Here is a 55676-nt window from a genome sequence, read left to right as displayed (position 1 = left end):
GGACACCGTGCGCACCAAGCTGACGGAGTTGTTGGCGCTGGAGCGCAGCCTGAGCAGGTTCGTGACGGCCTGCACCGACCAATGCGTGGGCGGGCCGGCGCCGCAGTGCAACATCCTCAAGGACTTGAGCCTGAGTGATTCGGCCCTGGCCGCCAAGCGGGCGCTGGAGGCTGGCACATCGGCGCGGTGCTGCGGCTAGTCATTGCTCCGTGGTATCAGGGGTCTGCATGGCCAATTAACCAACCAACCAACCATTGACGGTGCAGGCTGAACAAGTCGGTCAACTCCATCCGTGAAGACGTTGCACCGCCAGTAAACCCCCACCCACCACGGTTATCCCACCCCGCCTACCATCCCGTCCTTCATCCCTTCCCAAGGCCCTCCATGCCCACCCCCACCACCCTCAAAATCGATTTCGTCTCCGATGTCTCCTGCCCCTGGTGCATCATCGGCCTGCAGTCGCTGGAGCAGGCGGCGGACCGCCTCAAGGATGAGGTGGCGCTGGACCTGCACTTTCAGCCGTTCGAGCTGAACCCGCAGATGGGCCCAGAGGGGCAGGACATTGGCGAGCACCTGCAAGAAAAGTACGGCGCGACGCCCGCGCAGAGCCAGAAGAACCGCGAGGCCATTGCGGCGCGTGGGGCGGAGCTGGGCTTTACCTTCAGCATGGACAAGCGCAGCCGCATCTACAACACCTTCGATGCGCACCGGTTGCTGCACTGGGCGGAAGAGAAGGGCGTGCAGCCCGCGCTGAAGAAGGCGCTGTTCAAGGCCTATTTCACCGACGGGCAGGACCCGAGCAACCATGAGGTGCTGGCGCGGGTGGCGGGCGAGGTGGGGCTGGATGTGGCCGAGGCGCGTGCGCTGCTGGCGTCGGACCGCTTCACGGACGAGGTGCGCGAGCGGGAGCAGTTGTATCTGCAAAGCGGCATCCACTCCGTGCCGGCGATCATCATCAACGAGCGGCACCTGATCCAGGGTGGGCAGCCGGTGGAGGTGTTCGAGCAGGCGCTGCGGCAGATTGCGGCGCAGCAGGGGTGAGGCTGTGATTTGCTATTGAATGTATAGCTGTTGGCGCTTGCTGGATAAGCGGTAGGGGCTGAATTACATAAAAACAAAGGGGCCGTGGGACCCCTTTGTCGTTGTGGTGTGGTGGTGTGCTTGTCGTGCTGTGCGTTGGGTGCTTTGCGTGCTGTGCGCTCTCGGGCTGGGTCCGTTCACATGGCGTGAACGGGGTTGGGCGGCGTGCTGTGTGGCGCTTTGACAGGCTCAGCGTGAACGGATTGGGGTGGGGTGGGGTGGGGTGGGGTGCCAGGGGCGGGGCGGGATGCTTACCCTTGCTGACAGTGACGGGGCTGCAGCCACTGCCGCAGCCGCAGCCGCAACCGCAGTTGCAGCCACGGGGGCATCACTTGCGCAGCGGGATGGCCGTGGCGCGGTCCACGGGCACGGCGGTCACGCTGTTCTGGGGGGAGCCGTCCACCAGTTTTTCTGAGTACGTCAGGTACACCAGCGTGTTGCGTGTGGCGTCCACCATGCGCACGATGCGCAGGCGCTTGAACAAAATGGACATGCGTTCGCTGAAGACTTCTTCCTGCTTTTTCAACGGCTCCGGAAAGCTGATGGGACCGACCTGGCGGCAGGCGATGGAGGCCTCGGCGCGGTCTTCGGCCAGGCCCAGCGTGCCCTTGATGCCGCCGGTGCGGGCGCGCGAGACGTAGCAGGTCACGCCCTGCACGGCGGGGTCGTCGTACGCTTCCACGATGATGTCGTGGTCGCGGCCCACCCACTGGAAGGCGGTGTCCACGGTGCCGATCTTTTCGCCGGACGCGGCGTGCGCCGGTGCGGCCATGCCCATGCACAGGGCCGACGCTGCGAGCGCAGCGATGGCGGCAGCGGCCCGGGTCTTGGTCGTCTGCATGGTCGTGATCTTCATGGTCATCGTGGGCCGCGCCTTTTTCGTCATCATCATCGTCATCGTCACGCGGCCGTTCCGGGCACGGGGGCTTCGGTGCAGCGCTGGGCCAGGTGGGCCAGGGCTTCTTCGACCTGGTCGACCAGCACCAGGCACAGGTCGCCGGGCTGCAGGCGTTCCAGGGCGGCGTCGATGGCGATGAATTCGCCGCGGATCTCTTCGACGTGCTTCGTGCGGGGCGCGCCGGCCAGGCCTTCGCGCAGCAGGTTCATCACTTCGCCGTCGGCGCGGCCGCGCTGGGCGGCGTCCTGGTACAGGATGACGTCGTCGAACGCGGCACCCAGGATGACGGTCTGCTCGCGGATGTCCTCGTCGCGGCGGTCGCCCGCGCCGCTGATGACCACGCTGCGGCGCTTGGCGGGCAGGGCGTCCACGGCCTGCACCAGGGCGCGCATGGCGTCGGGGTTGTGGCCGTAGTCGGCGATCACGGTGGCGCCGCGGTAGTCCATGATGTTGAAGCGGCCCGGTGCGTTGTCGCTGTCGTTCACAAAGCCCGACAGGCCGCGGCGTATGGTCTGCCAGGGCATGCCCACGCCCCACGCGGCGGCGACGGACGCCATGACGTTCTCGACCTGGAAGCCGATCTTGCCGTTGCGGGTGATGGGCACGTCGCGCAGGTGGATGGTCTCGCGCCACGAGCCTTCGGACGCGACGATGGAGTCGCCGTCCACGTACACGGTGCGGTGGCCCTGCGCGCGGTGCGTGGCCATCACGGGGTGGTGGCGGTCGGCCGCAAAGAAGATGATCTTGCCGGGGCACGACGGTGCCATGGCGGCCACGATGGGGTCGGCGGCGTTCAGCACGCCGTAGCCGGTGGTGGCCACGTTCTGCACGATCACGCGCTTCAAGACCGCCAGGTCTTCCACCGTGGTGATGTAGTTCAGCCCCAGGTGGTCGCCCGCGCCGATGTTGGTGACCACGGCCACCTGGCAGCGGTCAAAGCCCAGGCCTTCGCGCAGGATGCCGCCGCGGGCGGTCTCGAACACGGCGGCGTCCACCTCGGGGTGCAGCAGCACGTTGCGGGCGCTCTTGGGGCCGCTGCAGTCGCCGCTGTCGATCTGGCGGCCGTTCACGTACACGCCGTCGGTGTTGGTCATGCCCACGCGCAGGCCTTGCGCGGTGAACAGGTGGGCGATGAGGCGCGCAGTGGTGGTCTTGCCGTTGGTGCCGGTGACGGCCACGGTGGGGATGCGGCCGTCGTCGCCATGCGCATACAGCTTGTCGACCATGGCCTGGCCCACGTTGCGGGGCTTGCCGTAGCTGGGCGCCAGGTGCATGCGCAGGCCGGGGGCGGCGTTCACTTCGACAAAGCCGCCGCCTTGCTCTTCCAGCGGGCGCAGCACGGTCTCGGCGACCATGTCCACGCCGCAGATGTGCAGGCCGACCATCTGGGCGGCGGCGATGGCGCGCGCGGCGACTTCAGGGTGCACGTCGTCGGTCACGTCGGTGGCGGTGCCGCCGGTGGACAGGTTGGCGTTGTTGCGCAGGATGACGCGCTGGCCCTTGTCAGGCACGGAGTCGGGCGTCAGGCCCTGCAGCGTGAGGCGTGCGACGGCGATGTCATCCAGGCGGATCTTGGTGAGCGAGGTGGCGTGGCCTTCGCCACGGCGCGGGTCCTGGTTGACGATGTCCACCAGCTCGCGCACGGTGCGCTGGCCGTCGCCCAGCACCTGGGGCGGCTCGCGGCGCGCGGCGGCCACGAGCTGGTCGCCCACCACCAGCAGGCGGAAGTCGTGGCCGGGCAAAAAGCGCTCGACCATCACGGTGCCGTATTCGGCCGCGGTGCGGAAGGCTTCGTCGAGCTGCGCGCGGTCGGTGATGTTGACGGTGACGCCCTTGCCCTGGTTGCCGTCCTGCGGCTTGACCACCACGGGCAGTCCGACCTTGAGCGCGACTTCCCAGGCCTCGTCCAGCGTGTCGACGGGCTTGCCCAGCGGCACGGGCACGCCGGCGGCGTGCAGCAGGCGCTTGGTCAGGTCTTTGTCCTGGCCGATGGATTCGGCCACGGCGCTGGTGGAGTCGACCTCGGCGGCCTGGATGCGGCGCTGCTTGGAGCCCCAGCCAAACTGCACCAGGCTGCCGCGCGTGAGGCGCCGGTACGGAATGTTGCGCGCCACGGCGGCGGCCACGATGGAGCCGGTGCTGGGGCCCAGGCGCTCGTCTTCGTCCAGCTCGCGCAGCTCGGCGATGACGGCATCGGCGTCGAAGCTGCCGGTGCCTTGCGCGGCGTGGATGAGGTGCTCGGCGTATTCAAACGCCTTGCGGCCCACGGCTTCTTCGCTGTATTCCACCACCACCTGGTACACGCCCGCGTCGGTGGTGGCGGTGGTGCGCGCAAAGGTGACGGGGCAGCCGGCCTGGGCCTGCAGCGCCAGGGCCGCGGTCTGCAGCACGTGGGCCAGCGAGATGTCGGGGCCGCCGCTTTCCGGGTGCAGTGCGCCGATGCCCGGGAACAGCGCCCGCAGGCGGGCTTCGAACCCGGCCATCTGGCTGACGGCACGCTCGGCTTCAGGGCAGGTCACGATGGCCTCGATGGCCATGTGGCGGCTCCAGAGATTGGGGCCGCGCAGGGCCCGTGTGCGGGATACATCCATGGGGAGTCTCTTTCTCAATATCCGTCGGGACCACAGTCCGACTTCACTACATCTGTCAGGTTGCTCAGCGTCAATTTCACACAGTACGTGGTGACGCCAGCGGCACATGAAACTGGCGCGACCAAGGCGAGTGCCCCCGCGCAAGGGCCGCTCCGCCGCGCTGTGGGCGTTCCCCTCCCGTATTGCGCAGCAATACGAGAGAGGGGGAAGGCGCGAAGCGACTCAGGGGGTGCCATTTCAGGTGGGCAGGCCAAGGGGTGCGGGCAGGTCGGGCTCGAAGGTCTTGATGCCCGCGCCGATCAGGTCGGGCGCGATGTCCAGCGCCCAGGCGGCGCCCACGGCGGCCAGCAGGGCGTCGGTGTCGGGCACCACGGCGTTGCGGCCGAAGGTCAGGTCGGCCAGCGAGCCCAGCACGTGCTCGGCACTGCCGGTGGCCAGCACCACGCGGCCGTTCTTGACGATGACCGCGCGGCCGTTGTCGGTGGCGCGGTGTTCGACAATGACGGGCAGGGTCGGGTCCTGCGCGTACAGCACGACCGAGCCGTCCGACAAGGGCGCCAGGTCGGCCACCTGCTCGATGGCGGCGTTCAGCACCGCGGCGCCTTCGGACAGCACCACGTCGACCTGGGTGCGCATCACCTTGGTCATCTGGTCTTGTTCATGCACGTCGAACTCGGCCAGCGTTTCCACGCCGTCCATGTCGGTCACCACGCCCACCTGGCAGCGGTCGTACGCCAGGCCGTCGCGCAGGATGGTGCGGGCGTCGCTTTCGATCACGGCGGCCTGCACGGTCTGGTTCATCAGCAGGCGGTGGGCGGCTTCCCAGTGCGCGCAGTCGGTGGTCTCGACACAGCGGCGGTCCAGGAACAGGCCTTCGCGGCAGGCCAGGCCGGTGTGGTGGCCGCCCAGGTGCAGCAGCCAGGCCACCAGCCGCGCAATGGTCGATGTGCTGCGCGTGCCGGCCACGCCCACCACCGGAATGCGGCCCACGGGGCCGGAGTCGTCTTCGGACGGGAACAGGTGCTCGGCGATGGCCTGGCCCACGGGGCGGGGCGCGCCCACGGCGGGCTTCAGGTGCATCAGCAGGCCGGGGCCGGCGTTCACTTCGACGATGGCGCCGCCCTGCGTGTGCAGGGGCTTGGAGATGTCGAGCGCCACCATGTCGATGCCCGCGATGTCGAGGCCCACCACCTTGGCGGCGAGCTGGGCGATGTAGGCGACCTCGGGGTGCACGTCGTCCGTGCAGTCCACGGCCACGTTGCCGTTGCGCTGCACCACGATCACGCGGCCCGCGGCGGGCACGGAGTCGGCGCCGAGGTCCTGGCGCTTGAGTTCGAGCTGCACCTTGGTGTCGGTGGCCAGGTCGATGATCTCGAGCGGGTACTCTTCTTCGTAGCCGCGGCGCGGGTCGGAGTTGAGCTGGGTGTCGATCAGCTCCTTGACGGAGTTGCGTCCGTTGCCGGTGATGCTGACCACCTCGCCACGCGCTGCAGCCACCACCTTGCCGCCCACCACCAGCAGGCGGTGTTCGTCGCCGGGGATGAAGCTCTCGACCATGACGTCGCTGCCTTCGGGGTAGGCCACGTGGTAGGCCGCCTCGATGTCTTCCTTCTTGCGCAAATCGAGCGTGACGCCGCGGCCGTGGTTGCCGTCGGAGGGCTTGATCACCACGGGCAGGCCGATGTCCTGCGCGGCTTCCCACGCTTCTTCGGGGCTGTTGACGACCTGGCCTTCAGGGATGGGCACGCCGCAGGCCTTGACCAGGGTCTTGGTCAGGTCCTTGTCGCTGGCGATGCCTTCGGCGATGGCGCTGGTGAATTCGGTCTCGGCCGTCCAGATGCGGCGCTGGCTGGCGCCGTAGCCCAGTTGCACCAGGTTGCCGTCGTTCAGGCGGATGTGCGGGATGCCGCGGTCGGTGGCGGCGGTGACGATGCAGGCGGTGCTGGGGCCGAGGTACTGGTCGTCGACCTCGGTGCGCACGCGGGCCACGGCGGCCTTCACGTCGAACGGTTCGTCGTTGATGGCCGCCATGATGAGTGCATGGCCCTGGGCCAGCGCCACGCGCGCCACGCTTTCGTCACGGGCGCGGAACACCATGCGGTACACGCCGCGCTGGCTGGTGCTGCGCGTCTGGCCGAAGCCGGTGGGCATGCCCGCCAGGTTCAAGAGCTCGATCACGATGTGCTCGAGCACGTGGCCGCACCAGGTGCCTTCTTCCAGGCGCTGCAGAAAGCCGCCGCGCTCGCCCACGCCGCAGTGGTGTTCGATGAGCGCGGGCAGCCAGGCGGTCAGGCGGGGGGTGAAGCCGGGGATGGTGTGGGAGGGGTAGTCCTCCAGTTCGCCCAGGTCCAGCCAGACTTCCAGGACCGGCCGGTAGGTCCAGATATTGGGTCCGCGCAGGTAGTTGATGCGCAGCAGTTGGATGTCGTTGAGTTTCGCCATGGATTGCAGCGGGTGTGTTTGCGGCCTTGGAAGGGCGTCGAAGGACAAAGAAGACGTGATGGACGGGGATTGTGCGTCAGCCGCGCACTGGCTGGCAGTGTCAGCCAAATGATCGCTGCAGACGTTACATGAGGATGCCGCCACGCCTCGAAAGAGGTTCTGAGGCGCAGTATCGGCGAGAATTCGCGCTTTCGCGAGACCGGTTGCGGCAGGCTGCCGGGAGCGGGGATACCAACCAAAAATGCAACATCACCATTCTGTGGACGCCTCGGGTGTCTTTTCCAGCCCCGTGGGGGCTGATCTGCGGGCCATGCTCGCACCCAGAGAGAACGTACTGGCGGCGTTACAGGTTGACCTGAGCGCGGACCTGCGGTTCGCCGCGGGCTGGGTGGTGGTGACGTCGCAGCGCCTCATCGCCTGCGAGCCGGGCGCGACCACCTGGCGCGCCTGGTCCCTGGGCGACGGCCTGTCCCTGCGGCTGCAGGACCATGGCGGCGTGGGCTCGCTGGAGCTGCACGGCCCCGCCGAGCGCCTGGCGCTGTGGCGCTTCACCCTGGCGCACCACGCCCAGGTGCTGCGCGTGGTGCAGCGGTTCGAGCAGCAGGTGGCCCGCGGCGACCTGGATGCCGAGGGCGACGTGGACGAGCCCGTGTGCCCCACCTGCCACACGCCCCTGCCGCCCGACACCGAGGAATGCCCCGCCTGCGCGCGCGCACAGCCGCCGCAGACGTCCACCTGGGTGCTGCTGCGCCTGTGGCGCTTTGCACGGCCCTACCGCAAGCACCTGGCTGCCGGTTTCGGGCTGACGCTGGCGTCCACCGCGGCCACGCTGGTGCCGCCGTACCTGACCATCCCGCTGATGGACGACATCCTGATCCCGTTCCAGAACGGCAAGCAGATCGACCCGGGCCTGGTGCTGCTGTACCTGAGCGGCCTGCTGGCATCGGCCCTGGCGGCCTGGGGCCTCTCCTGGGCGCGCACGTACATCCTGGCACTGGTGTCCGAGCGCATCGGCGCCGACCTGCGCACCACCACGTACGAGCATTTGCTGCGCCTGTCGCTCGACTACTTCGGCGGCAAGCGCACCGGCGACCTGATGGCGCGCATCGGCTCGGAGACGGACCGCATCAACGTGTTTTTGTCGCTGCACGCGCTCGACTTCGTGACCGACGTGCTGATGATCATGATGACGGCGGCCATCCTGTTCTCCATCAACCCGTGGCTGGCCTTGGTCACGCTGGTGCCGCTGCCCTTCATCGCCTGGATGATCCACACCGTGCGCGACCGGCTGCGCACCGGCTTCGAGAAGATCGACCGCGTGTGGTCCGAGGTGACCAACGTGCTGGCCGACACCATCCCCGGCATCCGCGTGGTCAAGGCCTTCGCCCAGGAAAAGCGCGAGGCCGAGCGCTTTCGTGCGGCCAACCAGCACAACCTGGAAGTCAACGACAAGCTCAACAAGACGTGGAGCCTGTTCACCCCCACGGTGTCGCTGCTGACCGAAATCGGCCTGCTGGTGGTGTGGGGTTTCGGCATCTGGCTGGTGTCGCGCAACCAGATCACGGTGGGTGTGCTGACCGCCTTCATCGCCTACATCGGGCGCTTCTACAGCCGGCTCGATTCGATGAGCCGCATCGTGTCGGTCACGCAGAAGGCCGCTGCGGGCGCCAAGCGCATCTTCGACATCCTGGACCACGTGAGCAACGTGCCCGACCCCGCCCAGCCGGTGAAGGTGGACCGGGTCGAAGGCGCCATCGCCATGCGCAACGTCGGCTTCAGGTACGGCAGCCGCTCGGTGATCAAGGGGCTGGACCTGGACATCCGTCCCGGCGAGATGATCGGCCTGGTGGGCCACAGCGGCTCGGGCAAGAGCACGCTGGTGAACCTGATCAGCCGCTTCTATGATGTGAGCGAAGGCTCCATCCAGGTCGATGGCGTGGACGTGCGCCGCTTCGCCGTGGCCGACTACCGCCGCCACATCGGCCTGGTGCTGCAGGAGCCCTTCTTGTTCTTCGGCACCATTGCCGAGAACATTGCCTACGGCAAGCCCGAGGCCACGCGCCAGGAGATCATTGCCGCCGCCCGCGCCGCGCACGCGCACGAGTTCATCCTGCGCCTGCCGCACGGCTACGACTCGCTGGTGGGCGAGCGCGGCCAGGGCCTGTCGGGTGGCGAGCGCCAGCGCATCTCCATTGCCCGTGCGCTGCTGATCGACCCGCGCATCCTGATCCTGGACGAGGCCACCTCGGCCGTCGATACCGAGACGGAAAAGGAAATCCAGAAGGCGCTCGACAACCTGGTGCAGGGCCGCACCACCATCGCCATCGCCCACCGCCTGTCCACATTGCGCAAGGCCGACCGCCTGGTGGTGATGGACCGCGGCGAGGTGGTCGAGGTCGGGCCGCACGACGAGCTGATGGAAAAGCAGGGCGCCTACTGGCGCCTGTACGAAGCGCAAGCCCGCCGCGCCGAAGAAGACGCCCAGGCCGCTGGCGTCGTCATTGTCGACAGCAGCCTGCTGCACCCGGCGCACCCTGCCGGCAACGCCTGAACGAACCGCTGGAGCCTGCGATGAACGACGACGCCCACACTGCCAACGCCCGCCCTGCACCCCGCGCCGCGCTGCCGCTGGCCGCTTTCACGCTCAGCCGCAACGCGCATGGCCGGCTGGTGCTGACCTTCGCCGATGGGACGGTGCACGAGAGCATCACGCCCGTGCGGGCGTTCCCGATCGCCGCGCCGGACGAGGGGCTGTCTATCGTCGGCACCGACGGGCATGAGCTGGTCTGGGTGGACCGCATCGCGCAGCTGGAGGCGGATTCCCTGCGCCTCATCGAAGAAGAACTCGAAGCCCGGGAGTTTGTGCCCACTATCGAGAAAATTGTCGCCGTGTCGAGCTTCTCGACCCCCAGCACCTGGGATGTGGTGACCGACCGCGGTACGGCCAAGCTGGTGCTCAAGGCCGAAGAAGACATCCGCCGCCTGGGCGGGCGTACCCGGCTGTTGATCGCGGCCAACGACGGCCTGCAGTTCCGCGTGCCCGACACCACCGCGCTGGACAAGTACTCGCGCAAACTGCTCGAACGGTTCCTCTGACGTGGGGCCGCGCCTGCGGCCTCTCCAGACGAGCACCCCAGTGGCGGCGCTGCGCACGCCTGCGCACATCTGCACATTCGGGTCTCTGCATCTCCGGCTTGACGAGGGCGCTGTACGACGCTGCCCGGAGCGCCAATGGCCTTCATGGGGCCCTTGGATCGCATGGCGCCGGGGCATTGCCGCACTGCATGCCCCCCGTTGACAGCCGCCTTGCGCGAAAGCGGCTTCGATTTCGTCTTTTTCTGCCAAAAGGCGCGCCCACAACGGTGCGCCGGCTTCTGCATCTTCCGATCCAATCATCCTGAGAACCGCACCTATGGCGGCTCAAGGCCGTCTTAAGGCCCGCGGGCGGTTGCAAACGCCATCAAACACCTAGGGAAAACCCTATTTTTTGTTTGATCGGTGAAAAAGACCTAAATTTCCCTTTCTTTTTGCCGTAATGAAGTACGAAGAAGGTGAAAGACCCTCTGCACGTTTTTACCAACTACCGGGCCCTCGTCATGCAAATGCCACCTGTCGACCGATCGCCGAGTTGGCGTCCTCAGGGCGCTGATTTGTATTCCACCGGGGCCTCGGGCGCGCCACCCGTGCGTCCTGTCAACGCTCCCAACCCCGTCGAGTCCATGGACCGGCTGGGCGAGGGCGCCATCGTGCGAGAGCCGGACAAGCCGTCCAACCCCGACACCGCCAACCGCGACTGGACCGAGGTCAAGAAGAAAGACACCGTCGAAGAGCCGCCGGAGCCCCCCAAGGAGCCCATCTACAAGCAGCTGCTCGAACTGATCCAGTCCATGTGGCGCGCCAGCGGCAGCGCGGTGGAAGTGGCCCAGGACATCAACAAGATGACCCTGCAGGAGCGCCTGGCCCAGCAGGCCAAGAACGAGCCGCTGATCTACTCGGACCCGAAGGTCAAGCGCACGGGCGGGCTGTAGGCGGGTAGCGTCCGGTCGGTGCGGTCCAACAAAAGGCGCAGTGCGGTATCGCACTGCGCTTTTTGTTGGGGCGGTCGCGGGGCTCTGCGCTGGGCCGCCAGGGGGGCTGGCAGAGGGTTGGGCGTCAGCAGGTGAATGCTATAAGAAATATAGCTATTGGCGCTTGATGGATGGGCGGTAGCGGCCTTTCTGTGCTGTGAATCGATAGAAATCGATAGAAATCGCGGGAGTCGATGGGATCGTCGCAAGCTGCCAGGCAGTGGCCCGTCCCGACCGGTGGGTATCTGTGGGTATCTGCATCTCCCGAAGAGCTTCCGTCCCCCGCGCGGCCTTCACCAGAACCGCGTGCCTCCCATCAAGGCTTCTGGTCCGATGCCGCTGGGGCAGGGGCCGATGCCGCCGCCTGGGCAGCCTGCGCGGCCTTGTTCCGGTCCCGCTCCGCGCGGTACTTGGCGGCGAACGCGCGCACTTCTTCGTACGACACGAAGCCGTCTCCATCGGTGTCCGCTTCGTCGAAGGCGGCGGCCAGGCGGGGGAACAGCTTGACCTCGCTGCGGCTGAGCTTGCCGTCTCCGTTGAAGTCCAGCATCTTGAACTCGCGCTGGGCCTTGATCTCGCCCTTGCTCAGCCCCGCCTGGGGTGCATCGGCGGGGGCGGTGGCCGCTGGGGGCTGCGCGGGCGCGGCGGTCTGGGGGGCCTGGGCCAGGGCGGCGGTGCCGGCTGTGGCCATCAGGGCGCCCCAGGAGCAGCCCACCACCCAGGTCCGCAGGGAAATTCTCTTGCGCAAATCATGCTCCTTCAAAGCTCGGCCACGATGGTTGCACAGTTGGGCGCCGCAAGGTCGATTGCAACCGGGGCTTTGCAGGGATTCACCCGGCGTTGCACAAGCTTTGCAGAACTTTTCTGCAGGCCCTGGTGGCATTCCGTCGCGGACCGCAACGATGGCGGTATGGGCTTGACCCTCGCCGCCCGGTGGCCTGCTCACCCGGCGGCTGGCGCGGGCGGGTTGGAGATGCCGCTGTTCACATGCCCTGCCGGCACATGGCGCGCTGCAGACGCCACGTGGCTGCGCTGGTCGTCGAAGAAGAAGTCGGGTTCGAACTCGCGCAGGAACGGGCCTTTTTCGAGGCCACCGAGAAACATCGCTTCGTCCACGGTGATGCCCCAGTCCATCAGGGTGCGCACGGCGCGTTCGTGCGCCGGGGCGCTGCGGGCGGTGACCAGGGCGGTGCGGATGCGCATGGTCTTGGAGGCGTCGGCCTGCTGCTGCAGCCGGTGCAGCGCCGCCAGCAGGGGCTTGAAGGGACCGCCGGCCAGTGGCAGGGCGGCCTTGGTCACCTCGTTGGCCTGGAAGGCGGGCAGGCCGCCCTCCTGGTAGATGCGCTCGGCCTCGTCGGAGAACAGCACGGCATCGCCGTCGAAAGCGATGCGCACCTCGTCGGGGTACCTGTCGCCCGCGGGCGTCGAATCGGTCATCACCCGCGCAGCCGGAAAGCCGATGCTCAGCGCCTGCTGCACGTCCTTTTCATTGGCCGACAGGAACAGGTGGGAGCCCAGCGGCCGCAGGTAGGCGAACGGGTTGCGCCCGCGGGTGAACACGCCGCGTTCGATGTGCATGCCGGCCGCCTGGGCCGACGCGAACACCCGCATGCCGCTGGCCGGGTCGTTGCGCGAGAGCATGACCACCTCCACACGCTGCACATCCGCCGTGTTGAAGGCCAGCAGCTTGCGCACCAGCGGAAGCGCAATGCCCGGGCGCGCCGGCTGGTGCACCAGCTCCAGCTGGCGGCGCATGTAGCCGGCCTCGTCGCCGGACTCGAAAATGCGGTTTTCTTCCTCCAGGTCGAAGAGGGCGCGCGACGAGATCGCGACCACCAGCTTGTCGTCCAGCGTCACGGCCATGTGGGGAACTCCATCGCAGGGCGCAGCAGCGCGCCGATGTTGCGGTAGGCAGCCGCTGCCCGTGCCGGCGCCGCGCGTGTGGGCAGGAGGGCTTTGCCGGCCCGTCGGGTGCGTGCTGCTGGCGACTCCAGCGCAGACTGTGGCAGCGCCAAGCGGCTCAAGGGGTGCTTCATGAACCTGTGCTTCATTTCACGAACTGGTTGAGCTGGATGATGGGCAGCAGCACGGCCAGCACGATCATCATGACGATGAGGCCCATGCCCACGATGAGCAGCGGCTCCAGGATGGTGGCCAGTGCCATGGCGCGGCGCTGCACCTCGGTGGACAGCTGGCGTGCGGCGCGCTGCAGCATCACCGGCAACTGGCCGGTCTGCTCGCCCAGCCGCGCGAACATCGACAGCAGGCCCGGAAAGCGCTTTTTCTGCGCCAGGGCCGAGGCCAGCGGCGCGCCTTCGCGCACCAGCACCAGCGCATCGAGTGCGTCGGCGCGCAGCGCCTGGTTGCTCAGTGTCTCGGCAGCCGCCTGCAGCGCCTTGAGGATGGGCACCCCGGCCCCCGACAGCATGGCCAGCGTGCCGGCAAACCGCGCCGCGTTGTAGCCGCGGGCCAGCTTGCCGACCAGCGGCAGGTTGAGCCACGCGGCGTCGAACCTTTCGCGCACCGAGCCGATGGTCAGTGCCCAGCGCCCGCCAAGGGCCAGCAACACCACGGCCAGCAGCAGGGCCCAGCCGTAGTTGCGCACGAAGGCGCTGATGCCCAGCATGGCCACGGTCAGGAAGGGCAGCGCGCGCTTGGTGCCTGCAAACACGCTGGCCACCTGCGGCACCACGTAGCCCACGAGGAACAGCACGATCACGATGGCCACGATGGTCACGATGGCGGGGTAGAGCGCCGCGCCCATCAACTTGGCCTTGAGCGCCTGGCGCTCTTCGAGGTCGTCGGCCAGCCGCTCCAGCACCATGCCCAGGTTGCCGCTGTGCTCGCCCGCGCCGATGACGGCGCAGTAGATGTCGGAGAACTCGCGCCGGTGCTGCGACAGCGCGCGCGCAAAGCTGGAGCCGGCATTGACCTCGGCCCGCAGCGCCGCCACCAGATGGCGCTGGCGCTCGTCCTCGGCCTCTTCCGACAGGGCCGTGAGCGCACGCTCCAGCGGCAGGCCCGAGGACACCAGCCCCGCGAGCTGCCGCGTCCAGATCGACAGCGCCGTGGCGCCGAACACCGGCCGCGTGAACAGGCGCTGGCCCAGGCCGGGCGCGCCGCCATGGGTGGACTGGCCGGTCTGCACCATCTCCACCACCAGCGGCACCAGCGCCTGGGCCCGCAGCAGGCCGCGCGCGGCCTTGGCGGTGTCGGCCTCCATGAGGCCCTTGCGGGTCTGGCCCTGGGCGTCCAGGGCTTCAAAGGAAAAAGCGGGCATGCGGCGTGGGCTTGGGGCGTGTGGAAGCAGTCGGTACGCCGGCAGCCCATGTCAGGGCGTGTTCACCGGCGCATCAGTCGGTAGCCCGAGATGGTAGCCGCTACCTGCGGCCCCTGGCGTGACCCCTGGCGCTGATGCCGGTGCATCGCCGGACGCACGGCCTCATGCCGTGACGGCCGGGCCGCCGGCCGGCAGTGCCAGGGCCGCATGCGCCTGCGCCGCAATCTCCAGCGAGCGCAGCCGCAGGGCCGGGTCGTACAGGTCGCTCACCAGCATGAACTCGTCGGCCTGCGTGGATTCGGCCAGTTGCGCCAGGCCCGCGCGCACGGTCTCGGGCCCGCCGATGACGGCTGCCGCCAGGAAGTCGCCAATCGCCGCGCGCTCCTGCGGCTGCAGGCGGGCGGCGAAGTTCTCGACGGGCGGCAGCAGGCGGCGGCGGTCGCCCGTCAGGATGCCCAGTACGCGCTGGTAGGTGCTGCTGGCCAGGTACTCGGCCTCGTCGTCGGTGGGCGCGGCGATCAGCGGCACGCCGATGGCCAGGTACGGCTTGGGCCAGGCGGCAGACGGGCGGTACAGGTTGCGGTACAGGTCGATGGCCTGGTGCAGCAGCCGCGGCGCAAAGTGCGATGCGAAGGCATAGGGCAGGCCGCGCTCGGCCGCCAGCTGCGCCGAGAACAGGCTCGAGCCCAGCAGCCAGATGGGCACATTGGTGCCCGCACCCGGCATGGCGATCAGGCGCTGGCCTGGCACCTCGGGCGCCAGCAGGCGCTGCAGCTCGGCCACGTCCTGCGGAAAGTCGTCGGCCGTCTCCACCCGGCTGCGGCGCAGCGCGCGCATGGTGGCGGGGTCGGTGCCCGGCGCGCGGCCCAGGCCCAGGTCGATGCGGCCCGGGTACAGCTCGGCCAGCGTGCCGAAGGCCTCGGCCACCACCAGCGGCGCGTGGTTGGGCAGCATCACCCCGCCCGAGCCCACGCGAATGCGCGACGTGCCGCCCGCGATGTGGCCCACCAGCACCGCTGTGGCCGAGCTGGCAATGCCCGACATGTTGTGGTGCTCCGCCAGCCAGTAGCGGGCAAAGCCCAGCTTTTCAGCATGTTGTGCGGTGCGCAGGGCGATCTGCAGCGCCTCGGCCACCGTGCCGCCTTCGCGGACGGCAACCAGGTCAAGCATGGACAAAGCGGAACGGGGGGCAGTGGAAGTCATGCACCTATTGTCTTGCGCGCAAGGTATTTGTGCCGGCAGGGTCACCAGAGCCGGCTGCGCCAGAAGGGTTGCCTTCGGGCCGAACAGGCACGGCGCAATTTTTTGATAGCCAAAAATGCGCAAGCGACACAAAATGTTTCAAGGCATTTCTGGCGGGACGATTTTCGGCCCCGTGCACGAGGCTTTTACCGGTAATTAGCATGGGTTTTTTCAGCCGCCTGTTCAAGATCAAGGAACAAGATCCCACCAGCCCCGACACCACCTGGGCCCTGGAGGAAAACGGCAGCGAACTGGTGCTGGATGCCGAGTACGCATCGATGCTGATGACCGAGATCGACATCGACGCCGCCATCGCCAGCCACGAGCGGTGGCGCCTGCAGCTGCAGGACATGGTCAACTGCCGTTCGCAAGAGGTCATGCGCCCCGAGCGCATCTGCCAGGACGACCGCTGCGACCTGGGCCGCTGGCTCTACGGCACCGGCAAGGTGCGCCTGGGGCATTTTCCGGCGTTCGCGATGCTGGTCGCGCGGCACAAGTACTTTCACCAGCAGGCGGCCGATGTCGTGACGCTGTTCCAGGCGGGGGAGCGGCAAAAAGCGGTGCAGTTGCTCAACAGCAGCTGCCGGCATGCGTCGAACCAGGTGTTGTTGTTGCTCAAGGAGCTCAAGCGGGGTTTGGGGCGGTGAACTGACCGTTTGATTCTCAAAGTGCTTTGCACCAAAGTGCTGACTAAAAAAGCATTGTGTTTGGTGGCGAGCCCCTGCGACCGCTGATGCACGGCTCTTACATCTGTAGACACGGGAAATTCTAGAAAAACCGTCTTCAGTGGATATTCTCCGGCGCGCATTGATTGGCTGTGCATGACAGCCTCAGCGCACCAAAAATACCAACTGAAAGCTAAGAGGGATTCCCGATGGACCGCCATCCACAGTTCACGCTCGCCACTTTGGCATCTGGCGTAAGCGCAGTCATTCCCGTATGGGCGCAATTCGCCAGGATGGCCGCAGAAAGAGACTGCCAGAACCGCATCGCTCCCCCACGCAACCCCTACACCGTGCACCTGAGCAAGCTCAAATCCGGCCTGTGTGCGATCAGCCATGAAATTGGCCATATCAAAAAGGGTCGCAGCAAATCCCGCATCCAAGCTGCGCCGTGCACTAGCACGCCGCGCAAAGCCGTGTCCGCCGATATCAGCATCATCGGAAAACTTGCCAATTCGCGACTGTGCGGTCTGTTCGAAAAAATGGTGCGAGCATGAATAATCTCGACATTTCTGCTCCAGTGGGAGCGTTAGCTGCCAACAAGCCAAATGATGTAAAGATCATCCAGAAGCTATTGAAGAACCACCTTGGAGAAGTGCCGGGCGCCCCGTCCGTCAGCGTCGACGGCGTTTTTTCTTCAAAGCTCGTCGATGAAATTAAGGCATTCCAAAATGCTGGGTCTATCCCCTACGTGACGCATGGGCGAATAGAGCCTCGCAGTTTGACGCTGCGCAATCTCAACATGCGGCCCGAAATATTCGGCTACCACCGCAAGGCTCAAGCCAAAGAAGCAATGTTGTCTGATGTTCAGGATCAGGCAATTGAGGTATTGATTTTTGATGCAATGATTTTGAGCCCTGGTTCTCAATGGGGGCACGCTGCCATAGATGTAGACGAACTAATTTATACGCGTGCACATTCGAGATATGCAATTACCGAAAGGGATAAATACCTGCAGAGCAATAGCTTTATTCGAGATTTTGTTGGATTGGTGTTGAAGGTTTCATCGCGGGAAAAAAGAGCAACGAAAAAAGATCTTGAGCGAAGAGTTGCTGAGCAAAAGTCGTATGATATTATTTCGAATAGCTGTTCAACTAATGTTGCTGAAGTGCTGGAGTCTATTGGAATTCTCGCGCACGATCCCAGATTTCAGCATAATCCGACCTCATCTAACGCTGTCACCCCAAAGGAATTGTTGATTGTAGTCTCCAGGTCCAATCGGCTAGTGAAAAGGGTTAATTACAATAAAATAAAAAGTCAATGAAGTTTCTTTTTTTAATATTAACATCCGTATTATTTTTTGGTTGTCAAGATTTGCCGCAGGGCAAGTGGCAAGCAATTGAGCGTGTGGAGGTATATAGAAATGATGATAGTTTTAAAATTCTGTTCTACATATCGCCTGGTGAGATTTGCAGATTGTCCTCGCAGTGGGAGGCTACAAAGGCTGCTGGATATAAAAAGGTAATTTGTGAAAGGGGCGAGGGATGGGTTATTGATGACAGGTCATTCAGACGCGTCGATTAGGATCTTTGAATTTCGATTTGCTGCATAGAATGAGAAATGCTGACAAACTGGATCAATCAGATAAATCGCTACTTTCTGGACACTATCGCCAAGCAGACCCACCGTAGATATAGTTCATCAAGCCAAACGCTGCTGCCCATATCACCAGCGCTCATTGACCAGTTGGTGCGTCTTGACCTGGCTTCTCACGCAGGGTTCGTCGGCGAAACATGGGTCTTGTGGGGCTCGCTTGTCGATGGCACACCCACCGCGATCAGCGAAACCGATCCTGGCTGGCAAACTGTGCGCAGTGCGCTTGAGCGAAGCGGGCGATTGAATGTGGTACTGCATGAGGCTGAATTGCGCTTGCTGGCTGATCCGGACCGACAGCCTGCTTGCCTTATCGGTGATGCAAGGCGGCTCCACGTGACGCTGTAGAAAAAATTAAGCGCCAAGACACAGCCAAGTACCAATAGATGAAGATGACAAACCGTTCGAGCGTGTTGATGGATGTCGGCTATGCCGAAGAGATTGTGAGTTGCTCTGACGGCTCCCCGAGGCCGTGCGGGAATCGCGGCTCGTTGCGAGGGCTTGCGCGCTGCGGTTCCGTGTTGGCATTGACCTTGGCATGTATGACGAGCTATGCCGGCCAGCACATGCCCGAATTCGTCTGGAAGCCAGAGCCTCCCGTGCCCATGGACGAGACTGAAAAAGAGGGGCTCGCCCACGCCATGGCGATGACCCCGTACACCGTGGTGATCGTGCACACCCGCCTCACCATCGTGCCTGTCCCCAGCCCGAATGTGCCGACCGGGCTCTATGACCCGGACGAAGGCCGCACGATGACCGAAGAGCGCCATGTCTACGAAGGGCGCGTGGTCGCCACCTTGCGCGGCAAGCCCATGAAGCGGGTCCGCTATGAGGTGGTTGTCGACCGCGGAGACAGCACGGCCCTGTCTACAAAGCCCGCCATCGTGATGCTCTGTCGCGGCCCCAACGGTTTTTACTGGGGTGGTGTGGGGTCGCATTTCACAGCGTCGCGCGAAGCCGTGGCCCTGGCGCGCAAAGTAGGGAAAGACTTGGCGGCGAAGCCAGCGGGCAAGTTTGGTTACTGCGATGGATGACGCAGTGCATGCCCTGACGTGCTGAGCATGGGGCGAAGGGGGCAAGATGGCCATCCGCCCGCCCGGTTCACAGCAGCTGGCGTGCCTGCCTTAGGCATCTGCGGTCTTTCCTTTGACCTCAACCTCAGAGCGTTGACCTCTGACCCTTCCCCCTGCCTCAATAACTCCGCCCACCCTTGTACATCGCATGCTGCCGCCGATTCAGCGTGGCCGCCTCACCCAGCCGGCCCATGGCGGCCCCCGCATGCGCATGGGTGATGGCCATGCCCAGGCCATCCGCCGCGTCGGTGCCCGGCAGGCCGGGCAAATGCAGCAACCGGCGCACCATCTCCTGCACCTGGCTCTTGGCCGCGCGGCCGTGGCCTACCACGGCTTTTTTCATTTGAAGCGCGGTGTACTCGGCCACCGGCAGGTTGCTGGCCACCAGGGCCGTGATGCACGCGCCGCGCGCCTGGCCCAGCAGCAGGGTGGACTGCGGGTTGACGTTCACGAACACGATCTCGACCGAGGCCACGTCGGGCTCGTAGCGGGCCGCCACCTCGGTGATGCCGTCGAACAAGATCTTCAGGCGGCCGGGCAGGTCACCCAGCGCCAGCGTGGTGGTGCGGATGGTCCCGCTGGCCACGTAGCTGAGCTTGTGGCCGTCCATGTCCACCACGCCGAAGCCGGTGGTTTGAAGGCCAGGGTCGATGCCGAGAATTCGCATTGCTATTGTTTTGCTATTATTTTTGTAGCTGCTAGCGCCTGTCTATCAAGCGTAGAAGGCTTTTTCTCTTATAAACCGAAGTACCACCGTACCGAGTGGAAGAACACCGGTGCCGCAAAACACAGCGCGTCCACCCGGTCCAGCAGGCCGCCCGCGCCGGTGACCGACATGCCCTGCATGCCCCAGCTCGTGATGCCGCGGTCGAGTTTCAGGGCCTTCATCACCAGGTGTCCCAGGCTGCCGGCCACGCAGGCCAGCAGCGCCATGCCCAGTGCCTGGCCGGGTTTGAAAGGGGTGATGAAGGTCAGCAGCCCGCCCATCAGCCCGCCGACCGCCACGCCGGCGAGCCAGCTGGTCCATTGAAAGCTCTGGCTCACCTGTGGTGCCACAGGCTTGTGCGGAAAGCGGCGGCCCAGCAGGTGCTGCACGACCATGCAGGTCTGCACCACGAAGACCAGGAAGAACACCAGGAACGCACCCTTGTCCTTGTAGCCCGGAAAGTCGAGCAGCAGCAGCGCGGGCACGTGGCTCATGCCGTACACGCAGACCATGATGCCCCATTGCAGCTTGGCATTGCGCTCCAGAAAGCGCTGCGGGTCGTTGGCCAGCGCGCTCACCACGGGGATCGCCAAGAACACGTAGACAGGGATGAACACGGTGAACAAATCGAAGTGCTTGCTGCCCACGATCCAGAACTGCAGCGGCAGCACCACGAAGAACGCCAGCACCAGGCTGCGGTGGTCGCCCCGCCGCGTGGGCGACAGCGTGATGAACTCGCGCAGCGCAAAGAACGCGACGATGGCGAACAGCACCGTCGCCACGGTCTCGCCCAGCACCCAGCCCACCCAGAACACCGTGGCCATCATCCAGGACGTCTTGAGCAGCCCCCAGAAGCGCTTGGCCTCCACGACGCGGGCTTCGGCCTGCGGGTCGTCGCTGGCATGTTCGCGCAGATTGCGCACAAAGGCCCACACGGTGACGATCGAAAGAATGCCGAACACGGCCAGGAAGAGCGCCCCGATCTGCTGCGTGGCGGTGAGATTGCGAAGGAAGTCGTTCATGGTGGTCAAACTTCCCGCAGGGCGATCACCGCGCGGCGTGCGCGGTCGAGGAAGGGGCGGCGTTCTTCGCCGGATTCGAGCGCAATCGGCGCGCCGAACGTCACCGAACACAGGATGGGCACCGGCACCACTTCGCCCTTGGGCATGACGCGCTGCACGTTGTTGATCCAGGCGGGCACCAGCACCACCTGCGGGAACATCTGCGCCAGCTTGAAGAGGCCCGACTTGAACGGCTGCGGCTCATCACCGTGGCCGCGCGTGCCTTCCGGAAAGATCACGATCGAGTCGCCGCTCTCCAGCGCACGCACCAGCGGTGCCAGCGGGTCCGATTCAGGCAAGGCCGCGCGCAGCTCCTCTGGGGTGGGCGCGCGGGGTGGGGCTTCGGGCGACGGGTCGGGGCCGCCGGCCATCGCGGTGTCTGCGTCTGACGGTGCCGTGGCCGCGGCATCGGTCACGCCCGCGGCTGCCGCAGCCACAGGAGCCATCGGGGCCGCCGCAGCGGGCGGGCGCGCGGGCGTGGCCTGCCGGTCCACATACACGGCGTTGAACACGGCCGTGGTGATCCACTGGCGAAACGGCGTCTTGGTCCAGTAGTCCTTGGCCGCGATGGGGCGGGTGATGCTGCGCAGCTCCTCGGGCAGCGCGGCCCAGATCAGCACCATGTCGGCGTGGCTCTGGTGGTTGGCGAAATAGATGCGCTGCTCGGCCTTGGGCGGGCAGCCATACCAGCGGGCCTGGGAACCGGTCAGAAACCGCACGATCCCCAGCAGGAGAAGACTCATCAACTTGGCAAGCATGGGCGGGATCATACGGGGCGGGGTGCGCACGGCAGGGCGGGGTGCTGCTGGATGGGGGCTGCACGCAAAGAAGTCGCCGGGTGAGGAACTCCCGGCGTCCGCCTGTTACTCAGTGGTCACTGGATTGACCAGGCAGGAGCACGACCATGAACCCCACATCCGACGCAAACCACGTCGACCTCAGCACCCCGGAAGGCATCGCCGATGCTTTCGTCAACCATGGAATCACCCTGGCCTCGGTCAAGGGGATTTCCGACGATGACCTGGAGGCGCTCTATGCCGTGGCCTACGAGCACCTGGCCGAGGGCCGCGCGCAGGACGCGGTGGAAGACCTGCTCCTGCTGGTGACGCACGACGCCTGGGAGCCGCGCTTTCAGTTCGCCTATGCGCTGGCCTTGCAGATGCTGGGGCACCATGAGGCGGCCGCACAGCACTACGCACAGGCGCTGCTGATGGACGCCACCAATGCGGGCTGCATCCTGCGCCTGGGTGAATGCATGGAAGCGATGGGCAACGCCCAGGAAGCCGAAGAAGCGTTCCGCGCCTGCATCCAGTTGAGTTACCTGAGCCCCGAGCACCACCTGGTGCGCGCCCACGCGCAAGCCCGCCTGTCCAGCCTGACCGGAGGTGCAGCATGAGCTCCCCCATCGGCGTAGGAATGGGCCGGCCGGCCAATCTGTTCTCGACCACGGGCAGCGGGCCCGCGCAGCAAACCGCCAGCACGGCACAGGCGGCTGCGACGCAGGCACCCGTTTCACTGACGCTGCCCCCGCCACCGCGCAGCGATGTGACGGCGGGGCAGGCAGACCGTGTGCGCTCGGTAGCCTCCGAGCCCGTCCGCGAAGGCGCGACGACCTCGACACCTTCGCGGGCAGACGCTGCCAAGACCAAGCTGCTGGCGGCTGGCGACAAGCTGCTGCAGGCCCGGCAAGAGGGCGTGGATGTCGCCAAGACATCGTTCTGGAAAAAGGCGCTGGGCGTGGCGCTTTCGGCGGTGGCGGTGGGTGTGGCCGTGGGCCTCACGGCGATATCGTTCGGCGGCGCCACGCCGCTGCTGGCGCTGGCCTGCGTGAACTTCGCGGTCTCCACCGGCGACGCCGTCTGCGCCTACCGCAACATGCGCAACATGGAAGCCATTGCCGACCACAGGCCGCCGCCGTACGAAAAGCTGCCCATGGGCAACAGCATCGTGGCCAACGTGGTGCACGGCGTGCTCACGCGCGGCGGCATCAGCCCGGAGACGGCCGCCACGGCCGCCAAATGGACGGGCATCACGGTGGGCGTGGGCCTGGCAGTGGCTTCGGTCGTCGTCAGCGCAGGGATGTCGGGCCTGCCCACGGCGTACGACCTGGCCGGCAAGGTGGCGTCGTCGGTCGGCACAGCGGTGGCTGTGGCTTCCACCGTCGGCGGGTTGTTGACGGACGACATGGACCGCGAACTGCTGCAAGAGAGTTTGGACGAGGTTCGCGGGGATGTGATGGCCTTGAAGGAACCATCCGGTGGCCGCACGGAACTCGATCCGGACGGCGGGCTGGTGGCGTCCGCGTTGATCCGCTCGCTGGACGGCAAAGATACGGCCTCGGCCACCGAACTGCACGAAAGCGCGCTCACCGATGCCGGCCGCACCAAAGATGCCGTGACCGGCGCCGTGGGCGTGTTCAAGGCCGTCGACCCTGCGATCGGGGTGATGAGCATGGTCAAGGGCGCGATCATGGGGTGAGGCGCTTCGGAATCGGCGCGCTGGCTGCAGGCGTTGCTACACGCGAGCCACCGGCTCGGCCTGTATCAAAGCACGTTCAGAGCACGTCGATTCTGATCACGTTCTGGTTCAAGGCGCCCAGAGGTTGCGCAATGCACACCTCTGGGTATTTGTTGATGTTCTGCAGGAGCCGGGGGTTCAACGGCTCGGTGTAGAACACCGCTTTCACGCAGGTGAGTTCATCGGGCCTGGTCACCGTCTCCAGCAGGTGAGCCATGTGCGCTTTCATGCGGTCTTCGGTATGGTGGGGCGAGAGTTCACTCGACCCATCCATGCGGAACACGACCAGATTGATTTTGAACTGGTGCCCGTCGATGGGCCTGGATTGAAGGCTACCCACCCAGCATCCGTCTATCCGTGGGTTTGCGCGGACCGCATCGCGGAACAGCCCCCGGGCCGCGGCCGGCAGAGGCTCCAGCGGTTCGTTGGCGAACCGGCTCCAGAGGTCCCGATCGAAGAAGGCGTCTGTCCAGCGCAACGCGGCGTCCAGTTTTCGGATGGACCGTTCGATGGCTTGCGCGCAGTCGCGTTGCAAGCGGTGCTCGGAGATCCTTCGCAGCGCTGGCACCGCCATCTTCTTGTTCAGCCGGACGGCGGCCTGCAGATAGTCGACGCCGTCCTCATCGTCGCTGTCGAGCAAGGCACAGCCGAGTTCATAGTTCAGGTAAGCGTTGGCAGGATGGTCTGCCACCAGTGCCCTCAGCGCGTCCACTGCCGTGGTGGATGTGGACAGTGACGCCATGGCAACGGCCTGCAGTGCCACGTCGTGCGGGTGGGCATCGGCCTGGGCCTGCAGCCAGCGCAAGCGGTAGTGCGCGAAGTACCATGCATCCCGGTGCTTGCCCACCCATGCCGCCTGGTGCGCCTGAAAGATGGACGCCCAGTCGTTCGGAAAGGCTTCGGCACCCGCGCAGACGCCATGCCATTGCGGCGGCTCGATGGTGACGCAAAGGTGGTCTGCGCGCTGTTGGAGGCGGGGGTGGGTGTCGTACAGGCGTGTGGGGCGCGCCTGGGCCGCCGCCAGCATCGGGGCGAAGGCCGGCGCGGCGTAGCGCTGTATGTGTTCGAGGGTGGTCTCCAGGATGTTCGGGGGCGGGGAGTCCGACTGGAGCTTCCATTGCACCCAGTCTTGCTGCATCGCATGCTGCTCGATGTGCTGGTGCAGCTCCATCTTCACCAGCGCATCGATCAAGCTGCCGGCCAGGCCCGCGCGTTGGGCGCAGGCGTCGGCTTCGTATTCGCACTGGTGTGACCAGGCAGAAGACTGGCGCAGGAAGTACGGAATGAACCAGCGGGCCACGAGCTTTTGCGCCGACTGGATGAACCCGTCCGCATCGGACCTGTGTGCCAGCAGATAAATGCCCCACTTGTACCTGACGCGGTAGACCCAGTGGCCCGCCCGATTGTGCTGCCGTGAAAAGTGCCCGAGCTCATGCGCCACCACAGCCTTGACTTCATGGCTGGAGAGGCACTGCAGCAGGGGCAGTCCGATGCGGAGGGTTCGGCGCGCGCCCAGCCCCATGAACCCGGGCGATACGTAGGCCGAAGCGTTGACCTCGTCGGTCAACACGATGCGGTGAATCCTGCCCCCGTCCACGGCCGCCGACAGCGCGTGGACCCACTGGTGCAGCACGCTGCCCGGCGCGACGGCCATCGCATCCCGGTCGTCGATAGGGTCTGGCTGGATCGCCCACACGACCACCAGAAAAAGCGTGGCGCCGATCATCAGCGCAGTGGTGGGCGGATAAAAGATGGCGCTGAGCAGCGTGAATGGCACGACGGGAACGAGCGCCAGGATGTAGTAAATGCCTTCTGCCAACAAGCACAAAACTATCAGTTTGAGTTTTTGAACAATCGGAAATTGCATGGCGTTTTTGGATGTGTCGCCGATTGGAATGCCAGACCCGCGGCGTGTACAGACCGGGCTGCGCGATGGGGGCAAATTGCAACAGATAAAAAAACGAGCGCAGACAGATGCAGAACTCGACAAACCAGGACCGTGATCACCCTGCAGCATGGCGTTTGCTGCACAGACGAGCAATAGACAGCTGCGACCTGCCCATCCAGTACCAACCGCCGCTACACCCAGATCCTGTACACCCAGAAAGCCTCTTCCCGGTGGATGCCCTCGTACAGCGCCTGCGGCGCATACCCGGTGATGCGCCGCGTCACGCGGCACAGGTGCGACTGGTCTGAAAACCCCGCACCGGCGGCCACGTCGGCCCACTTCACCGACTCGCCTGCGGTGTCGGCCGCGATGGTGTCGAAGAACGCCTGCTCCGCCTTGCCGAAGCCGCGCAGCTCGCGCAGCGGCAGCCCGGCCCAGCGCTTGATGCGCCGCTCCAGCTGGCGCAGGCTGCGGCCCGGAGCGGACATGGCCGCGCGCTGCGCCAGGTGCGCGGCCCAGTCGCCGTAGCGTTGCGTGTGCAGCGGTTGCGTGGGGCGGCAGGCCTGCCAGCGGGGCTCCAGAAAGTCTTCCAGGCACTCCAGGCGGGCAGCGTCGTCAGCCTGGCGCTGCACGGCCTCGCACATCGCGATCCACTCCGGCGGCAGCAGGGTCTGCGCGTCCACCATGCGGTCGGTCAGCGCCTGCGGCTCCAGGCCGGTGAGCTGGTGCAGCGCATCGGGCATGAACATCACCATCATCGCGTGGGTGGGCCCGGCGCAATGGCTGCTGCTGGGGCGGGTTTGCGGGCCTGCCAGAACCCAGCGGCCGGGGTAGGCCTCGCGCGGGCTGTTCAGGTCGGCCATGGTGTCGGGCCGCTGGGGCACCAGGTGTTCGCTGCGGCCGGCAAACCACCAGCTCAGGCTGCACAGCGGCGTGGCCGGAAAGCGGTTGATGCGGTCCTCGTCGCTGAGCACATGGCCCACCGTGCTGCGCACGATGGTGCCGCGCAGGCAGGCCGCGAGCGTGGGGCGTGCCAGCCAGAGCTGGCCCGAAGGGATCAGCCCGTCGGGCTGGCGTGCGGCAGAGGAAACCAGGGTGGCCATGCGCGGCGAGTGTAGGCCAGTGCGGATGTCGAATTCGTTCAAGACCGCCGCGCGATCGCCCCGCACCATCGGCGGCATGAACCCAACCACGTCCGTCCACACCCCCCTGCCTGGTGCATCTTCGGCCTCTTTGGCGGCTCCAGCGTCCAGCGCGCCCACGTTGAAAGCCGGTGGCCCGCCCCACCGATGGTGGGGCCTGCCCCTGCTGCGTGCCATGCGGTCGGACTATCTGGGCTTCGTGCAGCGCCTGCAGTGCGACCACGGCGATCTGACCCGCATGCGCATCGTCAACGAAGATGCCTGGGACCTGATGTCGCCCGCGTTGGTGCGCGAGGCGCTTGTCACCCACGCCGACTCGCTCATCCGCTGGGAGCGCGGCATCGCCGTGTTCGAGCAGGTGTTCGGCCAGAGCGTGCTGGTGACCGAAGGCGACACCTGGCAGCGCCAGCGGCGCATGCTGATGCCGGCCTTCAGCCCCCGGCGCGTGGCGGGCTACGCGCAGCTCATGACCGACGCGGCGCAGACCGCGCTCGACGCAGCCGTGCCCGCAGGCCAGGCCGAGGCCCTGGTGACCATGGACACGCTCTGGACCGATGTGGCCATGGACGTGATCCTGCGCACCCTGTTCAGCGAATCGGCGCAGGCCGATGCGCGCGATGCGGCCTGGGCCACGCAGACCTTGTCGGCCGCCGCGTTCCGCGAAATGTTCATGCCGTTCACGCTGCCCGACTGGTTGCCCCTGCCCGGCAAGGCCGCCAAGCGTCGCGCGCTGAAGGCCCTGCGCGGCCTGGTGCAGCGGCACATCGATGTCCGCCGGCAAGAAAAAGGCGCTCCGCAAGGCCCGCCAGCGCCCGAGCGCGCCGACCTGCTGCACATGCTGCTGGCACTGCACGACGAGACCACCGGCGAGCCGCTATCGCCGCAGGAGGTGTTCGACCAGTGCATGGTGAGCTTTCAGGCGGGCCACGAGACCAGCGCCACTGCCCTGCTGTGGTGGAGCCGCCTGATGGCCGAGCACCCCGAGGCCGCCCGGCGCGCGCAGGCCGAGGTGGACACCGTGCTGCAAGGCGGCACGCCGGGGCCCGAGCACATGGCGCAATTGCCCTGGCTGACCGCCACCCTGAAGGAAGCGCTGCGCCTGTACCCGCCTGTGGCTGCGTTGATGACCCGCCGCACCACCGCGCCCATCACGCTGGGCGGCATGGCCGTGCCGCGGGGCGCCATGTTGCGCATCACCCCGTGGGTGCTGCACCGGGACGAGCGCTGGTTCGCACAGGCCGACCGGTTCGTGCCCGAGCGGTTTCTGGAGGGGGCGGCACCCATCGAGAAGGGCGCGTGGATCCCCTTCGGCGTGGGCCCGCGCGTGTGCATCGGGCAGCACTTTGCGATGCTGGAGATGACGCTGCTGGCGGCGATGCTGCTGCAGCGCTACACGCTGCAGCAGCCCGAGCCTGCGGTGGCGTGTGCGCCCCAGCTGCACGTGACGCTGCGGCCTGATGTGCCGGTGGTGCTTCGGTTGGTGCGGCGGCGTCAGATTGATCTGGCGGGGTGATGTGCGGCCAGCCGTTGCAGCGACGCGCGGGCGCCATGTTCACGGCAGCTCCGCACTCCCCATCCGCGCCATGATCGTGCGGGTGCGCCCGGCCAGGTAGGCCGAGCCGGGGGCTTTTTCAAACCGCTTGGGGGCCGGCAGCATCACGGCCAGGCGGGCCGCTTCGCCGGCGCTGAGTTTGCTGGCGCTTTTGCGAAAGTAGTGCTGCGCGGCCGCCTCGGCGCCGAACACGCCTTCGCCCCATTCCACGCTGTTGAGGTAGATCTCCAGGATGCGCTGCTTGGAGAGCAGTTGCTCCAGCAGCAGCGTGAGCACGAACTCCTGGCCTTTGCGCAGCAGGGTGCGCTCGCCCGACAACAGCAGGTTCTTGGCCAGTTGCTGCGTGATGGTGGAGCCGCCGCGGATCTTGGGCGCGCGCTGCGGGCGGTCGGGCGCGCGGGCCTGGGCTTTGCTCGCCTGCGCCTCGGCCTTGGCATTGCGCTCCCAGGCTTTTTCGATGGCGTTCCAGTCCACGCCGTCGTGGCTGACGAAGCCGTCGTCTTCCGATGCGATCACGGCGCGCTTGAGGGTGTCGGAGATGCCGGCATACGGCACCCATTCCTGGCGCCAGCGGACATGGCCGGTGCTGGACAGCTGGGCCCAGGCTTCCGAGCGCTGGAAGCTGGTGGATTCCGGGTCGATCACGGTCATGGCCGCGATGCGGACCACGAAGAACAGCTGCAGCGCCACGAACGCGAGCACCACCAGTCCCAGCCAGCGCAGCACGGCTTTCATTGGAGCGTTTTTCTCTGTGTTGGGTGTTGTAGATGGATGGGCCTGCGCTTGCAAAACCGTTCGGGCTGAGCGGGTCGACGCCTCGCGCGGCGCTCAGACACGCTCAGCGTGAATGGTTCGAGGGGCTTCATGCCGACCCGTTGCTCAAACGGCCTGCTGCATTTCCTGCAGCACCTGCGCCGACGGCGGGCGCACACCGCGCCACAGCAGGAACGCCTCGGCCGCCTGCTCCACCAGCATGCCCAGCCCGTCGCGCGGCGTGGCGCCGTGCTGGCGGGCCCAGTCGAGGAACCGCTGCGCGGCGGGGCCGTACATCATGTCGTAGGCCAGGCTGCCGGGGCGCAGCACGTGGGCCCCCACGGGCACGCCCGCGCCGGCCAGGCTGGTGGCCGTGGCGTTGATGATCACATCGAAATCGGCCTCTACCGCTTGCGGGGTAAGCGCCAGCAGCTCTGATTTTTGTAGCGTTGCCAGCGCGCTGTGCGATTGCACCAGCGCCTGGGCTTTCTCCAACGTGCGGTTGGCCACGGTGATGTGCTGCACGCCTGCCAGCAGCAGGGGGCCCAGCACGCCGGCCGCGGCACCGCCCGCACCCACCAGCAGCACGTCGCGCCCGGCCAGCGATACGCCGGCGTTGCGGGTGATGTCCGCCACCAGGCCCAGGCCGTCGGTGTTGTCCGCGTAGATGCTGCCGTCCGCGCGGAAGGTGAGCGTATTGGCCGCACCTGCCAGTTGCACGCGCGCGCTGGATTCGGTGGCCAGGCCCGGCGCGTCGATCTTGAACGGCACGGTGACATTGCAGCCGCGCCCGCCCTGGGCCGCGAACTCGCGCACCCCTTGGGCGAAGCCGTCCATGGGCACCAGGCGGCGCTCGTAGGCGATGGGCTCGCCCGTCAGTTCGGCAAAGCGGGCGTGGATGGCCGGTGAGCGGCTGTGCGCTACCGGGTTGCCCATCACGCAGTACAGATCAGCGGGGAAAGACGAAGAGGTCATGGGAACAACAACAACGGGGGCTGCATGCAGGGGGCGGTGCCGGGCGAGGGCTGCCGCGGAACTGGCTTTGCCAGGCCGCTGGCAGCGTCCCCCCGGGGGGAAGACGCCGCAGGCGACTCAGGGGGGAGCTACCTCACACTCGTCTCCAGCGTCTGGTCCCGGGTGAACTTGAAGCGCGCCACCATGGCGATCTGGTCGGCTTTCTTGCGCATGTCGGCGTCGAAGGTGCCAAAGGGCCCGGCGGCGCGGGCGATGGCCTCGGCGCGGCGGTCCAGGGTGGCGTTGCCCGAGCTTTGCACGATCTCGGTGTCAAGCACGCGGCCGTCGTGGTTGACGGTGACGATCATGGTGAGCTCGCCGTACAGCTTCTTGCCGCCCTGTTCGGGGAAGTTCTCGGTGCCCTTGTCTTCCACCTTGCGGCGCAGGCCGTCGTAGTAGATGGCGTAGGCCTCCTCGCGCGTGGCGGGGCTGATGTAGCGCTTCTTGGGGCGCGAGTTTTCTTCGTTGATGCGCTTTTCGATCTCGGCCAGCAGCTTGACGAGCTGGCGGCGCTTTTCCTGCTCGGCCACCTGCTCGGCGCTCTGGCTGGGTTTGCGCGGGTCGGGCTCGGGCAGGGTGGCCAGCTGTTTGCGCAACTGGGCCAGCAACTGGGCCTGCTGCTCCTGCATCGCGTCCATCTTGCGCTGCGCTTCCTCGAAGTCGTCGCCGATGGCGGTGAGGGCCGAGTAGGGCAGGGGGCTGGTGGCCCGGCCCTTCTCGGCATCGCCGCCGCCTGCCAGGTTGGACTGGGCGATCGCCTGGGCCTTGTCCGGGCGCTCGTTCGACTTGGCATTGACCAGGATGACTTCGAGTGGCGTGTCCTGGAACACGCGGTTGAAGCCCTCGGGGTCGATGAAGCGCACCGAGATCAGCGCAGCGTGCACGGCGATGGACACGCCCAGCGCCAGCTGCAGCGTGCTGAAGGTGCGGAGAAAGGCGGGGAGTTTCATCGCCGGCAATTATCAGGGGGTGTTACGGGGCTGTCGGTGGCTGTTGCAGGCGGTCAGGAAGCCGCGGCTGCCGCAGCGGCTTCGGCGGGGGCCTCGTTCACATCCACCGCGATGGCGATCGGGCCGGCCACGGCGTCGTCGTCTTCCTCGGCGTCCTCCACCGGACCGTCGTCGCTGCTATCGGCCGGATCGTCCAGGCGCTCGATCACGGTGCCGTGGATGTCGAGGGTGATCTCGTCCGCCTCGCCCAGCTTGACTTTCAGGCGCGCGCCGCGCGGCAGGTTCTGCGCGCCCAGCACCGGGAAGACCAGCGGAATGTCGTCCGCCCGCACCAAAAAGCTGCCGCCCGGACCTTCCTTGAAGACGGTGGCATTCAGCTCGGTGATGCCGTTCTGCTCCACGTACTTGAGCGTCCAGAAGCGCTCCATGCCGCCCTGGTAGCCGTTGTAGGCGCTGTAGGCGGCATCGAAGCTGCTGATGATCGAGAACAGGTCGGCGTCCTTGGGCTTGAAGGGCGCGGCCAGCGCGGCGGTCTTGCCGTGGCGGGCGCAGGCAATGATCTGCCACTGGTTGACCAGGTCGGTGTAGCGGCGCAGGGGCGAGGTGGCCCACGAATACGCTTTCACGCCGATGCCCGCGTGCGGCAGCGCCTTGGTCCCCATGCGCACCTTCACGCCGGGCGCCATGCTGGCCTGGCTGCGGTAGATGCCGGGCACGCCCAGCTCGGCCATCCAGCTGCCCCAGGTGCTGTTGGCCACGATCATGGCCTCGGCCACGATGAGGTCGAGCGGCGCGCCGCGCTGGCGCACGCTGATCTGCACCTGCTCGTCGCCCGTGGGCTCTGCGCCGTTGTTGCCGACCAGGCGGAAGTTGTAGTCCGGCCGGTTGAAGTTCTCGGGCTTGCCGCGCACGACTTCGCGGCGGGCCTTGAGGTCTTTGGCCAGGCGGTGCAAAAATGATAGCTGGGGGCGCAGGTCAGACAAGCGCTGCGGGTCGTTTGCATGCTCGAACGCCGGGTTGGCCAGCCATTCTTCCGTCACCACCGCGTCAAGCTGGTCGTGGCGCAGGTTGGCCACCACGTGCACGCGCTCCAGCTTGGTCTCGGAGCTCTTGAACTCCAGCGTGGCTTCGTCGATGGTCACGTACAGCGACACGGCCGGGTTGGCGCGGCCCTCGTCCAGCGTGTAGGTCTGCACCACATCGTCGGGCAGCATGGTGATCTTGTAGCCCGGCATGTACACCGTGGACAGGCGCGCGCGGCCGAGCTGGTCGATGGCGCTGCCCGGCTGGATCGCCAGGCCCGGCGCGGCGATGTGGATGCCCAGCACCACGGTGCCCGTGCCCAGTCCCTGCACCGACAGCGCATCGTCGATTTCGGTGGTCTGCGAGTCGTCGATGGAGTACGCCTGCGCGGTGGACAGCGGCAACTCGTCGGCAATGACGGGCGCCGTGACGGCCGGAAAGCCCGTGCCCTTGGGGAAGTTCTCGAACAGAAAGCGCTTCCAGTGGAACTGATAGGCCGAGTCGATGGCGCCGGCCTTTTGCAGCAGGTCGAGCGGCGCGGTGTGCGTGGCGCGGCTGGCGTCCACCACGGCCTTGTATTCGGGCGCGTTCTTGTCCGGCTTGAACAAGATCTTGTAGAGCTGGTCGCGGATGGGCTGGGGGCACTCACCGCGCCCGAGCGCTGCGGCCCACTCGTCGATCTGCGCGAGCAGGGCTTTTTTCTTCTCGATGGCGGCCAGCGCCTGCTGCAGGATCTCGGCCGATGCCTTCTTGAAGCGGCCCTTGCCCGCGCGGCGGAAGTAGTGCGGTGCGTCGTACAGGCGGAACAGGGCGCCGGCCTGCTGGACCAGGGTGGCGTTCTCGGAGAAGTAGTCCCGCGCCAGGTCGGCAAAGCCGAACTCGTCTTCGGGCGCGAACTCCCAGGCCAGGTCCAGTTCGATGGACTCGGCCACGTCCTGCGCCTGGGCGATGAGTTCCGCCGGGGCGGGCTTTTCGAACTTCAGGAGGATGTTGGCGGCCTTGACCTTGACCCGCTTGCCGGAGTCGAGTTCTACCTGGGCCGATGTATCGGCCTCCGACAGGATACGGCCGGCCATGAATTTGCCGGCTTCTTCAAACAGTGCATGCATGGCGGGGATTGTCCCATGGGTGGCCGTGGGCTACAGAGTGTGCGGGGGCGGTGTAGAAGATGTGGTGTCTGCCCCTATGATGTTCACTACCCAGCGGTGCCGTCCTAGCTGCATCTGTATCGATTTTGAGTAGCCCATGCTTTTTGACGCCATTGCCATTCCACTATCCATGGTGGCCTTGGCGCTTCCTTTCGTTTTTGGCTACACCGACGCCCCGAATGCCAATTTCTGGCCCCTGATCGCATCTTGGGCTTGCGGGTTGGTCTTGATGATCCTATGGTCGATGCTGCTCGTACGCGCGCAGGTGGGCGTCGCCGCGCGTACACGCGAGCAGTGCGCAGCTTGGGCACGGACGGCTGTTGCCTCGCAAGTAGCGGCTGGTCTTGTGCTGGCAGCAATTTTGGGCGGCACCATCGGATTGGTTCAGTACTTTTCAGGTGACGCTGGACTGTCGCCCTGGATACAGGGCTCCATGCATGGGCAAGCCATAGGTAACCTGCGACAGCGTAACCAACAGGCAACTTTATTAAGTCTTGGTGGTTGGGCATTGCTGTGGCTACTGGCGCAAATCGAAGCAAAGTCCGAAACAAGGTTGTTGGCAGAGCGGCGTGAGATTTTGGAGCAGCAGACGGCAATCCGTGCGCGACAGCGCTGGTGCTCTTTGCTGGTCGGGATGCTCTTGGCCTGGGTGCTGGTGCTGCTGGTTATCGGCAGTGCGGCAACGGCATCGCGTACTGGCGCGTTGCAGTGGCTATTGATTGTGGGCTTGCTAATGATCTGGCGTGCAAGCTCCGGTCGCGCGGCCATCGCACTTTCCATGGCTGGGTTGGTGGTGTATGCAGTGGCGGCTTGGTTGCTGCCACAGTTGCTGCAAGCCTGGACAGGCTTTACTACGGACGGCTTGTTTAACCGCATCCACGGGGATGAGCAGAGCTGCAATAGTCGACGTGTGCTATGGATGAATGTGCTGCACTTGATCGCACAGAAACCATGGCTGGGCTGGGGGTGGGGTGAACTGGACTACGCACATTACGTCACCATTTATAGCGGCGAGCGATTTTGTCTGCTGCTGGATAACGCCCACAATCTGCCTTTGCATTTAGCCGTTGAGTTGGGGTTGCCGGTAGCTTTCGCGCTCTGCTCATTGGTACTGATCTGGTGCGTGCGCGCACGCCCGTGGCGAGAGACTGACACTGCACGTCAGCTAGCTTGGGGAATATTGGCCATTGTGGGAGTGCACAGCATGCTGGAATTTCCCCTGTGGTATGGGCCTTTCCAGGTCGTTACATTGCTGGCGGCGACACTGTTGCTGTGGCGAGGAGCAGTGCCGCGATGGGTTACCGGACCGGCCGCAAGGGCAGTAGCAACAATCGTCTTGCTAGGTGCCTGCGCCCTCGGGGGAATACTCGCTTGGGACTACTACAAGGTCAGCCTGTTATATCGGCCATCGTCCCTTCGCCCACCGCATTTTCGTGAAGACACCATGGCCAAAGTATCTGGCACTCCGTTTTTTTCAGACCAGGTGGATTTTGCGTTGTTATCCGCAACCACTTTGACCCAAGATACTGCACCGCAAGTTCTCATTTTGGCTCGAGAGCTTTTGCATTTTTCCCCAGAACCACGCGTCATTGAGTTATTGATCGAAAGTGCTGCAATGTTGGGTAAGGACGAGGAAGCTGCGTTTCATACAAAGCGCTACCGTCTAGCGTATCCGACCGAGTATCTGCGATGGAAAAGCGCGGGCACACGCATAGGTACTGGCGCGTCTCAGGCATTGCAAAGACCGTAGTTGTCGCATCCCGGATGATTGCATAGACTCTAAACGCTATCCACTGTTCATGGCCCGAGCTGTTTTGAAGGAGTTGATAGAGTCTCTGCAATCCACCCAGGGAGTGAAGCCATGTTGATAGCCCTGCACAAGAACGCCCGCACCACTCCCGCCGTGCGCGCCGAGATCGCAGCCAGCAATGAACCAGCCAGTGTCCTGGCCCAGCGTTTTGGGATCACCGAGCAGACGGTCTACAAGTGGAAGAAGCGCCATGTCTTTGCAGACCGCTCGCACACGGCCCATCGCCTGCAGACGGTGCTCACGCCTGCGCAAGAGACCGTGTGGTTCACTTGCGACATACCCTGCTGCTGCCCCTGGATGACCTGCTTGCGGTCACGCGGGAGTTCTTGAGCCCCGATGTCTCACGCTCAGGTTTGGACAGGTGCCTGCGCCGCCATGGAGCGGGCAACCTCAACGCCCTCAAGCCCCACCAGCCTGCGGTAGCCCACAAGGCCTTCAAGAGCTACGAGCCAGGCTATGTGCACATGGATGTGAAGTACCTGCCCCAGATGCAGGACGAGAGCAGCAGGCGCTATCTGTTCGTGGCCATCGACAGGGCCACGCGCTGGGTGTTCGTGCAGCTCAAGGCCAACAAGACAGCGGCCAGTGCCAGGGCCTTTCTCAAAGCACTTCACAAGGCCTGCCCGATCAGGATCAACAAGCTGTTGACAGACAACGGCAAGGAGTTCACAGACCGACTGTTTGCCAGCCGGGAGCGCGAACCCAGCGGCAACCATGAGTTCGACCAACTGTGCCAGGAGCTGGGCATAGAGCACCGGCTGACCAGGCCCAGGACCCCGAGAACCAACGGCATGGTGGAGCGGTTCAATGGCCGCATAGCGGACGTCCTGAAGACCCACCGATTCAACAGCCGTGAAGATATGGAGCAGACCTTGCAGCGCTATGTGGCCTTGTACAACCACCAGTTGCCACAGTCAGCGCTCAAGAGCAGAACGCCAATGCAGGCCATGAAAGGGTGGTACCAAGAGCACCCGGATCTGTTTCACAAGCGGCCATATGATCGTCCGGGATGTGACACCGTAGTTCTCCGATAGAAGTCCTGTCAAACGGAAGGCTGAAAAAGCGCCAGGAACTCCACCACAGCAGGCAGGTATTCCTCGAAATTCACCAGCGCATGCTCGCCGCCCTCTTGCAGCAGCACGCGGGCTTGGGGGTAGCGGGCGACCATCTCGCGCCAGTCCAGCACTTCGTCGCCCTTGGCGATGATGGCCAGCTCACGGCTGGCCGGTGGGTGGCCTGACGTATCCATCGCCTTGAGCTCGTCGATGTATTCGGGCCGGAAGTAAAAACTCTCCGCCGGGTCGTGCCAGCTGGTCTGCTCGCCGATGTAGCGGGCCAGGTCGCGCGCAGGGTGCACGGCAGGGTTGAGCATCACGCTCGGGCACCCCTTGTGGTGCGCCACCCAGCTGGCGTAAAAGCCGCCCAGCGACGAGCCCACCACCCCCATCGCCGCGCCGGGCCACTGGGCAATGCCCTGTGCCACCAGCGCCATGGCCTCGCGCGGCGAGGGCGGCAGCTGCGGGCACCACCAGGTCACGCCCGGATGGTGCCGGGCCACGTGCGCGGCCATCTGGCGGGCCTTGGCCGATTGGGGCGACGAGCGAAAGCCGTGCAGGTACAGAAGGTGGGTGGCGGTGGGGGCGTCGGGGTGCATAGTGGTCATGGCGCAGAAAACGACAAGGCAGGGGAATCACTGCTGCGAAAACGCAGGGACGGGGCATAAGATGCAGGGCATGGGCGCCGTGTCGAAGGGCCCGCAATGATCCCCACCATGACCGATTTTGCCCCGCTTTCCACCGCCAAACGCTGGGCCCTGGGATCCAACAACGACAAGCCGCCTGCGTCGGTGGGCCGGTTCGAACTCAAGAAGATGCTCGGCCGCGGCGCCCAGGCCACCGTCTGGCTGGCGCTGGACCCACGCCTGCAGCGCGAGGTGGCCATCAAGCTCATGCGCCCCGTGCAGGAGCAGGATGCGTCGGTGCTGGAGCAGTGGCTGCGCGAGGCGCGGCATGTGGGGCGCCTGGCGCACCCGTTCATCGTGCCCGTGTTCGAGGCCGACGTGCATGGGAGCCAGCCTTTCATCGTGTTCGAGTACGTGCCGGGCAAGACCCTGGCCGAACACCTGGCCCAGCAGGGGCGCTGCACGCCGCACGACGCGGTGGCGCTGATGGTGGATGTGCTCGATGGCCTGCAGGCCGCGCACCAGGCCGGCATCGTGCACCGGGACTTGAAGCCGTCGAACATCATGATCGACACCCAGCGCCACGCGCGGGTGATGGACTTTGGCATGGCCGCCCCGGTGCAGGCCGAGCCCGATGCGCAGCTGGCCAGCGGAACGCCTGCCTACCTGGCGCCCGAGGCCGCGGCGGGCGCGGCGCCGTCGCCCGCGATGGACGTGTTTTCCGCGGCGCTGGTGCTGGTGGAGATGCTCACCGGCCAGCCGCTGATCCACCAGAAGGACACCTGGCAGGCGCTGTACCGCATCGCCAACGAAACCCTGCAGCTGCCCCAGGACCTGGGCCCGGGCGTGGACGATGGACTGCGGGCCATCCTGCAGCGTGCCATGGCGCGCGCGCCGGGCGAGCGCTACGGCTCGGCCGCGGATTTTCGGGATGCGCTGCGCACCTGGGCGGCACCGGCCAGCGCGTCCAGCGCCGCGAGCAACGCCACGCTCGACTTCCTCCTGCGGCGCATGCGCCACAAGAGCGACTTTCCGGCGCTGTCCGACTCGGTGGCCCGCATCCAGCGCGTGGCCAATTCCGAGGACGACAGCATCAGCGACCTCACGCACGAGATCTTGAAGGACGTGGCGCTGACCAACAAGCTGCTGCGCCTGGTCAACAGCGTGCACTACGCGCACGCGGGGCGCGGCACCATCAGCACCGTGTCGCGGGCGGTGAGCCTGGTGGGCTTCAACGCCGTGCGCAACATGGCGCTCAGCCTGGTGCTGCTGGACCACATGCAGGACAAGGCCCATGCCAGCCAGATGCGCGAGGAATTCCTGCGCGCGATGATGGCCGGCTCGGTGGCCGCCGAGCTCTGCGAGCCCGGCCAGGCGGCGGAAGAGGCCTTCATCGGCGCCATGTTCCAGAACCTGGGCCGCATGCTGTGCGAGTTCTACTTCCCCGAGGAAGCCCGCCAGATCCGCAGCCTGGTGGCTTCCGGCCGCATCGAAGGCGGCGAGGAGTCCGCGGCGCTGCAGGTGCTGGGCCTGGGGCTGGAAGACCTGGGCGTGGGTGTGGCACGCGTCTGGGCGCTGCCCGACAGCCTGCAGCGCTGCATGCGCAAGCCGCTGGGATCGCCCATGCAGCGCGCGCCCGAGCAGGGCGTGGAGCGGCTGCGCTGGGTGGCCCTGGCGGCCAACGAGGTCGCCAATACGCTGCTGCTGAGCGAGCCGGGCCAGGCAGATGCCCGCCTGGCCCAGGTCGGCACGCGCTATTCGCGCACGCTGGCGCTGCCGGCGCAGGACATTGCCGACGCCACCGTGCGCGCCCGCCACAAGCTGGTGGCGCTGGCCCAGGCACTGGACCTGCGGGTGGACCCCGGCACACCGGCCGCGCGGCTGCTCAAGCTGCCCGTGGCCGCGGGGGCCGCGGCGGGTGGGGCGGCCGTGCAGGACGATGCGCTGAAGACGCACGAGCTGCGCGAGAGCGAAACCCAGCCGCTGCCCGCGGTGCTGGAGTCGCAGGCCCGCAGCGCGGTGTCGGTGGCCCAGATCAACGAGGTGCTGGCCGCCGGCATCCAGGACATCACCAATGCCATGGTGGAGAGCTTTCAGCTCAACGACGTGCTGCGCATGATCCTGGAGACGATGTTCCGGGCGCTCGGGTTTCGCCGCATGGTGTTTTGCCTGCGCGAGGCGCGCACCGACATGCTGACCGGCCGCTTCGGCCTGGGCGAGGGCAGCGAGGCGGCTGTGCGCGCCCTGAAAGTCCCGCTCAAGGTGCCGGGCGACCTGTTCGCGGCGGTGTGCCTGCGGGGGGCGGACACGCTCATCAACGACGCCACCGAGCCTCGCATGCAGGCCCGGCTGCCGGCCTGGTACCGCAGCGGGCTCGATGCCCCCTCGTTCCTGCTGCTGCCCCTGCAGATCAAGGGGCAGACCTTTGCACTCATCTATGCCGACCAGTCCACGCCCGGCGGCATCGTGGTGGACGACAAGGCCCTGGGCCTGCTGCGCACCCTGCGCAACCAGGCGGTGATGGCCTTTAGGCAGGCGGGTTGAGGGGGCTTGTAGCGGCTAGCGAAACTTTGTCTGGCGTCGTTGCCGCGTCTGGTCGTGCTCCTTGTACTGCCCGCGACGCGGCGCTTGGCCAGAACCGCTTCGCCGGGTTTTGTTATCCGCTCTCCATGCCGCTGCGGCTGCTGCAACCGGTGGGGTCGCCGATAATCGGGGGATGTCCGCCGTTTTTGACAAACCCACGCTCGCGCAGCGTTTCATGCCTCTGTTCCGTGGGTTCGACCTGCCACTGCTGCTGGTGGTGATGCTGCTGGCCTGCGCGGGGCTCGTGGCCATGTATTCCTCAGGCTTCGACCATGGCACGCGCTTCATCGACCATGGCCGCAACATGCTGATCGCGGGCGCCATCCTGTTCATGGTGGCCCAGGTGCCCCCGCAAAAGCTCATGGCATTTGCCGTGCCGCTGTATGCCGCCGGGGTGGCGTTGCTGGTGGCGGTGGCGCTGTTCGGCATCACCAAGAAGGGCGCCCAGCGCTGGGTCAATGTGGGCATCGTCATCCAGCCCAGCGAAATCCTCAAGATCGCCATGCCGCTGATGCTGGCCTGGTGGTTCCAGAAGCGCGAAGGCACGCTGCGCCCGCTCGACTTTGCGGCGGCTGGGCTGCTGCTGGTCATTCCGGTGGGGCTCATCATGAAGCAGCCCGACCTGGGCACCTCGCTGCTGGTGCTCGCCGCCGGGCTGTCGGTGATCTTTTTTGCGGGGCTGTCGTGGAAGCTGGTCCTGCCCCCCGTGCTCATCGCGGGGGTGGGCATCTTCACGCTGGTGCTGCTGGGCGACCAGCTGTGCGCCGACGGCGTGCGCTGGGTGGTGCTGCACGACTACCAGCAGCAGCGCATCTGCACCTTGCTCGACCCCACGCGCGACCCGCTGGGCAAGGGCTTTCACATCATCCAGGGCATGATCGCCATCGGCTCGGGTGGGGTGTGGGGCAAAGGCTTCATGGCCGGCACGCAGACGCACCTGGAGTTCATCCCCGAGCGCACCACCGACTTCATCTTCGCGGCGTTCTCCGAAGAGTTCGGCCTGGCGGGCAACCTGTTCCTGAACGTGTGCTTCCTGCTGCTGGTCTGGCGCGGCCTGGCCATCGCCGTGGGCGCCACCAGCCTGTTCGGGCGCCTGATGGCGGGCGCGGTGTCGATGATCTTCTTCACCTACGCGTTCGTGAACATGGGCATGGTCAGCGGCATCCTGCCCGTGGTGGGCGTGCCGCTGCCCTTCATCAGCTACGGCGGCACCGCCATGGTCACCCTGGGCATGGCCCTGGGCATCCTGATGTCGGTGGCGCGGGCGCAGCGGCAGGACCCGAAGGATGCGCGGCCGGCGCTGCTGGGGGCGTCTGGTTAGGGATCCTCTGCACGCATCGAGCTGCCAAGTCTGCACTGCGGATCGGGAAGGAGTGCAAGGCGCAAAACGCAGCCATAGCCGTAGCTATTGCGAGTATTGGCAACGCCGCAGGCCGCCCGAGACCGCAGATGCACACGGCGCGATGATTCGTGCAGAGGGTCCCTAGGTCCCCGCAGCGGCTGGTAAGCCGCATGGACGGCGCCAGTGCCCAGGATGACCGGGGCGGCTAGACGGTCCAATGCCAAAAATTCCTTTCAGCGCGATTCAGTCTTGGCGCCTTGGCCTTGCACAACACCCGTTTCCGGTACAAGGCCCTGCCCATCCGCACCGGCGGACAAGGTGCCACCCGCGTGACTAGGTGGCACTGCCAATCGCCCGGCGCGGTTCAGTTCACCAGGGGCGACCCACCACGAAGCGCACCGGTTGCCGCACGGTCTTCATGCCGTCGTACAGCTGCGCCTGCAGCTCCCCCTTGGCCAGCGGTGCATCGAACTTCCATGTCTGGCTGTAGTCCGCGTTCGTGCGCTGCCAGCCGCCACGCTCGGCCTTGATCATCTGCCCGGATGGCAGCTTGAGAGACAGTGTCTTGATCCGCAGGAGCGTGTCGTTGCCCTGGAAGTGCACGCTGGTGCCCTCGACCTTGAACTGCAGGATGTCGACGCTGCCCAGCTTGAGCGGACCAGGGCGTTGGGGGTCCAGCGCCTGGGCGGCCTTGCTGGTGCCGTTGGCCACGCTCAAGGGCAGGGTGCCCTCGAAGATCAGGCCGCTCACCGGTTTGTCGGGCAAGCGGTTGATGACCAGGTTGAAGCTGCGCGTGCGGCCATCCGCAGAGAACTTGGCGAACCCGCTCATCTCGGCATTGCCAAACGCCTGGCTGCTCTTGTCGGGAAAGACTGCGGTCACGTTCACATCGCCCTTGTCGGGGAAGCCGCCCGACGCTTCGACGAATTGGAGGGTGCGGCTCGTGGCGACGGCGTTGATCTCCACCTTTTCTTGCGATGGGGATGCGCCAAACGCCGTGAGGTTCTTGTCACGGCCCGGCGGGGCTTCGATGAAGGTGACGCCCGTCACTTTCAGATCAACGTCTTCGCGGGCATGCAGGACAGGGCTGAAGGCGGCAAAGGCTGCCATCAGGGGGAGGGCAAAGGCTGGAAGGTGGCGCATCGGTAGGGGTGCTGTGGGGGAGAAAGGAAATCCTGTCGGGGCGAGAATTTTCTCTCACAGTTCGATGGTTCGGGAGGGTTGGTTCGGCTCCTGGCAACCGGCAGTCGTCGCGTAAGGGTTGGCGACAAGGCGCAGCGGCTGCGCGCCATGGCGGAGCCCGCGCAGTGCGGGATGCGCGCGTGCGCCTGGCTGCCTAACAGTACATCCCGACCCGACCAGGGGTCTCTGCCCCGGCGTTGCATGTGCTGCGGCAAGCGGGTACAACGCGGCTGGCGGTCCCAGCATTTCTTGGCCTGTGCAACCGGAGGGCATCCCCATGGCGGCGAAGTTCGAGCTGAAGAAGTCGAAGAACGACAAATTTGTGTTCAACCTGCTGGCCACCAACGGCCAGGTCATCCTGACCAGCGAGATGTACGAGTCCCGTGCCAGTGCGCTCAATGGCATCGAGTCCGTGCGCAAGCACGCCCCGCAGGGCGGCCGGTTCGGGCGCCTGAGCGCCAAGGACGGATCGCCTTATTTCACCCTCAAGGCCGGCAACGGACAGGTCATCGGCCAAAGCCAGATGTACGCCGGGGCCAAGGCACGGGATGCGGGCATCGAGTCCGTGCAGGCCCATGCGCCCGAGGCGGGTGTGGACGACCAGACGGCCGCCTGACGGCAGTTTTGCGCAGGCGTCTTGCCGGGTCCGCGCAGGGGCTTGTGCGGCGGTGCCGTGCAGTGCGGGGCGGCGCGCCTAAAATGCCCTGATGACTCTCCGCACCTCCACTGCCGCCCCCCAGCGCGCGGCGACCAGCCAGCGCATCGATGTTGCCCGCGAACTGCTGCTGACGCCGTTCGGTCTCGACGAAAGCCACCTCGCCCGTGCCCTGGCCGAGATCCGCACCCACCAGGTGGACGATGCGGACCTGTACTTCCAGTACACGCGCAGCGAAGGCTGGAGCCTGGAGGAGGGCATCGTCAAGACCGGCTCGTTCAGCATCGACCAGGGCGTGGGCGTGCGGGCGGTCAGCGGGGAGAAGACCGCTTTTGCGTACTCGGACGACATTTCCGAGGCGTCGCTGCTGGATGCCGCGCGCACCGTGCGGTCGATTTCGACTGCATCGCGCTCTGGTAAAGCGCGGGTAGCTCCTAAAAAGGTAGCGGCAGGCCGCAGCCTGTATCCGGGCGTGGACCCGATCGCCTCGCTCGACAGCACCGCCAAGGTGGCGCTGCTGGAGCGGCTGGAGCAGCGCGCCCGCGCCAAGGACCCGCGCGTGGCCCAGGTCATGGCGGGCCTGGCCAGCGAGTACGACGTGGTGCTGGTGGCCCGTGCCGATGGCACCCTGGCCGCCGATGTGCGTCCGCTGGTGCGGCTGTCGGTGACGGTGATCGCCGAGCAGAACGGCCGGCGCGAGGTGGGCTCGGCCGGCGGCGGCGGGCGCTTCGGCCTGGCGTATTTCGACGACGCGCAGATGAACCAGTACGTGGACGAGGCCGTCAACGCGGCGCTGGTGAACCTGGAGTCCCGCCCCGCACCGGCTGGCGAGATGACCGTGGTGCTCGGCTCCGGCTGGCCCGGCATCCTGCTGCACGAAGCCATCGGCCACGGGCTGGAAGGCGACTTCAACCGCAAGGGCTCCAGCGCGTTCAGCGGCCGCGTGGGCCAGCGCGTGGCGGCCAAGGGCGTCACCGTGCTGGACGACGGCACCATCGCCGACCGCCGCGGCTCGCTCAACGTGGACGACGAAGGCAACGCCAGCCAGCGTAACGTGCTGATCGAGGACGGCATCCTCAAGGGCTACATCCAGGATTCGCTCAACGCCCGCCTGATGGGCGTGGCGCCCACCGGCAACGGCCGCCGCGAAAGCTATGCGCACATCCCCATGCCGCGCATGACCAACACCTACATGCTCGGTGGCGACAAGGACCCGCAGGAGATCGTGGCCAGCATCAAGAAGGGGCTGTACGCCACCAACTTCGGCGGCGGCCAGGTGGACATCACCTCGGGCAAGTTCGTGTTCTCGGCCAGCGAGGCCTACTGGGTCGAGAACGGCAAGATCCTGTACCCCGTGAAGGGCGCGACCATCATCGGCAGCGGCCCCGAGTCGCTCAAGAAGGTGACCATGATCGGCAACGACATGCGCCTGGACAGCGGCGTGGGCACCTGCGGCAAGGAAGGCCAGAGCGTGCCGGTGGGGGTGGGCCAGCCCACGCTGCGCCTGGAAGGTCTGACGGTGGGCGGCACGGCCTGATCCGTTCGCGGTTGCCGCTCATCCTGCAGCGCAGGCAAGTGTTGCAGGCACCCACCATCGGTTGCACGCGCAGTGCACAAATTGCCTTGACGCCCTGCGGGCGGCGCAAAATACCCGCATGCCCGCCACGATACCGAGCCAGCAGTTGACGCTCCAATCGTTTGGAGACATCAGCCGCTTTCTGCGCGAGGGCGTGGCCGATGAAGAGTCCCGCCAATTGCGCGACAGCCTGGGCGCGCTCTCGAGCCAGATCGACGAGGCCGTGCGCACCCGCCGCACCAGCAGCGACACGTCGGCCATCATGCAGCGCGTGGTGAGCCTGGCGCAGTGCGCGCGCGAGCACCAGCTGTTCCTGACCGGCCTGGGGTCGGCCTGGCATGCCTTGTACGAGTTCGGCGCCTACCAGCGGGCCCTGCGCGAGCTGCGCAATGCCATCGCCCACTGGCAGCAGATGCTCGAGCGCCGCAGCGCCAAGGAAAGCGCGGGCTTCGACCAGTTCGAACTGCTGGCCTGGCGCACCCTGGGAGAGGCGCTGCTGCTGATCGACATGTACGAGCACCACAGCGATCCGCCCAGCGATCTGCCCGATGGGGAGCGGCAGGGCAAAGTGCCTGCCCTGCAGCGCGTGCGGGAGTGGTTTCGCCGGTGGCGGCGCTGAACAGGCCAGCCCGTACGTCACCGCCCAACAACCTGCTGAAGCCGGGCTGAAAACGCGTGCCGCGGGCCCCCTGGCGCTGGTTCTGGCGCACCGCCCTGTTGTGCGGCTGCAACGCACGCCGCTTGCTGCACTGCCGCACTCCTGTGCTACATTGCCTCCCATGCAAGTTCGCAGCGCGTTTTATTTTTGGTTTTTTATCTCAGTCCCCGGCGGATGAGAGGAAGACGCGCAAGCCAACACACCTCCCCATACCAACCGCCGACGCTGCAAAGCCCGGCGGTTTTTGTTTTTTCAGCCCTCCGTTTTTTCCCTTTCTTCATCCAACCAACGACTCCACGAGGAAGCAGCACCATGACGGTCTCCACCACCCCCACCAGCGATGCCTGGTACCGCAGCGTCGAGAAAACCAGCCAGACCGACGACGAACGTATCAAGGACATCACCGTGTTGCCCCCTCCAGAGCACCTGATCCGCTTTTTCCCCATCAGCGGCACGCCGGTGGAATCGCTGATCACCCAGACCCGCAAGAACATCCACAACATCATGGCCGGCGAGGACGACCGTCTGCTGGTCATCATCGGCCCGTGCTCCATCCATGACCCGGCCGCCGCGCTCGAGTACGCCCGCCGCCTGAAGGTGGCGCGCGAGCAGTACAAGGACACGCTGGAGATCGTGATGCGCGTGTACTTCGAGAAGCCCCGCACCACGGTGGGCTGGAAGGGCCTGATCAACGACCCCTACCTGGATGAGACCTACCGCATCGACGAAGGCCTGCGCATCGCGCGCCAGCTGCTGATCGACATCAACCGCCTGGGCATGCCGGCGGGCAGCGAGTTCCTGGACGTGATCTCGCCCCAGTACATCGGCGATTTGATCAGCTGGGGCGCCATCGGCGCGCGCACGACGGAGAGCCAGGTGCACCGCGAACTGGCCTCGGGCCTGTCGGCGCCCATCGGCTTCAAGAACGGCACGGACGGCAACATCCGCATCGCCACCGATGCCATCCAGTCCGCCAGCCGCGGCCACCACTTCCTGTCGGTGCACAAGAACGGCCAGGTCGCCATCGTCAACACCAACGGCAACAAGGACTGCCACGTCATCCTGCGCGGCGGCAAGGCCCCCAACTACGACGCCGCGAGCGTGGCCGCCGCCTGCAAGGACCTGGAAGCGGCCCAACTGCCCGCTACGCTGATGGTGGACTGCAGCCATGCCAACAGCAGCAAGCAGCACCAAAAGCAGATGGACGTGGCGCGCGACGTGGCCGGCCAGATCGCGGGCGGCTCGCGCAGCGTCTTCGGCCTGATGATCGAAAGCCACCTCACGGCCGGCGCGCAGAAGTTCACGCCCGGCAAGGACGATGCGGCAGCTCTGACCTACGGCCTGAGCATCACCGACGCCTGCCTGGGCTGGGATGATTCCCTGCAGTCGCTGGCCGAACTGTCCAACGCTGTGACAGCGCGACGCGCGCGTTGATCGAAGCTGCAAGGGCACGGGCACGGGCACGGGCCGTGGCCCTAAACTGATGGCTCTGGGGCCGGTGCACGGGCACCCCCCACGGCCCCGGTTTCAGAAGAAAGGCAACCCACCATGCACAGCGAAGTCTCCGTCCGTCTGGCCGGCAACCAGGAATTCCGTTTTGACCTGAAGGGCGCAGAGCCCATGGGCCACGAGGCCGGCCGGCGCTGGCTGGATGAGCAGTTCACCGTGCTCGATTGCGAGCCCCTGCGCGCCAGCGGCAAGGTGCTGCTGGCCGACAAGGTGCTGACCGTGGCGCGCGCCGCGGGCGAGAAGCTGCTGGGCGATCCCGCCTGGCTGCAGGACTTTGCGCGCGCAGCCACCGCTGCGCTGGCCAAGCCAGTGGTGCGCGTGGACGTGCCCGCGATGGCCGTGACGTTCTGACGCCGGGCTGCCACCCCGCGGCGGGTGTGCATGGGTCTGCAAGGCGGAGGGTGCGTGGTCAACGCATGGCACTCCTGAAGTGCCTTGAGGCGAGAATTCAGCAGTAAAAAGCCCTCTACCGCTCGTCCAATAAGCGCTAGTAGCTATTTATTTTGTAGCGCCTGCAACAGCTTGGCGTGGACACCGCTGAACCCCCCGTTGCTCATGCACACGATGTGATCGCCCGGCCGGGCGGCCGCGGTGACCTGCTGCACCAGGGTGTCGATGTCTGCGGCCGTCTGGGCGCGCTGCCCTGGGCCCACGCCCAGCGGGGCCAGGGCTTGTGCGGCGTCCCAGTCCAGCCCTGCGGTGTGGCAGAACGCCAGGTCCGCCGGCTCGAGGGACCATGGCAGCTGTGCCTTCATGGCGCCCAGCTTCATGGTGTTGCTGCGGGGCTCGAACACGGCCAGGATGCGGGCATCGCTGCCGCCGATGCTGCGGCGCAGTCCGTCCAGCGTGGTGCGGATGGCGGTCGGGTGGTGCGCGAAGTCGTCATACACCGCGATGCCGCGCACGGTGCCGCGCAGCTCCATGCGCCGCTTGACGTTCTGGAACGCGCCCAGCGCCTGGGCCGCCTGCTGCGGGCCCACGCCCACATGGTGCGCCGCGGCGATGGCGGCCAGCGCGTTGAGCTGGTTGTGCACGCCGGTCAGGCCCCACTCCACGCGCGCGACCTTCTGGCCCCGGTGCAGCACGTCGAACGCATGGGGCGCTCCGTCGGCGGCGAAATCGCTCACCGCCTCGCCGAAGCTGCTCATCTCGCTCCAGCAGCCCATGTGCAGCACGCGGACCAGGCTTTCTTCCAGCCCGTTGACCACCACGCGGCCCGACGGCGGCACGGTGCGCACGAGGTGGTGGAACTGCCGCTCGATCGCGGGCAGGTCGTCAAAGATGTCCGCGTGGTCGAACTCCAGGTTGTTCAGCACCGCGGTGCGGGGGCGGTAGTGCACGAACTTGCTGCGCTTGTCGAAAAAGGCGGTGTCGTACTCGTCCGCCTCGATGACGAAGAGCGGGGCCTCGCCCAGCACCGCGTTGCCCGGGGCAGGGCGCCGGGCAGCGCCCAGACGGGCCGAGAGGCCGAAGTTGAGCGGCACGCCGCCGATCAGGAACCCGGGCTGCTGGCCTGCGCTGTCCAGAATCCACGCCAGCATCGACGTGGTGGTGGTCTTGCCATGCGTGCCGGCCACGGCCAGCACGTGCCGGCCCTGCAGCACGTGCTCGGCCAGCCACTGCGGGCCGCTGGTGTAGGGCAGGCCGGCCTCCAGGATGGCTTCCATCAGCGGAAACTTCGCCGTTCCGTCCGGCAAGCGGGCGCGGCTGACCACGTTGCCCACCACGAACATGTCCGGCTTCAGGGCCAGCTGGTCGGCGCCGAACCCTTCGATGAGGTCGATGCCCAGCGCGCGGAGCTGGTCGCTCATGGGCGGGTAGACGCCTGCGTCGCAGCCGGTGACCTTGTGGCCGGCCTCGCGCGCCAGCGCCGCCAGGCCGCCCATGAACGTGCCGCAGATGCCCAGTATGTGTATATGCATGGGCGCAGATTCTAAGAGCGTGCCCAGGGTGGCCAGCGTGCCCAGCGTGGCCTGGCCGTGGCGGCGTGCATGGGCATGTGATGGGCGCGGCCCGGATGCGGCAGGCGCGGGCGTCGGGCCGGCGCGGGCGCGCGCGCAGCAATGGCGCAGGCATGCACGGGTGTCGACCTGACGCTGTGCGGGGCGCCCGAGTGCCGTGAAAATCGGCCCTGCCGCTCATCTGGATTGCGGTGCCAGCTATGAAAATCGTAGCGTTCGCCGGGGAGGCACACCATCCCGCCACTTCCAAGGGTCAACCCTTACCCCAGGCGGCACTTGGCGCCACAATGCAGTGGTGTCCTTCTTCCATCCTTGCCTGCCATGCACACACCCCTGAGCGAAGAAATCGCCCACACCACGGCCCGGCTGGTGGTGGAAGAAGGCCTGGAGTGGGGGCCGGCCAAGCGCCGGGCGCTGCGCCAGATGGGCCTGCCGGCGCGCACGCCGCTGCCCGACAACGACCTGGTCGAGGCGGCAGTGCGCGAGTACATCGACCTCTTCTGCGCCGATACCCAGCCGGGCGAGTTGCGGGCGCTGCGGCAGCTGGCGCTGGTGTGGATGGAGCGCATGGCGGCCTTTCGCCCCCACCTGGCCGGGGCCGTGTGGCACGGTACGGCCACGCGGCTGTCGGATATCTACATCCAACTGTTCTGTGATGATTCCAAATCCGCAGAAATAGCGCTCATCGACCACCACGTGGACTATGAGCCGCGCACCGTCACGGGATTTCACGGAGAGTCGGTGGAAGCCTTGAGCCTGGGCAGCAAGTCGCCCGAGCTCAACGAAATGATCGGTGTGCACCTCATGGTCTACGACCTGGACGACATGCGCGGCGCGCTGCGGCCCGACACCAAAGGCCGTGTGCCGCGTGGCGACATCGCTGCGGTGCGGCGGCTTCTGCAGGAAAATGCGGCTCCATGAACGCACCGCAATCGCCAGATTCCCCTGTGCCGGCAGCCGCCGCACAACCCCCGTCGCCCGCGCGCCGGCGCATGTTGTATGCGGGCGTGGCGGGCGTTGCCGCGGTCGGTGGCGCGGGCCTGGCCTGGTGGAAGTTCCAGCCGCACGCCATCGACAGCGGCGCCGAACAGGCACTGTGGACGCAGGAATTCGAGCGGCCCGAGGGCGGGACGCTGGCGCTGCAGTCCCTGGCGGGCAAGCCCTTGCTGCTGAACTTCTGGGCGACGTGGTGCCCTCCGTGCGTGGAAGAACTCCCCATGCTCAACACGTTCTTCCGCGAACAGGCTGCCAATGGCTGGCAAGTGCTGGGTCTGGCGATCGATCAGCCTTCAGCGGTGCGCAAGTTCCTCACGCGCATTCCGCTGGAGTTTCCGGTCGGGCTGGCGGGCCTGGGCGGAACGGACCTGGGCCGTTCGCTCGGCAATCTCACCGGCGGGTTACCCTTTACCGTGGTCCTGGGTGGCAACGGACGGGTGCTGCACCGTAAAATGGGCCAGGTCACCCCTCAGGATCTGCAGCTCTGGTCCTCGCTGCGCTGAGTTTTTCCGCTGATTCCATGGCTCCTGCGAGCGCAGGCACCGCAAATTGTCAGCAGAAGTTCATGAAAAATAGCCGTGGAAGACGGTGATAGGGTGAAATTGGAGTAAATTCGCGCCCTATTCAGTTTTATAGCCGTTGGAGCTTCCATGGATCTGCGAAAACTCAAAACCCTCATCGATCTCGTGTCCGAGTCGAACGTGTCCGAACTCGAAATCACCGAGGCCGAGGGCAAAGTCCGCATCGTCAAGAGCGGTGGCGCGGTCGTTCAGCAATACGTGCCGGCCCCTGTGCAAGCCCCCGCCCCTGCACCTGCCGCAGCCCCTGTGGGCGAGCTGCCCGCCCCGACCGCCGCAGCAGCGCCTGCGGGCCACATCGTCAAGTCCCCCATGGTGGGCACGTTCTACCGCTCGTCCAGCCCGGGCGCCAAGGCCTTTGTCGAAGTAGGCAGCCAGGTCAAGGAAGGCGAGACCATCTGCATCATCGAAGCCATGAAGATCCTGAACGAGATCGAGGCCGACAAGTCGGGCACGGTCACCCGAATCCTGGGCGAAAACGGCCAGGCCGTGGAATACGGACAGCCGCTGTTCGTGATCGAATAAGGCGCTCATGTTCAAGAAGATTCTTGTTGCCAATCGCGGCGAAATCGCCCTGCGAATCCAGCGCGCCTGCCATGAGCTGGGCGTGAAGGCGGTGATGGTCTACTCCGAGGCCGACCGCGACGCCAAGTACGTCAAGCTGGCGGAAGAAGCGGTGTGCATCGGCCCCGCCCCGTCCCCGCTGTCCTACCTCAACATGCCGGCCATCATCTCGGCCGCCGAAGTGACCGACGCCGAAGCCATCCACCCCGGTTACGGCTTCCTGTCCGAGAACGCCGACTTTGCCGAGCGCGTGGAAAAGAGCGGGTTCCAGTTCATCGGCCCGACGCCGGACAACATTCGCACGATGGGCGACAAGGTCTCGGCCAAGCAGGCCATGATCCGCGCCGGCGTGCCCTGCGTGCCGGGGTCCGAAGGCGAGCTGCCCGATGACCCGGTGCAGATCCGCCGCATTGCCAAGGCCGTGGGCTACCCCGTGATCATCAAGGCCGCCGGCGGTGGCGGTGGCCGCGGCATGCGCGTGGTGCACACCGAAGCCGCCCTGGTCAATGCCGTGCAGATGACCAAGGCCGAAGCGGGTGCCGCGTTCGGCAATCCTGCGGTGTACATGGAGAAGTTCCTCCAGAACCCGCGCCACATCGAGATCCAGATCCTGGCCGACAAGCACCGCAACGCGGTGTACCTCGGCGAGCGCGACTGCTCCATGCAGCGCCGCCACCAGAAGGTGATCGAAGAGGCGCCGGCCCCGGGCATTCCCCGCAAGCTGATCGAAAAGATCGGCGAGCGCTGCGTGGCCGCCTGCAAGAAGATCGGTTACCGCGGTGCGGGAACGTTCGAGTTCCTGTACGAGAACGGCGAGTTCTATTTCATCGAGATGAACACGCGCGTGCAGGTGGAGCACCCGGTGACCGAGTGGATCACGGGCGTGGACATCGTGAAGACGCAGATCATGGTCGCCGCGGGCGAGAAGCTGCCGTTCACCCAGCGCCAGATCGAGATCCGCGGCCATGCCATCGAGTGCCGGATCAACGCGGAAGACCCCTACAAGTTCGTCCCATCCCCCGGACGCATCACCACCTGGCATCCGCCGGGCGGCCCGGGCGTGCGGGTGGATTCGCATGCGTACACCAACTACTTCGTGCCGCCCAACTACGACTCGATGATCGGCAAGATCATCGTGCACGGCGATACGCGCGAGCAGGCCCTCGCCCGCATGCGCACGGCGCTGAACGAGACGGTGATCGAAGGCATCAACACCAATGTGCCGCTGCACCGCGAGCTGATGGTGGACGCCAAGTTCATGGCCGGCGGCACCAACATCCACTACCTGGAAGAGTGGCTGTCGCAGCACAAGCGCTAGGCAGGCGGGGTACAACCCGCTGAGTCGCTTCTCGCGTTCCCCCCTTCTCTCGAACCACTGCGTGGTTCGGCAAGGGGATGCCGCCAGCGCTGCGGGGCGGCCCTTGCGCGGCGGTCGCTGGCAAGTTCTGTGCGCTTTTCAAGAGCCGTGGCTTTTGCCGGGCTGTTGCTGGCGCGGTATTGGTTGGTTTACATGCTGGCCTCTGGCAACGGGGGCCGGCATTTCATTTTTTCTGAGAGTCGCCCATGTTTGAGCTCAGCCTGATGTGCCCGGAAGACAGTATCGAAGCGGTCAGCGACGCGCTGGATGCGCTGGATGCGCTGTCGGTGTCGGTGGAAGACGCCGACGCGCAGACCGATGCCGAGCAGGCGCTGTTCGGCGAGCCCGGCATGCCGCCGCCCAAGGACGGGTGGCAGCGCAGCCGCGTGGTGGCGCTGTTCCCGACCGAGGCTGCGGCCCACGAGGCGCGGGACCTGCTGACCGTGCAGGACTTCTTCGAAGGATGCCAGGTGCTGGGCGTGGCTGAGGTCGAGGATCAGGACTGGGTGCGGCTCACGCAGTCGCAGTTCGCGCCGGTGGACATCACGCCCGATTTCTGGATCGTGCCCACCTGGCATGAGCTGCCCGCCGAGGCCAAGCGCAGCATCCGGCTGGACCCAGGCCTGGCATTCGGCACCGGCACGCACCCCACCACGCGCATGTGCCTGCGCTGGATCGCGCGCCACGGCGCGACCGACGCGGCCCACGGCAATCCGCTCGGGCGTGTGCTCGACTACGGCTGCGGCTCCGGCATCCTGGCCATCGGCACCGCCAAGTTCGGCGCGACCGAGATCGACGCGGTCGACATCGACCCCGCGGCCGTGGAGTCCACCGCCCTGAATGCGGCCGCCAACGAGGTCGTGCTGCGTGCAGGCCTGCCGGACAAGGCGCAGGGCCAGTACCAGACGGTGCTGGCCAACATCCTGGCCACTCCGCTGCGGGTGCTGGCACCTTTGCTGTGCGGGCACGTGGCGGCTGGCGGGCACCTGGTCCTGGCCGGTATCCTGGAGCGCCAGCGCGACGAGCTCACAGAGGCGTACGCCCCCTGGGTCCAGCTGGAAGTGTCGGACACGGAAGACGGCTGGATCCTGATGACCGCCCGGCGCTGAGCGTGCAGCCCGCCCGTGGCAGGGCGCTATCGGCCCCTACAATCGCCCGCAGATGAGCCAGATCACCCGTTGCCCGTCCTGCTCCACCTCGTTCAAGGTGGTGGCAGACCAATTGCGCATCTCGGAAGGGTGGGTGCGCTGCGGCCATTGCAAGGAAGTTTTCGATGCAGCGGCCCACCTGCTGCCCGCGCCGCCACCGCCTCTGCTGCCCGATGTGTCCCTGACGGACGTGCGCCCGCCACCGTCACCGGTGGTGCGCAAGCCGGATATGGGCCGTGCCTGGGGCGCAGGGGCTCCGGCTTCGCCGCTCCCGGCCGCGCCTGCCAGGCCTGCGGCAACGCCATCTGCGCCGCTGTATGCAGCGCAGGATTTCTCGCTGTTCCCCGCGGATACGTCGGCCGAAGCGGGGGGTGCCGCTGGCGAGGCGCAAGGCTCCTCGGACCTGCCTGTCTTTCCTGCCGGGCCTGCGGAGCATGAAGTCCCGGAGCCGGTGCTGGCAGTGCCCGACCCTGCCGTGCCCGCCTTCCTGGCGGCGCCAGGCCCCGCAGGCCAGCGGCCCGGCGAAGACCTTCAACTCGAACCTCTCACGCCCTTTGGCTGGCGCTCCCGCCAGGCGGGGCAGTCTCCGAAGGCACCCGCTTCGGCGGAGGACGGCGCGGCCTTGCCGGAGCCTGCCGCGCCACCACGCGTGCAAACCCCGCCTTCACCGTTGCGGGTCGACGCGGCGTCTGCATCGGAGACCGCCTCCCCGGCCCTCACGTCAGCACCGGCCATGGTTCCAGGGGCTGTGCCCGCTGCAGCCGCCCGCGTTGCTGTACCCCCGGTGCCCGATGTGCCCGATGTGCCCGCAGGGTACGAATTGCCGTTTGCCGACCTGCGCGACGACGAAGAGCCGCTCGACATGCCGTCGTTCGAATCGACAGTGCCCGCAGAGCTGACGCCCATGGGGTATCCCGCGCTGGAGTTGCCCATCCGGCCGATCGCGGCGCAGCCCTCGCCGGTCGAGACGGCCGCCAGTGCGGAAGAAGAGCGCGCAGCCACGGCCTTGCTGGTCACAGCCTCGGAGAAAGAGCGTGCGGCAGAAGGCCTGCCGCCAGTGGATTTCATTGCGCTCCCTGCGCAGCCGGCGCCGAGCGTGCAGGGGCTGGCCCTGGTGGAGGATGACTCTCCCGCTGCGGTGCTGCAGGCCAAGCCGCGCAAGCAGCCGCTGCGCGCGGATCCAGAGGATGACGAACCCGGGCCGCCTGCCGAAGAGGAGGTGAGCTTTGTCGTTGCTGCACGCCGCAAGGCGTTCTGGCGCAAGCCCGCCGTGCGTGCGGTGCTGGTGTTGATCATGCTGGTGGCCACGCTGGCGCTCGCACTGCAGGTGGCGGTGCAGGAGCGCGACCGCATCGCGGCGATGGATGCGCGGGCGCGGCCCTGGCTGATGAAGCTGTGTGCCCCGCTGCAATGCGAGATCGCGCCGCAGCGCCAGATCGCCGATGTGGTGATCGACAGTTCGTCCTTCAACAAGGCGCGGGGTGACAGCTACCAGCTCACCGTGGGCATGAAGAGCAAGGCGAGTGTTGCGCTGGCGATGCCGGCCGTGGAGCTCACGTTGACCGATGCGCAGGACCAGCCAGTCCTGCGGCGGGTACTGCTGCCTGCCGACATGGGGGCGCCTGCCGAGCTGCCAGCGCGTGGCGAGTGGTCTACGGCGGTATCGGTGGTCGTGACCACCGGGGGCGCGCGCGTGGCCGGATACCGGTTGCTGGCGTTCTACCCCTGAGCCGAAGCAGCCCGTTGCTTCCTTTCTTTCTTTTTACCCCAACCTACATCACCGATATGGCTGCCCTTATTTGCGGTTCCCTGGCGTTCGACACCATCATGACCTTCGAGGGGCGGTTTGCCGAGCAGATCCTGCCCGACCAGTTGCACATCCTGAATGTGTCCTTCCTGGTCCCGTCGCTGCGCCGCGACTTCGGCGGCTGCGCCGGCAACATTGCCTACAGCCTGAAGCTGCTGGGTGGTGAGCCGCTGCCCATGGCGATGCTCGGCAGCGATGGCGCCGAGTACCTGCAGCGCCTGGAGACACTGGGCATCAGCCAGCGCCATGTGGGCCAGGTGCAGGACACCTACACGGCGCAGGCGATGATCATGACCGACCGTGACAACAACCAGATCACGGCCTTCCACCCTGGCGCCATGATGCAGGCGCATGCCAACCGTATCGAGCGCGACGCAGGGGTGAAGGTCGGCATCATCTCGCCCGATGGACGTGACGCGATGCTGCAGCATGCGGCGCAGTTCGTGGCAGCGGGGATCCCGTTCGTCTTCGATCCAGGCCAGGGCCTGCCCATGTTCAATGGCGAGGAGCTCACGCGCTTCGTCGAGCAGGCCACCTGGGTCACGGTGAACGACTACGAAGGCAAGATGCTGTGCGACCGCACGGGCATGACCCTGGAAGAGCTCTCGCGCAAGGTGCAGGGCTTGGTGGTGACGCTGGGTGCCGAAGGCTGCGAGGTGTGGGTGGGCGGTGCCAGGACGCATGTTCCCGCAGTGGTGCCCGCGCAGGTGGTCGACCCCACCGGCTGTGGCGACGCATGGCGTGGCGCGCTGCTGTTCGGCCTGGAAAAGGGCTGGCCGCTCGTGCGCTGCGCAGAGCTGGGCAACCGTGTGGGCGCGCTCAAGATCGCGCAGCGCGGTCCGCAGAACTACACGCTCGACTTCCAGCCGCAGTGATGCAGCAAGGCCTGCCGCGGATCGGTCTGCACTGATCGGCGCTGCGGCGGCTGACTCAGGGATTGGCGTTGCGCAGGGCCTTGCGCTCGGGTGAGGCTCCGTGCGCGGGCTTGTGCGGAGTTGCGTGCAGTCCTTGAACCGAGCCACGCCAGGCGCTCTGCCAATCCTCTCGCCCTCCTGCGTGCGGGCATAAAAAAACCCGGTGCACAGGCACCGGGTCGAGGGCGTCATGCGCCTGTATCAGGGCTTGTTGCCCGTAGGGAATGGCCAGGCTGCCTGAGGGTTCAGCGTGGTCTGTGCAGCAGGCGCTGCGGCCGCAGGGGCAGGGGCCTTGGGCGCTTTCTTGGCGGGCGAAGCCTTCTTGGCAGCAGGGGCTGCCTTCTTGGCGGCGGGTGCTGCCTTCTTCGCTACCGTTGCCTTCTTGGCGGGTGCTGCTGCCTTTTTGGCGGGAGCGGCCTTCTTGGCGGGAGCGGCCTTCTTGGCGGGTGCTGCCTTCTTGGCGGGCGCAGCCTTCTTCGCTGCTACTGCCTTCTTGGCGGGAGCGGCCTTCTTGGCTGGTGCTGCCTTCTTGGCGGGCGCAGCCTTCTTCGCTGCTACTGCCTTCTTGGCGGGAGCGGCCTTCTTGGCGGGTGCTGCCTTCTTGGCGGGCGCA

48 protein-coding genes and 2 pseudogenes (1 of these 50 running past the window's edge) are annotated in these 55676 nt (G+C 66.3%); 29 read left to right on the top strand and 21 right to left on the bottom strand.

The features are described 5' to 3' along the window. Nucleotides 1-199, top strand: the final stretch of a protein-coding gene (locus ACIGHN_RS03120) for a helix-turn-helix domain-containing protein (protein WP_396503226.1). 284 nt of this gene lie to the left of the window's left edge; only the last 199 of its 483 coding nucleotides appear in the window; its start codon lies off the left edge, out of view; the stop codon is at nucleotides 197-199. Nucleotides 200-384: 185 nt separating this feature from the next. Continuing rightward, a complete protein-coding gene (locus ACIGHN_RS03115; protein WP_396503225.1) occupies nucleotides 385-1041 on the top strand; it encodes a DsbA family oxidoreductase in 657 nt (218 codons plus the stop codon). A gap of 367 nt (nucleotides 1042-1408) precedes the next feature. Here ACIGHN_RS03115 and ACIGHN_RS03110 read toward each other — a convergent pair whose 3' ends face one another. From ACIGHN_RS03110 to cphA (ACIGHN_RS03100), 3 genes are all read right to left on the bottom strand, one after another. Then, a complete protein-coding gene (locus ACIGHN_RS03110) occupies nucleotides 1409-1936 on the bottom strand; it encodes a CreA family protein (RefSeq protein ID WP_396503224.1) in 528 nt (175 codons plus the stop codon). Between the two features lie 44 nt (nucleotides 1937-1980). Next, on the bottom strand, nucleotides 1981-4569 hold the full coding sequence (gene cphA / locus ACIGHN_RS03105; RefSeq protein ID WP_396503223.1) for a cyanophycin synthetase: 2589 nt from the start codon (nucleotides 4567-4569) through the stop codon (nucleotides 1981-1983). A gap of 237 nt (nucleotides 4570-4806) precedes the next feature. Further along, the gene (gene cphA / locus ACIGHN_RS03100) at nucleotides 4807-7011 is read right to left on the bottom strand and encodes a cyanophycin synthetase (protein ID WP_396503222.1); all 2205 of its coding nucleotides are present in this window, start codon (nucleotides 7009-7011) and stop codon (nucleotides 4807-4809) included. Nucleotides 7012-7252: 241 nt separating this feature from the next. On the opposite strand from cphA (ACIGHN_RS03100), the gene ACIGHN_RS03095 reads away from it, so the two are divergent. The 3 genes from ACIGHN_RS03095 to ACIGHN_RS03085 all read left to right on the top strand — a co-directional run bounded on the left by ACIGHN_RS03095 (nucleotide 7253) and on the right by ACIGHN_RS03085 (nucleotide 11039). Next, the gene (locus ACIGHN_RS03095; protein ID WP_396503221.1) at nucleotides 7253-9562 is read left to right on the top strand and encodes an ABC transporter ATP-binding protein; all 2310 of its coding nucleotides are present in this window, start codon (nucleotides 7253-7255) and stop codon (nucleotides 9560-9562) included. 20 nt (nucleotides 9563-9582) lie between these two features. Beyond that, nucleotides 9583-10107 (top strand): DUF1854 domain-containing protein, encoded by a 525-nt coding sequence (locus tag ACIGHN_RS03090; RefSeq protein ID WP_396503220.1) that lies wholly within the window; start codon nucleotides 9583-9585, stop codon nucleotides 10105-10107. Nucleotides 10108-10607: 500 nt separating this feature from the next. Beyond that, nucleotides 10608-11039: a hypothetical protein gene (locus ACIGHN_RS03085; protein ID WP_056167321.1), complete on the top strand. Its 432-nt coding sequence runs from the start codon at nucleotides 10608-10610 to the stop codon at nucleotides 11037-11039. Between the two features lie 355 nt (nucleotides 11040-11394). Here the strand turns inward: ACIGHN_RS03085 and ACIGHN_RS03080 are convergent, their stop codons facing one another. The 5 genes from ACIGHN_RS03080 to ACIGHN_RS03060 form a co-directional block, all read right to left on the bottom strand. Beyond that, the gene (locus ACIGHN_RS03080) at nucleotides 11395-11769 is read right to left on the bottom strand and encodes an EF-hand domain-containing protein (protein ID WP_396503367.1); all 375 of its coding nucleotides are present in this window, start codon (nucleotides 11767-11769) and stop codon (nucleotides 11395-11397) included. A gap of 251 nt (nucleotides 11770-12020) precedes the next feature. Then, nucleotides 12021-12941, bottom strand: a complete 921-nt coding sequence (locus ACIGHN_RS03075) for a 5'-nucleotidase (protein WP_396503219.1) — start codon at nucleotides 12939-12941, stop codon at nucleotides 12021-12023. Further along, nucleotides 12932-13114 carry a hypothetical protein gene (locus tag ACIGHN_RS03070; protein ID WP_396503218.1) on the bottom strand — a complete coding sequence of 61 codons (183 nt, stop codon included), beginning with the start codon at nucleotides 13112-13114 and terminating at the stop codon, nucleotides 12932-12934. The genes ACIGHN_RS03075 and ACIGHN_RS03070 overlap by 10 nt, the downstream gene beginning before the upstream one ends. A gap of 11 nt (nucleotides 13115-13125) precedes the next feature. Beyond that, a complete protein-coding gene (gene gspF / locus ACIGHN_RS03065; RefSeq protein ID WP_056417563.1) occupies nucleotides 13126-14358 on the bottom strand; it encodes a type II secretion system inner membrane protein GspF in 1233 nt (410 codons plus the stop codon). A 162-nt stretch (nucleotides 14359-14520) separates the two neighbouring features. Continuing rightward, nucleotides 14521-15561 (bottom strand): LLM class flavin-dependent oxidoreductase, encoded by a 1041-nt coding sequence (locus ACIGHN_RS03060; protein ID WP_056417566.1) that lies wholly within the window; start codon nucleotides 15559-15561, stop codon nucleotides 14521-14523. A gap of 200 nt (nucleotides 15562-15761) precedes the next feature. On the opposite strand from ACIGHN_RS03060, the gene ACIGHN_RS03055 reads away from it, so the two are divergent. From ACIGHN_RS03055 to ACIGHN_RS03035, 5 genes are all read left to right on the top strand, one after another. Further along, nucleotides 15762-16247: a CZB domain-containing protein gene (locus tag ACIGHN_RS03055; RefSeq protein ID WP_396503217.1), complete on the top strand. Its 486-nt coding sequence runs from the start codon at nucleotides 15762-15764 to the stop codon at nucleotides 16245-16247. Between the two features lie 227 nt (nucleotides 16248-16474). Next, complete coding sequence (locus tag ACIGHN_RS03050) at nucleotides 16475-16819, top strand: hypothetical protein (protein ID WP_396503216.1); 345 nt, start codon at nucleotides 16475-16477, stop codon at nucleotides 16817-16819. Beyond that, nucleotides 16816-17586, top strand: a complete 771-nt coding sequence (locus tag ACIGHN_RS03045) for a peptidoglycan-binding protein (protein ID WP_396503215.1) — start codon at nucleotides 16816-16818, stop codon at nucleotides 17584-17586. The genes ACIGHN_RS03050 and ACIGHN_RS03045 overlap by 4 nt, the downstream gene beginning before the upstream one ends. Before the next feature lie 296 nt (nucleotides 17587-17882). Beyond that, complete coding sequence (locus ACIGHN_RS03040; RefSeq protein ID WP_396503214.1) at nucleotides 17883-18263, top strand: hypothetical protein; 381 nt, start codon at nucleotides 17883-17885, stop codon at nucleotides 18261-18263. 38 nt (nucleotides 18264-18301) lie between these two features. Next, the gene (locus ACIGHN_RS03035; RefSeq protein ID WP_396503213.1) at nucleotides 18302-18949 is read left to right on the top strand and encodes a hypothetical protein; all 648 of its coding nucleotides are present in this window, start codon (nucleotides 18302-18304) and stop codon (nucleotides 18947-18949) included. 157 nt (nucleotides 18950-19106) lie between these two features. Here ACIGHN_RS03035 and ruvC read toward each other — a convergent pair whose 3' ends face one another. The 3 genes from ruvC to ACIGHN_RS03020 form a co-directional block, all read right to left on the bottom strand. Next, on the bottom strand, nucleotides 19107-19655 hold the full coding sequence (gene ruvC / locus ACIGHN_RS03030; protein WP_396503212.1) for a crossover junction endodeoxyribonuclease RuvC: 549 nt from the start codon (nucleotides 19653-19655) through the stop codon (nucleotides 19107-19109). 68 nt (nucleotides 19656-19723) lie between these two features. Beyond that, a complete protein-coding gene (locus ACIGHN_RS03025) occupies nucleotides 19724-20716 on the bottom strand; it encodes a phosphatidate cytidylyltransferase (protein WP_396503211.1) in 993 nt (330 codons plus the stop codon). Nucleotides 20717-20721: 5 nt separating this feature from the next. After that, nucleotides 20722-21513: a lysophospholipid acyltransferase family protein gene (locus ACIGHN_RS03020; RefSeq protein ID WP_396503210.1), complete on the bottom strand. Its 792-nt coding sequence runs from the start codon at nucleotides 21511-21513 to the stop codon at nucleotides 20722-20724. Between the two features lie 146 nt (nucleotides 21514-21659). On the opposite strand from ACIGHN_RS03020, the gene ACIGHN_RS03015 reads away from it, so the two are divergent. Both ACIGHN_RS03015 and ACIGHN_RS03010 read left to right on the top strand, forming a co-directional pair. Further along, nucleotides 21660-22151: a tetratricopeptide repeat protein gene (locus ACIGHN_RS03015; protein WP_396503209.1), complete on the top strand. Its 492-nt coding sequence runs from the start codon at nucleotides 21660-21662 to the stop codon at nucleotides 22149-22151. Continuing rightward, nucleotides 22148-23233 (top strand): hypothetical protein, encoded by a 1086-nt coding sequence (locus ACIGHN_RS03010; protein ID WP_156370727.1) that lies wholly within the window; start codon nucleotides 22148-22150, stop codon nucleotides 23231-23233. Before ACIGHN_RS03015 ends, ACIGHN_RS03010 begins: the two co-directional genes overlap by 4 nt. Before the next feature lie 76 nt (nucleotides 23234-23309). Here ACIGHN_RS03010 and ACIGHN_RS03005 read toward each other — a convergent pair whose 3' ends face one another. Then, nucleotides 23310-25139, bottom strand: a complete 1830-nt coding sequence (locus ACIGHN_RS03005) for a M48 family metallopeptidase (protein WP_396503208.1) — start codon at nucleotides 25137-25139, stop codon at nucleotides 23310-23312. Nucleotides 25140-25351: 212 nt separating this feature from the next. Next, complete coding sequence (locus tag ACIGHN_RS03000; protein ID WP_396503207.1) at nucleotides 25352-26263, bottom strand: AraC family transcriptional regulator; 912 nt, start codon at nucleotides 26261-26263, stop codon at nucleotides 25352-25354. A gap of 25 nt (nucleotides 26264-26288) precedes the next feature. Here ACIGHN_RS03000 and ACIGHN_RS02995 point away from each other — a divergent pair, with 25 nt between their 5' ends. After that, complete coding sequence (locus tag ACIGHN_RS02995) at nucleotides 26289-27815, top strand: cytochrome P450 (protein WP_396503206.1); 1527 nt, start codon at nucleotides 26289-26291, stop codon at nucleotides 27813-27815. A 39-nt stretch (nucleotides 27816-27854) separates the two neighbouring features. Here ACIGHN_RS02995 and mtgA read toward each other — a convergent pair whose 3' ends face one another. The 4 genes from mtgA to ACIGHN_RS02975 all read right to left on the bottom strand — a co-directional run bounded on the left by mtgA (nucleotide 27855) and on the right by ACIGHN_RS02975 (nucleotide 32703). Beyond that, nucleotides 27855-28589 (bottom strand): monofunctional biosynthetic peptidoglycan transglycosylase, encoded by a 735-nt coding sequence (gene mtgA / locus ACIGHN_RS02990; RefSeq protein ID WP_056417582.1) that lies wholly within the window; start codon nucleotides 28587-28589, stop codon nucleotides 27855-27857. Between the two features lie 144 nt (nucleotides 28590-28733). Beyond that, entirely contained in the window at nucleotides 28734-29582 is an 849-nt protein-coding gene (aroE, locus tag ACIGHN_RS02985; protein WP_396503205.1) for a shikimate dehydrogenase, read from the bottom strand. 128 nt (nucleotides 29583-29710) lie between these two features. Then, nucleotides 29711-30571 (bottom strand): TonB family protein, encoded by an 861-nt coding sequence (locus ACIGHN_RS02980; protein WP_056167361.1) that lies wholly within the window; start codon nucleotides 30569-30571, stop codon nucleotides 29711-29713. A 53-nt stretch (nucleotides 30572-30624) separates the two neighbouring features. Next, nucleotides 30625-32703 carry a ribonuclease catalytic domain-containing protein gene (locus tag ACIGHN_RS02975; protein WP_396503204.1) on the bottom strand — a complete coding sequence of 693 codons (2079 nt, stop codon included), beginning with the start codon at nucleotides 32701-32703 and terminating at the stop codon, nucleotides 30625-30627. 136 nt (nucleotides 32704-32839) lie between these two features. Between ACIGHN_RS02975 and ACIGHN_RS02970 the strand changes: the two genes are divergently transcribed. Both ACIGHN_RS02970 and ACIGHN_RS02965 read left to right on the top strand, forming a co-directional pair. After that, entirely contained in the window at nucleotides 32840-34492 is a 1653-nt protein-coding gene (locus tag ACIGHN_RS02970) for a PglL family O-oligosaccharyltransferase (RefSeq protein ID WP_396503203.1), read from the top strand. A 111-nt stretch (nucleotides 34493-34603) separates the two neighbouring features. Further along, nucleotides 34604-35586: pseudogene (locus ACIGHN_RS02965) on the top strand (IS481 family transposase). A gap of 8 nt (nucleotides 35587-35594) precedes the next feature. Here ACIGHN_RS02965 and ACIGHN_RS02960 read toward each other — a convergent pair. Then, entirely contained in the window at nucleotides 35595-36215 is a 621-nt protein-coding gene (locus tag ACIGHN_RS02960; RefSeq protein WP_396503202.1) for a YqiA/YcfP family alpha/beta fold hydrolase, read from the bottom strand. A gap of 108 nt (nucleotides 36216-36323) precedes the next feature. On the opposite strand from ACIGHN_RS02960, the gene ACIGHN_RS02955 reads away from it, so the two are divergent. Continuing rightward, nucleotides 36324-38777 (top strand): HDOD domain-containing protein, encoded by a 2454-nt coding sequence (locus ACIGHN_RS02955; RefSeq protein ID WP_396503201.1) that lies wholly within the window; start codon nucleotides 36324-36326, stop codon nucleotides 38775-38777. Nucleotides 38778-38949: 172 nt separating this feature from the next. Continuing rightward, nucleotides 38950-40137: a rod shape-determining protein RodA gene (gene rodA, locus ACIGHN_RS02950; RefSeq protein WP_056417596.1), complete on the top strand. Its 1188-nt coding sequence runs from the start codon at nucleotides 38950-38952 to the stop codon at nucleotides 40135-40137. Nucleotides 40138-40527: 390 nt separating this feature from the next. On the opposite strand, the gene ACIGHN_RS02945 is transcribed toward rodA, so the two are convergent. Further along, nucleotides 40528-41301, bottom strand: a complete 774-nt coding sequence (locus ACIGHN_RS02945) for a hypothetical protein (protein ID WP_396503200.1) — start codon at nucleotides 41299-41301, stop codon at nucleotides 40528-40530. 316 nt (nucleotides 41302-41617) lie between these two features. Between ACIGHN_RS02945 and ACIGHN_RS02940 the strand changes: the two genes are divergently transcribed. From ACIGHN_RS02940 to ACIGHN_RS02920, 5 genes are all read left to right on the top strand, one after another. Then, entirely contained in the window at nucleotides 41618-41956 is a 339-nt protein-coding gene (locus tag ACIGHN_RS02940; RefSeq protein WP_056167380.1) for a YegP family protein, read from the top strand. 91 nt (nucleotides 41957-42047) lie between these two features. Further along, a complete protein-coding gene (gene tldD, locus ACIGHN_RS02935; RefSeq protein ID WP_396503199.1) occupies nucleotides 42048-43532 on the top strand; it encodes a metalloprotease TldD in 1485 nt (494 codons plus the stop codon). 118 nt (nucleotides 43533-43650) lie between these two features. Next, complete coding sequence (locus ACIGHN_RS02930) at nucleotides 43651-44190, top strand: hypothetical protein (protein WP_056417609.1); 540 nt, start codon at nucleotides 43651-43653, stop codon at nucleotides 44188-44190. A gap of 351 nt (nucleotides 44191-44541) precedes the next feature. Beyond that, nucleotides 44542-45663, top strand: a complete 1122-nt coding sequence (locus tag ACIGHN_RS02925) for a 3-deoxy-7-phosphoheptulonate synthase (protein WP_056417612.1) — start codon at nucleotides 44542-44544, stop codon at nucleotides 45661-45663. Between the two features lie 114 nt (nucleotides 45664-45777). Next, a complete protein-coding gene (locus tag ACIGHN_RS02920) occupies nucleotides 45778-46089 on the top strand; it encodes a hypothetical protein (protein ID WP_056417615.1) in 312 nt (103 codons plus the stop codon). 143 nt (nucleotides 46090-46232) lie between these two features. Here the strand turns inward: ACIGHN_RS02920 and mpl are convergent, their stop codons facing one another. Next, nucleotides 46233-47660, bottom strand: a complete 1428-nt coding sequence (gene mpl / locus ACIGHN_RS02915; protein WP_396503198.1) for a UDP-N-acetylmuramate:L-alanyl-gamma-D-glutamyl-meso-diaminopimelate ligase — start codon at nucleotides 47658-47660, stop codon at nucleotides 46233-46235. Between the two features lie 360 nt (nucleotides 47661-48020). On the opposite strand from mpl, the gene ACIGHN_RS02910 reads away from it, so the two are divergent. The 7 genes from ACIGHN_RS02910 to ACIGHN_RS02880 all read left to right on the top strand — a co-directional run bounded on the left by ACIGHN_RS02910 (nucleotide 48021) and on the right by ACIGHN_RS02880 (nucleotide 55024). Beyond that, nucleotides 48021-48620, top strand: coding sequence for a hypothetical protein (locus tag ACIGHN_RS02910; RefSeq protein ID WP_396503197.1), 600 nt, complete (start codon nucleotides 48021-48023; stop codon nucleotides 48618-48620). Next, nucleotides 48617-49198 (top strand): TlpA family protein disulfide reductase, encoded by a 582-nt coding sequence (locus tag ACIGHN_RS02905; RefSeq protein ID WP_396503196.1) that lies wholly within the window; start codon nucleotides 48617-48619, stop codon nucleotides 49196-49198. Before ACIGHN_RS02910 ends, ACIGHN_RS02905 begins: the two co-directional genes overlap by 4 nt. A gap of 147 nt (nucleotides 49199-49345) precedes the next feature. Continuing rightward, nucleotides 49346-49798, top strand: coding sequence for an acetyl-CoA carboxylase biotin carboxyl carrier protein (accB, locus tag ACIGHN_RS02900; RefSeq protein WP_056417624.1), 453 nt, complete (start codon nucleotides 49346-49348; stop codon nucleotides 49796-49798). 7 nt (nucleotides 49799-49805) lie between these two features. Continuing rightward, nucleotides 49806-51155 (top strand): acetyl-CoA carboxylase biotin carboxylase subunit, encoded by a 1350-nt coding sequence (gene accC / locus ACIGHN_RS02895; RefSeq protein ID WP_010466452.1) that lies wholly within the window; start codon nucleotides 49806-49808, stop codon nucleotides 51153-51155. A 245-nt stretch (nucleotides 51156-51400) separates the two neighbouring features. Beyond that, complete coding sequence (gene prmA / locus ACIGHN_RS02890) at nucleotides 51401-52303, top strand: 50S ribosomal protein L11 methyltransferase (protein ID WP_396503195.1); 903 nt, start codon at nucleotides 51401-51403, stop codon at nucleotides 52301-52303. A gap of 52 nt (nucleotides 52304-52355) precedes the next feature. Then, complete coding sequence (locus ACIGHN_RS02885) at nucleotides 52356-54071, top strand: zinc-ribbon and DUF3426 domain-containing protein (protein ID WP_396503194.1); 1716 nt, start codon at nucleotides 52356-52358, stop codon at nucleotides 54069-54071. Nucleotides 54072-54127: 56 nt separating this feature from the next. After that, entirely contained in the window at nucleotides 54128-55024 is an 897-nt protein-coding gene (locus tag ACIGHN_RS02880; RefSeq protein ID WP_396503193.1) for a carbohydrate kinase family protein, read from the top strand. Between the two features lie 240 nt (nucleotides 55025-55264). On the opposite strand, the pseudogene ACIGHN_RS02875 reads toward ACIGHN_RS02880, so the two are convergent. Next, nucleotides 55265-55676 (bottom strand): annotated as a pseudogene (locus ACIGHN_RS02875) (histone); the annotation flags it as partial.

Origin of the sequence: Acidovorax sp. NPDC077693, assembly GCF_044542805.1 — a bacterium.
Classification (GTDB): domain Bacteria; phylum Pseudomonadota; class Gammaproteobacteria; order Burkholderiales; family Burkholderiaceae_C; genus Acidovorax.
Note: the sequence above shows the minus strand (reverse complement) of the source record. Positions and strands in the feature narration are given on the sequence as shown.

Bases quoted from the DNA above. Each gene is read 5' to 3' on its own strand.
- tldD (WP_396503199.1), top strand. From the start codon at position 42,048: ATGACTCTCCGCACCTCCACTGCCGCCCCCCAGCGCGCGGCGACCAGC.
- ACIGHN_RS03115 (WP_396503225.1), top strand. From the start codon at position 385: ATGCCCACCCCCACCACCCTCAAAATCGATTTCGTCTCCGATGTCTCC.
- ACIGHN_RS03035 (WP_396503213.1), top strand. From the start codon at position 18,302: ATGAAGATGACAAACCGTTCGAGCGTGTTGATGGATGTCGGCTATGCC.
- ACIGHN_RS02925 (WP_056417612.1), top strand. From the start codon at position 44,542: ATGACGGTCTCCACCACCCCCACCAGCGATGCCTGGTACCGCAGCGTC.
- ACIGHN_RS02880 (WP_396503193.1), top strand. From the start codon at position 54,128: ATGGCTGCCCTTATTTGCGGTTCCCTGGCGTTCGACACCATCATGACC.
- ACIGHN_RS02920 (WP_056417615.1), top strand. From the start codon at position 45,778: ATGCACAGCGAAGTCTCCGTCCGTCTGGCCGGCAACCAGGAATTCCGT.
- ACIGHN_RS03095 (WP_396503221.1), top strand. From the start codon at position 7,253: ATGCAACATCACCATTCTGTGGACGCCTCGGGTGTCTTTTCCAGCCCC.
- ACIGHN_RS02960 (WP_396503202.1), bottom strand. From the start codon at position 36,215: ATGACCACTATGCACCCCGACGCCCCCACCGCCACCCACCTTCTGTAC.
- ACIGHN_RS02975 (WP_396503204.1), bottom strand. From the start codon at position 32,703: ATGCATGCACTGTTTGAAGAAGCCGGCAAATTCATGGCCGGCCGTATC.
- ACIGHN_RS03025 (WP_396503211.1), bottom strand. From the start codon at position 20,716: ATGAACGACTTCCTTCGCAATCTCACCGCCACGCAGCAGATCGGGGCG.
- ACIGHN_RS03080 (WP_396503367.1), bottom strand. From the start codon at position 11,769: ATGGCCACAGCCGGCACCGCCGCCCTGGCCCAGGCCCCCCAGACCGCC.
- ACIGHN_RS03010 (WP_156370727.1), top strand. From the start codon at position 22,148: ATGAGCTCCCCCATCGGCGTAGGAATGGGCCGGCCGGCCAATCTGTTC.
- cphA (WP_396503222.1), bottom strand. From the start codon at position 7,011: ATGGCGAAACTCAACGACATCCAACTGCTGCGCATCAACTACCTGCGC.
- ACIGHN_RS03110 (WP_396503224.1), bottom strand. From the start codon at position 1,936: ATGAAGATCACGACCATGCAGACGACCAAGACCCGGGCCGCTGCCGCC.
- ACIGHN_RS02995 (WP_396503206.1), top strand. From the start codon at position 26,289: ATGTCGAATTCGTTCAAGACCGCCGCGCGATCGCCCCGCACCATCGGC.
- ACIGHN_RS02905 (WP_396503196.1), top strand. From the start codon at position 48,617: ATGAACGCACCGCAATCGCCAGATTCCCCTGTGCCGGCAGCCGCCGCA.
- ACIGHN_RS03005 (WP_396503208.1), bottom strand. From the start codon at position 25,139: ATGCAATTTCCGATTGTTCAAAAACTCAAACTGATAGTTTTGTGCTTG.
- ACIGHN_RS02970 (WP_396503203.1), top strand. From the start codon at position 32,840: ATGCTTTTTGACGCCATTGCCATTCCACTATCCATGGTGGCCTTGGCG.
- ACIGHN_RS03075 (WP_396503219.1), bottom strand. From the start codon at position 12,941: ATGGCCGTGACGCTGGACGACAAGCTGGTGGTCGCGATCTCGTCGCGC.
- ACIGHN_RS03040 (WP_396503214.1), top strand. From the start codon at position 17,883: ATGCTGACAAACTGGATCAATCAGATAAATCGCTACTTTCTGGACACT.
- accC (WP_010466452.1), top strand. From the start codon at position 49,806: ATGTTCAAGAAGATTCTTGTTGCCAATCGCGGCGAAATCGCCCTGCGA.
- ACIGHN_RS02940 (WP_056167380.1), top strand. From the start codon at position 41,618: ATGGCGGCGAAGTTCGAGCTGAAGAAGTCGAAGAACGACAAATTTGTG.
- ACIGHN_RS02955 (WP_396503201.1), top strand. From the start codon at position 36,324: ATGACCGATTTTGCCCCGCTTTCCACCGCCAAACGCTGGGCCCTGGGA.
- gspF (WP_056417563.1), bottom strand. From the start codon at position 14,358: ATGCCCGCTTTTTCCTTTGAAGCCCTGGACGCCCAGGGCCAGACCCGC.
- ACIGHN_RS03045 (WP_396503215.1), top strand. From the start codon at position 16,816: ATGAATAATCTCGACATTTCTGCTCCAGTGGGAGCGTTAGCTGCCAAC.
- prmA (WP_396503195.1), top strand. From the start codon at position 51,401: ATGTTTGAGCTCAGCCTGATGTGCCCGGAAGACAGTATCGAAGCGGTC.
- ACIGHN_RS03050 (WP_396503216.1), top strand. From the start codon at position 16,475: ATGGACCGCCATCCACAGTTCACGCTCGCCACTTTGGCATCTGGCGTA.
- rodA (WP_056417596.1), top strand. From the start codon at position 38,950: ATGTCCGCCGTTTTTGACAAACCCACGCTCGCGCAGCGTTTCATGCCT.
- ACIGHN_RS03000 (WP_396503207.1), bottom strand. From the start codon at position 26,263: ATGGCCACCCTGGTTTCCTCTGCCGCACGCCAGCCCGACGGGCTGATC.
- ACIGHN_RS03015 (WP_396503209.1), top strand. From the start codon at position 21,660: ATGAACCCCACATCCGACGCAAACCACGTCGACCTCAGCACCCCGGAA.
- ruvC (WP_396503212.1), bottom strand. From the start codon at position 19,655: ATGCGAATTCTCGGCATCGACCCTGGCCTTCAAACCACCGGCTTCGGC.
- ACIGHN_RS03020 (WP_396503210.1), bottom strand. From the start codon at position 21,513: ATGCTTGCCAAGTTGATGAGTCTTCTCCTGCTGGGGATCGTGCGGTTT.
- accB (WP_056417624.1), top strand. From the start codon at position 49,346: ATGGATCTGCGAAAACTCAAAACCCTCATCGATCTCGTGTCCGAGTCG.
- ACIGHN_RS03070 (WP_396503218.1), bottom strand. From the start codon at position 13,114: ATGAAGCACCCCTTGAGCCGCTTGGCGCTGCCACAGTCTGCGCTGGAG.
- ACIGHN_RS03090 (WP_396503220.1), top strand. From the start codon at position 9,583: ATGAACGACGACGCCCACACTGCCAACGCCCGCCCTGCACCCCGCGCC.
- mpl (WP_396503198.1), bottom strand. From the start codon at position 47,660: ATGCATATACACATACTGGGCATCTGCGGCACGTTCATGGGCGGCCTG.
- ACIGHN_RS02980 (WP_056167361.1), bottom strand. From the start codon at position 30,571: ATGAAACTCCCCGCCTTTCTCCGCACCTTCAGCACGCTGCAGCTGGCG.
- ACIGHN_RS02885 (WP_396503194.1), top strand. From the start codon at position 52,356: ATGAGCCAGATCACCCGTTGCCCGTCCTGCTCCACCTCGTTCAAGGTG.
- ACIGHN_RS03055 (WP_396503217.1), top strand. From the start codon at position 15,762: ATGGGTTTTTTCAGCCGCCTGTTCAAGATCAAGGAACAAGATCCCACC.
- ACIGHN_RS03060 (WP_056417566.1), bottom strand. From the start codon at position 15,561: ATGACTTCCACTGCCCCCCGTTCCGCTTTGTCCATGCTTGACCTGGTT.
- ACIGHN_RS03085 (WP_056167321.1), top strand. From the start codon at position 10,608: ATGCAAATGCCACCTGTCGACCGATCGCCGAGTTGGCGTCCTCAGGGC.
- cphA (WP_396503223.1), bottom strand. From the start codon at position 4,569: ATGGATGTATCCCGCACACGGGCCCTGCGCGGCCCCAATCTCTGGAGC.
- mtgA (WP_056417582.1), bottom strand. From the start codon at position 28,589: ATGAAAGCCGTGCTGCGCTGGCTGGGACTGGTGGTGCTCGCGTTCGTG.
- ACIGHN_RS02910 (WP_396503197.1), top strand. From the start codon at position 48,021: ATGCACACACCCCTGAGCGAAGAAATCGCCCACACCACGGCCCGGCTG.
- ACIGHN_RS02945 (WP_396503200.1), bottom strand. From the start codon at position 41,301: ATGCGCCACCTTCCAGCCTTTGCCCTCCCCCTGATGGCAGCCTTTGCC.
- ACIGHN_RS02930 (WP_056417609.1), top strand. From the start codon at position 43,651: ATGCCCGCCACGATACCGAGCCAGCAGTTGACGCTCCAATCGTTTGGA.
- aroE (WP_396503205.1), bottom strand. From the start codon at position 29,582: ATGACCTCTTCGTCTTTCCCCGCTGATCTGTACTGCGTGATGGGCAAC.